Here is a 52757-nt window from a genome sequence, read left to right as displayed (position 1 = left end):
AACGCAACAACAAACTACGCCATGTTCGATTCTGTCGCCCACAACGGCAGCAGCTACATTGCCAATGCTCCAAACATCAACTCTCAACCGCCGTCTCTCGCCTGGACTTTGGGAGCAAAACAAGGCGACCAAGGTATCCAAGGACTTCCCGGAGCAAAGGGAGATACCGGAGCGCAAGGTCAGACCGGATTAACTGGCGCAACTGGAATTCAAGGCGCACCCGGCCCCGGTGGAATTCAAGGGCCTCAAGGTCTTAAAGGTGATGTCGGAGCCACTGGAGCGATCGGACTTACCGGTACTAAAGGAGACACTGGAGTGACTGGTGCAGTGGGTGCAACTGGAGCGCAAGGAATTCCGGGCCCAAAAGGTGATATCGGAGCGAAAGGTGATGTTGGAGCGCAAGGAATTCCAGGAGTAGCTGGCCCGATCGGTTCTGCTGGCCCTAAAGGTGATGTCGGTGCAACTGGTGCAACTGGTGCCACTGGTGCTCAGGGTGTTGCTGGCCCTAAAGGTGATGTCGGCGCAACTGGCGCAACTGGGCCTCAAGGAATTCAAGGCATTGCTGGTGCTGTTGGATTGATCGGCCCCAAAGGAGATACGGGAGCCACCGGGCCAGCCGGAATTGTTTGGTCAGCACCAATTTCTTTGCCTTTATCGTGGAATGTTACAGGTAACGTAACTTATCAAACCTGTGGCAAATTAGTTCGAGTTAACGTAGATGTGCTTATCCAATACGCCAACATTTCCGGCATGATTATCTGTGGAAATATGCCAGCTACTGTCTTTAACACCTGGTTCCATTCTACAGCAATGATTTTCAAGCCTGACTTAACAATTGCTGCTACTGGTCAATGGGGTTTAATGAGATATCAACCAAACAACCGAGACTTAGCGTTGATGTTTGACAAAATCGTCAATGAAACTGTGCGATGTGTCAGCAATTTTATTATGGCAGTTAACTAAGAAAAACCATGACTTTTGTTGCAGAAGTTCCTAATACTTACAATCCAGCTAAAGAATACATGGTTGGATTTTGGTTAAGCACTCCTAAACTCAACGGAGTTCGTTGTATTTACACACGCGACGGCATTTCACGCGGATTAAGAAGCCAGACTTTGACTACGCGATTTGTAGGACTCGATCGACTTGAGTTAGCCTGTCGCAGTCTCTGTGACGCTAACAATTTGTCTTTCATTGACGGTGAGTTGTTCATTCCTGGTAAAAGTTTCCCAGAACTTACGGTATTAATTCGCGATCGATCTACATACGAACTTGATGAAAAATTTGCTGTTGAATTCCGAGTTTCTGCTGTTGGTTCGGCAACAAATCCCGCCCTAACAGCCCAACAGATGATGAATCTCATGCAACAAATCATTCCGGCACAAGGAATGATTAGTCGGATTCCTCAAAAACTAATTCGGAACACACCTCTAGGCGTTCTGGATGAAGCAACCGTTCTTAATTCTGGAGGAACTGAAGGAATCATCCTCAGAAATCTGGACTCAGTTTATTCTGGAGTTCGATCGGATAATCTTCTCAAAGTCAAGGGCATAACAAGCGGAATCTTTACTGTTGTTGGATTTACACAAAATCTAATAGTGGGTTACGTCAGTTATATGTCAGTTGAAAGAACAGTGGATGGAGTTAATAAAGTTTCCCGTGTTTATGGTTTGAACGATGAAGAGGAACAGGATTTGTGGATGAACAGAGATTCTTATATCGGCAAACAAGTTCAAATAGTTTACATGGGTTTGACATCAACAGGCAATCTCCGAAGCCCTGCTTTGGGTCGATTTGTTTAATGAGGAATAACAAAGATGTTACTGCAATTAGCAAATACTTACAGTCCCACCAAAAACTATGGTGTTGCTGAATGGCTCAGTAGCCCCAAACTGGATGGAGTGCGCTGTCTGTACGAAAACCCGACAAATGGATTGAGGAGTCGATCGGGATTAACTCGATATTCAGGATTGACCGAAATTGAGCAAATCTGTGAAAGCATCCGGTTAGCCAACAATTTGTCATTTTTGGACGGTGAGCTGTACATTCCCGGAGAGCCTTTCGATAGAATTTCTGGAACTGTCCGCTCGACCAAAACTACAGCAACCGTTGTCGAAGCAAAACAGAGGGTGGAATTCCGCATCTTTGCGATCGGCTTTACTCAATATCCGAACATCCTAGCAGCAGACGAATATAGCCAGGTTCAGCAAATCTTTCCGGGAATGGGAAAAGTTAGCTACGTTCCTCAGAAGTTGATTGAAAATAAGCCTTTGGTTATCCAAGCTGAAGCAGATTTTGTCAAGAGTTCGGGACAATCGGCTGAAGGGATAATGTTGAGGAATCCGAACTCAGTTTATTTTCAGGGTCGATCGATCGCACTTTTGAAAGTCAAGAATTTTGTGAAAGACCGTTTGCCAGTTACGGGGTTTACTAAAGGTTCAGGGAAATATTCTGCGTCGTTGGGCAATCTATTAGTTGGCGGCACTCTCAACGACCGAATTGTCAAAGCCAGAGTCGGGACTGGATTTACGGATGCTGAGCGATCGACTATCTGGGCTAACCAAGCTAATTATATGGGCAGAATAGTCGAGGTCATCCATCTTGGGATTACTGCTACGGGTGCTTTGAGACATCCCGTTTTTTCTGCTTTTGTTTAAAGATTCTTAGCAATTGTTAGAAATTGTTAGAAACAAGAAACATGAAAAAAACCTGAGAACGGGTGCAGTCACTCAGGTTTTTTTGTGCAGTTCGTCGCCAATATAGTTTAACGAAAACTACTATTATTGAACCAGCCCTACGAGTTCAGGAATGCTGCCTGCTAGTTTCCAGCCAGTAGCAACGGAGTAAATTGGAGTATTTGCACCAACTCCCCAATTAGACAGTTCATTGCTGGGAACTTCGATAAAGCTACCATCTGGGGCTTTGATTTGCCAGATAATTGGTGGTGCCGAAGGAGTAAGCAATTCCGCTGGAATTGGAGGAGGCAAAACAGGAGCTACCGGAGCTGCTGTGATAGTTGCTGCGGGAGCTGCTACCGGAGCTGCTGTGGGAGCTGCTGTGGGAGCTGGAGTCAGTACAGGGGTTGCTACAGGAGGTGTTACTGAAGTTGTTTCAGTCGAAGTTTCAGTCGAAGTTTCAGAAGCAATTGCACTGGCATAAACCCTTTCAAGGAACTTCTTGTCAAACTTGATTTTCGGTCGGCGAGTAGGCTTGTAAGTGGTTAGTTGACCTGTTCTGGGGTTTCGTCCTTCCCGTTCTGGTTTTTCAATCAATGAGAAAGTGCCAAACCCTTCGATTTTGATATCCTTTCCGCTTTCGAGAGAAGCTACGACACTGGAGATAACTTCTCCAAATGGGACATTTTCAACAACTGAAGTCATAATTCAAAATTGGGATTGAGATAAATGCTTGATTTGATTATGCCTTAATTATTTTAAAAGCACAATAAATCAGACAAATTATTACTCATTTTTACGCATGAAATGGGCATGAAATTGGTAGTATTTACCACTTGTCGTAAATACCACTCATAATTAATTAGGTGGCAAACCAAAATCTTCCGGGCTATAAAGACCTGCGGGCATTTTGCCATTTAAGAAATCAATCTGTTCTTGAGTCATGGATTGATTGAATAAACGAGCGGTTTTGGTAATAGTTCTACCCGCTTCATCCATGTATTTGCCATCTGTGTAAATCCGCATTTCACGAGTTTCACCGATCGCAACTTTACTTCGATATTTTTCGCCAACCCATCCAAGGGGGAAGTAACCGATATTTTTGGTACTTTCGGGAAAGCGCATATCGATCGCTAATTCCATCCGTGCGGCTTGCTGACCCACAGCAGGTTTCATCCGCTGAACAATGCGGATGAGTACATTTTGTCCAGTCCATTCACCTCGGCTCCAGACATTGGGTTCTTGTTTGTGAACGTTAAAGACGTTGAAATACGACAAGGTATCAGGGTTTTCTTGCAATTCAGTCACGATTTCTTCTCTAAATAGGTTAAACACCAGCGCTCCGGTGCTCAGCTCTCCGGCTCCGGTATGAACAGCGCGCCAGTAAGCAGCAGCCCAGGATTTATCGGTGTAGGGCTGACCGTTAGCATCGGCAAATTGTTCAAGTGCTGACTCTTTGAGAGCTTGATATTTGGCAGAAACCTCGCGGATTTTGGTAGTATCGCCATCATTTTGCTCTTTCCAGGCGATCGCACCTTGCATTTCTCTTGCATATCCTTTGCGCTGTTCAAATGCAAAATCGAGCTGTTCTTTGGTAACTTCAACTCCCACAAAAAGTGCATTCTCAAAAGAGTTGATATCAATATTAGTTTCTAGCTGAGCTGGTCGCCAGTATGAATTGACAACTTTGACGAGTCGAGAGATGGTATCGATCGCATCATCGGCAACGGCACAGGGTCGGCTTAGGTAAACATCCTTTTCTTTAAAGTCTTTGAGCCACGGAATTTTACCTGCATCTCCCAGACTGTTGAGATAATCGGTAACTGCCTGTAAACCCTTGTCATTGTTAGGATATGCCGACTTCAGCGAGTCTACGGCGATCTGCAATTCCTGGCTCAGGAAATTGATAATTGCCATTTCTTTTGGCTCGGTTTGCATTCCTCCTGGTGGGATATTGAGAACGATATTTTCAGCACCTGCACCTCTGGCGCGACCGAGAAGTGAAGCCACAATCCCGGTGCTGTCATTCATCGAATTGATGGCTACCTGTTGCAAAGTTCCCGGCAGTGCCATTTTGGGAAGTTTTTCGACTTCGGGCGGTTTGTCAAAGTTGGCGATCGCATCTCGGAGTGCGGGATATTCTTTCGATCGAATCAGTTGAACAAAATCGCCGTCAAAATCTCTCCCCAAATTCAGCATGAGTTTGGTCGATGCTGCCATCAATCCTGAACCTGTGGCATAGGTTCCCTCATGGCGATTAATCCAGAGTTGGCAATCGCCCCAATGCCTCATGGGGTTGCAAAATACGATGTACTCGCCAGGAGCCATCCCAGGTGCACAGAAAACTTTCTCTGTAAAAGTAGTTTTTCCGTTACTGGTACTTTCATATTTTTGGAAATATTCATCCGGTTGCGACATCAGTGACCAGAAACGAACCCCCGCAGCCTTTGCTAAATTCAACCAAACTGCTCGCAGTCTTTCTGCTACTTTCCCTGTGATATATGGATGCAACAATAGTCTACCTTTTATGTCATATTTAATTATCTCCATTGCTGTGTTTACATACTCTGCCTCTGACTGAATGCTTTCCCCCTGTTCGCGCTCCTGTTCTGCTTCAAACTGATGGATTCTTAACTCTTTAGCGAGAGCTTGAATTGAGTTAGTTGCTGCTACTAGCTTTTCACATTTGGCTCGGAGTCGGCTAATAATTTTGTCTTGTTCCAGAGTTTCAAATTTGAACCATTGGAATAGCATCCAACCTGCTTTGGCAGTGCGCTGCTCGGCTTCAAAGACCAGTCCGCACAACAGTTTCTCTTTGTAGTTTCCGAGGGCTGGTTTATTACCTTTTAGAGAACTCCAAGGAATGACTAAATCATAGCCAGAGTCGTCTAGTTCTGGATTGTAGGCGATCGTCCCCTTTGCTACCCATTTCTTAAACGATGCAATCCGAAACTGAAGGGGAATTCCTTCGTCATTTGGCAAGTGAACATCACCTGTTCCAAGTATTCGCATAAATTCCTTGGAAGCTTTGCCATGACTATCTCCGCTATTCCAGTGTCTTCCATTTGTGGGGTCATCTTGGGGGTTTCCATTCTCATCTTTTTTGGTGTCATCAACAATAATAAAACTGAACTCGCGACCGACTAATAGTTTGCATCCGGTGTGCATAATGCTACCGTAAATTATGCGTTTCCATTGTTCGGTTCCTTTGGTTCCATAATAGTTAGAACCGATTGGAGCCAGATTAAAAGTAAAGCGTCCGTGGTTGCGAGAGTTGCTGGCTAAGTCTAAGGTGTATCGATCGTTCTTATTAGCTACAAAAGGGTTTAAAAGAGAGGCATCTTTGGTATCTTCGGGGACTTCTCCAATGCAGAAACGCTCTCGACCAGCATCTTGATGCCAGCCAGAAAGGAGAGTATTTCTAAGAGTCACTTTAGGAGCATTTGACCATTGTTTGGTAACACAATCCCAAACTGACCAAACGGCGATCGTTTCAATTTGACCTAGGCTTTCGTCTACCCAAGAATATTGTAATTGGTAATCCGTCGGCATATCAATCAGTAAAAAAGAATTTTCCTGATGTTATTCTAGCAGCTTTATCCGTCCCTAACCTAGCTTGAATGTCGTCTTTAGGAATCAGGACTGGATTATCTGGGAGCATCAAATCATAGGCAATGATATATTCTCTTTTGCTGTTTAAGCCGACTCCAATGATACTTTCGATCGGCACAACAGCTCTTTCTATCAATGATTTTGCTAAGGTTTTTAACTGTTCAAGAATTTCAACTTGATTCGTGTCATACATATGAGCTACGGACAAGTTAAATTTTCTTGGTTCTGCATTCCCAATATCAGCAAAAACATAAAGGAATTCTGCGAGATCAGTTCGATTTCTCATGGCGGTAGTAATGATGACGGCAGCTCCAATTATAGGCAAAGCCCAAGCCATCAGATATGCCCATCCGCTTGCTTGCATTCCTGTCACTCCGAAAATCTTAGGTAACAGACTTGCTCCAGCTTTCAGAGCCGATGCTGCAAAATAACGAACTGCTTCAGCACCGCCAGCACTTCCTGATAATTTGAGTACGATCGACACCACTGTATTCGTCAAAGCTGGTAACAAAACTGCGGGAATATTGAACGATTTCAAGAAAAAGCTACTGAGTAACCAACTTGCTATACTGGTAAGCACACCGACTGCTCCTGTAATCGTAGCTGCACCGCCCACTGCGATCGGCACTAATGCAGTGTTCAACACGGGTGGATGACGGTAAATGGAACTGATGGAGTGATTGTAGAGGGAGGTGATGGTGTATGGATTGTGAGCAATGATGTTAGGAATTGTGCCTGTTGTCATAGCGATGCGCCCCGCTTCGGCCCGTCGGATACGTGTGCGAGCGTTCCGGCGTGGATTCCCGGTCAGTGATTCGATCGTTGCTAAAATCTCAGCTTTAAGTTGCTCTACTCTACTAATTGCTTCAGTTTTCCATGTATTTAGTTGTTCTTCTGCTGGTTGTCCACCTGATTGAATTGCTCGAATTTCAGCTTCGATCGTTGCAATTTTTACTGATAACTCTGGTAAATTCAGCGATTCGTTGTACGCACTCACCGATGCTTCATAAATCAGTCGCTGTCTTGTACTCGGAAGGAGACTTGATAATTCTTGCTGACCTTTCCCTGCTAAGTTCGTGAATGCTTTGCTGTTGTAGGCACGGTTAACTCCATTCACCGTTTCCAGAAATACTAAGCAGCAATCCTGTACCGTGTCTCCTATATCTTGAGATGCCGTTAGTAAACCTTTGATTCCTCCCATTACTGGAGTGTTCATTATAAATTGGATTTGAGGCAGACTAAAGTACCACTCTTTTCCTCTCGCCACCCCCTCATTCACTACATCCGCTACTTTTAATATTTCCTTTCCTGCCCATACACTGTTAGCCAGTTGTTGTTGCAGATAATCAAATTGACTCATGGTTTTGTCCACTACAAATGACTCTATTTTAGCATCTTTAGCACTACATTAAGCACTGCCAAAGATGCTTTTTGAGAGATTTTAAGGTGAATTGATGACTTGTTCTTTGGCTAATCGATCGCACTCACTCAACTCAGAAGTTGAATTCCGCGACAGCCACAGCCATGTTACCTCATGAACTTCTGCTAACTTGTCGATTTCTTCCCACAAATCCTGGTTTGCGTTACGCTTCCAACTTTTTGTCATTGTATGAATGACGTAAGTTGAATCCGAGAACAGTGTAACTTTGCAAGGTTTCTTGAGAGCTTTTAAGCCTTCGATTGCTGCTGTTAATTCCATGCGATTGTTAGTAGTAGTTGTGTCAGATTTACCACTAATTGCTTTTATATTTGGCTTACCTGGAATTGTGAGAATTGCAGCCCAGCCACCGGGCCCTGGATTTCCTGAACAAGCACCATCGCAATGGATGTTTACTACAGGTTTTGTTGGAGTTTGTGTGGAATTTTGTACGGCAACCATAAGACTTTCACAAAGATAGACATCAAAACCCCCTAGCGAAGCAGTTTATTCTGAACAGTTGTTACTTATGATTTGGTATAATATAGCAAATAAATTACGAAATTAGTATGTCAGAATACACAGATTTATTGAGAGAATATGCACGTTTATCAGTCGCTAATTCGGGATTATTGATCGACAACTCGGAACTGTTAATACAGAATTTACAGATAAAGGCCGAAAATCTAAGACTAGCCCAACAGTTAGAACACATCAAGAATCTAACTAGGGAAATGTATTATGACTTTAGACTCTCTCGACCCAACGGAAACCTGAAAGAAAACAAAAGAGAATCCCTAGAACTGAGTGCTGGCGGGACTCTCTATGTGGTTCAGTATCTCGATAATAAAGCCAATTCGTTCATATCGACTGAAGGATTTACGCCAGAAGGTGACATAGCCCCTAAACTCTTTTACTTTGGATATGCTGTGTTTTCTCTAGTTGAGGAGTTGACTCGGCAAGGATTTACTTGTCTCCCTGAGAGGTTCTTAGAAATTCTTAATCGAAATCCTAAGTTTCTGAGATATGTTCTCAAAGAATTTCAGCAGGTTTTATCTTTGTGATTAGTTGAGATTAACATTTTGGATAGAAACCGAGAAAATGCTTTGTGCCTCTGCATAAAGTCGATCGAGTTCTGTCTGAGCTAAATACCTCTCGCTGTGATCGATATCATTCAAGTAATCTGCCACATAAGCAGCCAGGATGTAGGCATTGCTAATCACTACCATTTCCGTGTCTGGAATCAGCAAAACATCCGTGTCTGAAGTGCCAATCGCATACATCCCATTAGCATAATCAGGATGGCTGCATTCCCGATGATAAATCTTCCACTTTTTGGTCACAGGCGGGTTAATGACTTCGATCGTGATTCCTTCAGGGATATTCTCATCGTCCGGTTTCCCACCACACAACAGCCACGGAAGAAGAACCTCTTTATCACCCTTTGGTATGTACTGAGCATCATCAGACTCATAATCACCATAAGTTTCGACTAAATTATGGATAAACTCTTGAGTAATTTCATCGTTAGTTTTTGAGTAACTGAAACGGGACTTTTCTAACAGCGAGTTTCCATTCAAAGCAATTCTCCACGCATCAAGGATTTTGGCATGAACAGAGATTAGCCGATGTTGCTTTTGCTTTCCTCTATCTATTTGTAGATAAACGCCATGACCATCACTATGATATGATTTGTCAATGACACACTGTAGATTGAGTGTCCGACCATAGCTCATCTCCAGAAACAGTCGGTCTTTCGGATTCATCTTTCTCTTGTTTTTACCCATTAGTTTTATCTCCGAATATGTTGGTTGCAAAGTAAAGAAGCCAGAAACTGAAGACGCATGAGAGGAACAGCAGCTTGAATTGGAACGATCGACCTACCGACAAGACTCACGGCTTCTGCTCGTCCAGGGGTTCGCGGTTCTACTCCTGGGTTGGTTGGCGGGGGATTGTAACGCCACCAGTTTTCGTAATGCACTCCAGCCAAGTAGTCGGAAACGCCATCATCCAAAGACACAGCTCTGGGTTCAGTTTCTGGGTAATGGGTAAACGACCTTGCGATCGTAATGTGCTTTCCAATTTGTTCAAACCAGCGCGTCCACCCTTCCCGCTGCTGGAGGCCAAAGTCGTTGGGGTAGGCAATGACAAATACTCTTTGTCTCTCGTGAGGCGCACCGCACTCCGACGCGCTGACGATTTCAACTTCTGTGTCAAATCCAGCCATTTGCAAGGCTCCCAAGATTGTTCGCAAGCCTCTATAAATGACTCCTTTTGGGTTTTCAATAATGACAAAATCTGGCTGGGCTTCAACGATGACTCTGTACATTTCCCACCACAATTTTGATTCAGTGCCTCCCAATCCTTGTTTCTTTCCTGCGTTTGATGTATTTGTGCAAGGAAAACCGCCAATGACGATCGTAGGAAAGCCGAGTTGTCTGAGTTTGGGTGGATGATACGTTTTGATATCTGACCAGATGGGGATATTAGGGAAGTGGGATTGGAGGACTTTTTGAGCATAAGGATTAATTTCGACAAATTGAAATGTTTGATATCCATCGCCAAAGACTAATTGTGCTGCTAGTTCAAATCCTCCAATTCCTGAAAATAAACTAATCGCTTGCATACAAATCAACGCATTTCAGTTTTATATTAGTGACTTTATTTTAATTTTATCATTTTCACTTCGTGTTTGGGAAGTAGTTTTGAGGCAAAAGTATGACTAAAATTGTAATGATTTCTGGCAGTCGCTTAATCAAAGATATCGGCCCTGGAGTGGCATCTCTCAACCGCATAATGGAGCTTAAGTTTTCCATAATTCTAGGTGATGCGTCAGGAGTTGATAAGCTAGTTCAAGAATATCTCCGCAACAGCAATTATCTAAATGTTCAGGTCTATTTCGCTCTCTGGTCGGGAAACGGGAAACCAAGAAACGTTACTGGATTTCAGACGGTTGGAGTTCCAGGCAGTTATGTAGATCGGGACAAAGCAATGTGTGCAGTTTGCGATTACGGTTTAGCCCTCTGGGACGGCATCAGTCGCGGAACCAAAGACAATATCGTAGCTTGCGGGGCGCGAACGCGCCATCGAACTGGAAACAAAACTAAAATCATCAGAATAGGAGGTAGTTGAAGTTGCGGGTGAGGGTCGCTTCGCGGTAAGGAAGTGACTTGTCACTTGTAACTATTATGACTATTGCCGTAGAAAAGTTTGATTTCGACAAATTCACGACTGAAAAAGTTAAGTTTGCGATCGATATTGACCGTGAAGTTTTCAATGTCAGTGAAGGTCTAACCGATCAGTATGACCAACTAGACAATTCTCCGCTTTGGCGAGGCAAGTTTTCTGTTGAGGAATATCGGCAACTGCTATAGGAACAAATTCACAAGCATTTACCCAGATATTTCAAGGTCAGATTAAAAGGTTTCTATGAGCCTAATTTAGTCCCTGATTCAGATATCTTTCGATGGCTACGCCCCGGCTTACGTCTACGATTATGGAATTAGCTCATGCTTACCGAGATAACGGTCGGCTAAAGCTGATTTATATTTCCGATCGTTCCCATGCTGAACTTATCGCCAGATGCGTTGATTATGTGGCAAATCAGATTCTAAATTAGAATTTCGGCTGTACCAGGAAATTGATTAATTTCTTTCCTGGTAAGAAGCCGAGGGTTGTCAGCGATACCAGAATTAAATATGGAGGTAAGAAGCTGTCATCGCTATTATACCGCAACATCAAACCTTAACGTAATATCAAGGAGAATTATGTCTGAATTCAAATTAATCTAATCAGCCTTTTCCTTACGATGTGAGTAGAAGATAGGGAACATAATCAACAGTTAAAAACTGCTATACTTTAACTAACTTAGTTAGAGTATAGCCTTCATGTTTACAACGAAATCTGCTGACAAACCCGCAATTAAAGTAACAGAGTTAGCCCCAGATTATGAAGTAAATTATAAAACTGGGTACATAGGATTTCTCAACAAAGGAACGGATTTAACATCGATCGGTATCGCTTATTTTACAGGTTGGGATACCATCAGTGATATCCACACAACTCATACTCTGATTGTCACCGATGAGGATGAATGTATAGAAGCAGACAAGATAAATAACACAGTCAAAGTTTGCACCTTAAGCAAATACTTCAATGACCCTAACTGTCAAATCTTCTTCCGCAAACCCATACTTTTCAACGATGCGGTAGGTAATGCGATCGCACACAAAGCCAGTCTCGAAGTCGGCAAAAAGTACGATTTTGGAGCCATCTTAACCCAAGCACTTTCAGGCAGTTTTCCTGGTCGAGTGCTTGATCGACTGCTCACCGGAAAGTTTGAGGAACTGTTAGGCAACCTGCTTGATAACCCTGATAAATGGATTTGTAGCGAACTTGTTGCGTATGTTTTGGATGAGCAACAAGTTTATCGAGATAAAGGCATCCTCAAACGTCCTAACTCTACCATCAGTCCTCAAGAGCTTTTCCAGGATACCGAAATCTTTGCACCCTGGAAAAACTCTCAACCCTCAGAAACAAAAGCAGTAACAGAAACAAAACAGGGAGCGTAACAGAAACGGTAACAAAAAACGCTTTGCGGTAAGGACGTGAGTTATGCCCACATTCTGCCACAGGGAGTTTTGATATGAGTTTAATTACCGTTACACCAACAGGTAAGAAGATAGTTGCACAGATTTCCCGCCCTGACCAGTCTCAGTTTGATTTGTCGGTTAGCCAGAATTTGGTTTGGCGAGGCGGTGTCTATGTTTTCGTAGATGGTAGGAAGGAATATCATTTCTCTTGCGAACTCCCGTTATGTGTCAACCGCGACCGCATCCATGTCGGTAGCCGTTATGTGACAGTTTGCGGGGTAGTTACAGTTAAATCGATCGTACTTTCAGTAACCATTGCTCAGTATTTTGAGTATATTGTTGAAACTGAACAAGGAACTACAGAAAAACTTCTGTCCTGGGAAATCTATAGCGCCATCTAACTTTTAAGTCAGAAATAGAAACATCTCCCGTTTCTGTTTCTGGCTTTTCTTATGTGATGCTCATGTGCGTTATGTACAGGTACATATAGGTACCCATAGGCTATAGATGTGAGAGTTAAATTGAAGAAAGAGAGATAAAAATACTTCGTTTTGGGGAAGGGATGTTATTCCCAAAACGAAATGGAAAACGTATCACTGTTTGACTGGATTGTGAAAAACAATTTCCCCGAAGCGGATTTCTGGCTGATAAATAAAGGTAGCACACATAAGTTAGGGGAACCAGTTAAGGAATTTCAGCCTTACCTCACAGGCATCAAATGTCCAGTTTTAGTTTTACCAGATTACGCTTTCTATTTGTGTCTGCACCTTCAACAGCAAGGATTGTGGCAAGAATATTCGCAAGGTTCCATCAATCTTCAACATCTTCGGATTAAGTATATCAAAAAGGTGTTTAATTGGATCGGTAATCAGCACAGAATTCAACATCAAGCCCGTTTCAAGTCGTTTGTTCTATATCCTGTTCTTGCTACAACAACAGACAGAGAATCCAAAACACTAGCAATCAAGGAAACAAAATCAAGAAACTGTTTCTAAGGTTGTTACTGTTTTGCTTCGCTTTGAAGTGTTGAGTTATTTATTTAGTGAGAAACTGAATCATGGAAAAGGTCAATTTCGCAGGCATTGAAGGTGAAGTTATCGAAACATCACCGCACGGCAGTTACGTTGTAGTAAAATTGAGCGATCGAATCACGATTGTCGGCACCACCAATAATCAATTCAATTGGGAAGAAATGCCGGATGCTGCTTCAGGATTTGAATCGTTTATCACGTACATAGGGATTCGATCGAAAACCGAGGCTACTACATATCTAAACTTGGTAGCTACAGTTGGCGGTTACACACTGAAGAAAGAAGCCGAACCGAGAAAATCCAAACGTGTTAGCGCTTTTCCATTTGAAATCAAAGTCCGTGGGTTAAGTCCTGAGTTTGTTGCTGAAGTAATTCGCTGTAAGAAAAGGTAGCTATCTCTAGCTATCTGTAAGTTTCTTTTCATCCATGAAAACAGATGAAGAGAAACTTACACAATCCTGTTCATTAACACAAGGAATTCAAATGACTGACAAAATAGTGTACGATGTGATTCAACGATTTGAAGTAATTGACGGTGTGCCTCAACTGATTTCTAGCGACATCAAAACAATTCATGGTGGAACAACTTTGTTTTCGATCGCAGAGACTTGGTTGGTAAAGAATAGTCATTTAGTGCGATGCTACACAGAACAATATGTCGGCTACAAATACAAACGGGATAAAAGATATCAACTGATTCTTACTCCTAGAGCAACCTCTCTTCAAGTAGCATTTCCCGCATCTAATTTCCCTAACAAATCTAAGTTTGTTACCGAAAATGATCCGCTGTTTCCTTACGCACTGAAGGTATCGATCGAAAACAAAGAAAGTCTGTTCAAACTTTTCAATGAACTTTTCCCACAACAGGATTAACAAAGATGTCTCTAACTGAACGTGAAGAACGGGAACGACAAGTTTTTGAATCCGAACGTGAGAAATCGGAAATCACTAAAAAGCTAAAGTTGGCTTTCAAATCCTTGGCTTGGCAACATTACGAAGGCAAGATGAGTGAAGCCGAGTTTAATCAACGTTGGCCAATTCATCAGATTCATTCAATGGATTACTATCAGACTGTTTGGTATCTCATGGAGAAAGGCTTTAATATCCAAGCTTTAGTCCATAGTCAATCACTAACAGAAATGCCAACAGAAACAGAAAACTAACTTACTCTACTACTACCATGATTCAGATTGATTCAGAAACAGAACAGACAACTCTACGCCTACGTGATGCCTTCCGTGTGCTGGCATGGCAAGTCTTTGAAAGTCATCTCCTACTCCAAGGAAAATTAGACCAACGTTACACCAATTTCTACACTCGCTGGACACGCAGTAAGATTCGATTGATGGATTTGAGTGAACTCACAGAACTAGCAATCGAAAGAGGTTTCTCTGTTGAACAACTGTTAACCATCAGAGAATGTTATTATTCGTTAGCTCAACCTTATCCATCAGAAACTTTTGTTGATGATTAACGATTAACCTAGATGGATGATGGAGAGTTTCGCTTTCCATCCTCAGTATGTTTCAGAGTCGATAGAAAGAGAAGAACCAGAGCGGGAGTTATCGGCGAGGGCTTCGCGATAAGGAAATGATCCTTACTGGTAACTAGCATGAAACGATTAAAGAAACAGATCCCTAACCTTGAGCTTTTTCGCGATTATTGTCGTAGCTTAGTAGAGCTAATGAAGACTAGCCACTCGACGCTGACCACTCGGCGATTAGAGCTTTGGCTTTTCAACGAAGTACATCTAGGCAACGGCAAAGTAAAAGCAGCTTACTTTGACGATCGACTCTACAACTTTAGCCAACGAATCTACCCCGGCAGCAACATAGGCTTACTCACCTACCACGGCTCTTTGAGAGGAGGCAGCAGCGGCTTAATCCGACCTCACAAAGATCACGGCTACGCAATGCCCAAAGCAGTAAGCATAAACCTTGGCGAAGCTGAATTTGCGATCGATGGCAAACTTCATAAACTCAATGATGGCGATATCTGCGAATTTAACTGCAAGCTTACTCACTCAGTCCCACGAATCCTGACCCCTGAGCGCTTCTCCCTCGTACTCTGGACTCTGAACCAGAGCAAAGGCTACCACTCGCAAATGGTAGAGCCGATCGATTGGTAGATAAAGGCTGGATAGAAACACATTCTATCCAGCCTTTGTTACTTTCAACAATCAATTCAATTGAAAGAACCTACAGTAGTTTTTCTGTTAGGGTCGCTTCGCGATAGGGAAATGAGATAGGCTTTCTGCTTATTTCCAAAATCACTGTACATTACACCAAAGGAATTTCATCATGGCTATTACTTTTCTTTCCAAAACTGCCAAAAAGCGTAGTTTGTTGCTTGATGCGCTTCGTATTCTTGCCTGGGAAGAATACAAAGCTACTAACAAAGAAGCACTCAAGAATCTCGAATATGGTGGTTATGCTGTCTTTGACAAGGAATGGCAAGCCGAAGATATTCATGATAAAGGTTATGAGGATCTTCTCGCTTTTGCCAAAAATCTAGAGTTTTCCGAGGCAGAATTGCTGGGTATTCGATCGAGTTACTATGCCAAGAAAACTACCAAATCTAATAGAACATCAAATGGTAATAGCAATGTTGGTAATGCCAATGCTAATATCAATAATACTTTTTCGGAACCAGACTACGATAGTGAACCGTTCTAGCGTGACTTAGCTTAAATTGATGATAGAGAGTTTGTACTTTCTATCATCAATTTGTCATCAATTTATCAATCGATCGAGCATTGATTTCCCGATCAAATGATAAAATTTACTAAAGGAAGAAGCAACCAAAAAGTTAACCGTTTTGTATGGCTTCGCTATTAGGGATTGAGTTAGATTTTGTGTACTTTACCTAGAGGTTTATCATGGCTATCAATATCTTGACCAAATCAGAGAAAGAAGCTGCTAACTTGCGAGATGCTATTCGTATCATGGCTTGGTCACAGTTCAAATCTGAAAATGATACCGATCTCAAAGGCTTAGATTTGTACGAGATTTTCAAAGTTGAATGGCTAGAGTACAAAATCCATTCAATGCTACTGCCAGAAATTCATAAGTTCGTTAGTAACCTTGGATATTCCCCTGAAGAATTGTTGCAAATTCGATCGGAGTATTATGTCAACAAGAAAGAATACAGCAATAGAACTGATGAATTTTAATAGTCAGTGACGATCGAAAAATAAAGAAAAAGCCTCAGTATCTGTAATGGATATTGGGGCCTGGAAATTAAGAGAAAGAGCAATAGAAGTTTGTTGGTGAGGGCGCTTCGCGATAAGAGAGTGAGTTGTAAATTTGCAACTCATTAACCCTTATTTAGGTAGCTCTCATGGCTAATTTAACTGAAACTTTGGTATCGATCGTAATTGCTGGTGAATTAGCAGCAATTTCACTTTTGGGTGGAACAGCATTGATTGGGTATGCAAAAGTAACAGCAGCCCATGTACAATTAATTCAAACAGCCAAGCAAAGCAGATACGATGCAATTATAAATTATGGCGAAATCCGAAGTGTAGCAATCTATACAGGTGATCAGCCAGCAATTTCTGAATGCTTAAGTGGAATTTGCGGAGCTAAAGTTCCACTACCCAGCGGTATAAACATCAAATCAACTTTTAGAGGTATTGATGCGAAAATTGCAGGTAAAGCTGGTAGCGATCGAGCAACCTTGATTAGCTGGAGTAGCGAAACTAACAGCGGAATTGGTGGTAGCTACGGCCAGCATGGAACTATAACCTTTAGCCACCCCTGGACTAGAAAGCGATTTTGCTTAGTTAGAGGCGGAGCTGCTGGCAATCTTGGCGAAGTAGTAATCCGAACTGATAAGGATTGCAAATAAAGTAAAAGAAAATCCTTAGCATCAGCTAGGGATTTTTTTTTAAAGCCGCCAACTCTTTTCGTAAACACAGAAAGCACCAGGAAGTTATTGGTGAGGTGCGCTTCGCGATAGAGAGCCGACCTAATTCTTTTCATACTAATGCTGCATCTCCAGAACTACTTCACGATCGCCCAACAGGAAGAACTCCTTGAACTTGCTCGAAACATAGCCGCCATTAACGGTGGGATGACTACTCCTACAATGCCCAACGGCGCTCGCTACAATTGCAGCCAAACTAGCTGCGGACAAGTAGGCTGGATCTCGGATCGCAAAGGCTATCGCTACTCTAAGCTAAACCCTGAAAGCAACAAGCCCTTTGCTGCAATGCCTGCTGAATTAACCGAGATTGCTCGAAAACTAGCCATCCTAGTAGACGAGCCTGACTACCAGCCCGAAACCTGCCTGATCAACTTCTACGCTGCCAGCACCAAAAGCAGACTAGGCTTGCACCAAGACAACACAGAGCACAACCTCAAGCCCTGCATAATTTCGATCTCGCTTGGTGACGACTGCATCTTCAGCATCGGTGGCAACAACAGGAAAGATCCAACAACGGATCTGCTCCTCCGATCGGGCGACGCACTGATCCTGCATGGCAAAAGCCGACTAGCTTTTCACGCAGTAAAGAAGATAATCCCAGGAACTTCTAACTTGCTGAAAAACCACGGCAGACTCAACCTCACCTTCCGCCAAGTGTACTAGCCACTGCTAATAGAACTGCTGATAACTTCAGCAATTCTATTAGCTTTTTTATCTAATTTGAGGTTTTTATGATTGAAGTAGTGAACGGTAAACAACATGGTTTTGTTGGTGAAAATAAAATCTATATTGGTAGAGCCAATAAATCTCTCGGACTAGAATCAAGTCCTTTAGCTAATCCTTACAAAATTGGTGTAGACGGAAATCGAGCCGAAGTAATAGCACTTTACAGAAAATGGCTATGGAAGAGAATAGTGATGGGTCACAATAATCCCAATGACACTTACAAGGAATTATTTTCGATCGCCCATAGAGTTAACAATGGAGAAACAATCAAACTTATTTGTTACTGCAAGCCATTAGATTGTCATGGTGATGTCGTTGTTAAGTGTATTAATTGGATAGTTTCAGATAAACTAAAGTAATGCTTCGCTGTGAGTTGTTGATTCTTTTTCAAGGTAACAACTCATGGCAGCAAGCAAAATTCCAGCGTTACTTCAGCGAGTCAATCGAACTCTGAATCGTGAAATTCAGTACAAATTCTCTGAACCATTTGACGAAAAAGAGTACAACACAGCAATGATTACGGGTCATCGCTGGTTTGATTACAACATTCCGATCGATAAACTTATCACAATGGCAATCAATCAAGGTGTGACTAAATTCTTGTGTGGAATGGCACTCGGCACTGACCAAATTGCAGCAGAGATTTTAGTCCGGCGTAAACTCGAATGGACAGCCGTGATTCCTTGCGCTGATCAGCATAAGCTATGGAAACCGCATCAACAAAGCCATTACAAGAAACTTTTGGATCAGGCAACTAAACGAGTATGCTTTTATGACGAGTACAGCCCTGGTGTTATGCAAGCTCGCAATCAGTGGATGGTAAAACGATCGGATATTTGCCTAGCAGTTTTCTCCGGCGATCCTCACGGCGTTGGGGGCGGAACTGCCACAACTTTCAAGATGGCACGCGATCGCAATCTCCTCATTTATCAGTACATCCCAGCTAAATCCGAGTTCGTAATCATTGAACCCGCCTATCAACAACTAAACCTTTTTTAGCGACATGAAATCAAAAAAGAAAATCACCCAACACATCCACGGTCGAATCAAAAAGCTAGCCGATGCTGCCATTGAACGTGGCGACATCGAAACTTGCGAACGAATTTCTGACGGAATTTATCTCATCAAACGATCGTCCGATCTGACTCCAACTACCTACACAGCGGTTGGTGCTGGCAGTTTACTTTACCTGTTAAACTCTTTGGCTCAGGCTCAATCTCAGGTTCAATCCCAGTAACAGAAATTCAGAATTAACATTGTTCCCGGTAGCATTATTGTTACTGGGAATTTGAATAGCAAAGTCTCTCGTAAAGGTGCTTCGCAATGAGGAAGTGTTGTTTACTTTACCGAGAATTGTTTATGTTGATTGAAAAAACTGAAATCCAAGATTACCGCTCCCTTGAGTGGAATACTGGAGCCGAATGGTCAATCCCACTCCCAGAATACAGCATCAACGGCTACATCATTTCTAGACATTATATACCAGACGAAGCTCCCGTAATTCCCACTGGCTGGATTTACGAGTTTAGCGACGGTCGATTTATGTCCGAGGCACAGATAAGCCGTATTGAGTGGTAATCTTTACTTTTTTAGCTAGAGAATAAGCTGACTTCTTAAGCTTTTCTCTAGCTCCTACAGCCACAACATAAGCAACAGAAACAAAACAAAATAATGCTTCGCTGTAAGGGAGTGTTCTGTTTTTGTTTATGTCTCTAAATGCAAAACCACTCAGCAAGGACACCGCAAACTTGGTCAGAAGAAGACATCGACTATCTTTTACTAATTGAAAAGATAGTCAATATTGATGCGATCGTAGAAACGCTTAAATTTCGCTGCATCTGTGACTGTCAGGTGGACAACGATTCCGATGTCAAATTAGCGTTTGTGCGTTGGTTTAAAGCCAAAATTGAACACATGAGCAACGATATTTACAACGTCGTTGAAGCTGAAGCTACGGTTTTCCGAATTAATTTACCTTCACTCTGAACAAGTGAAGAAATTCCCACAAAAAGTACCCCTCGTGAATGCTTCGCTTTGGGGTACTGATTCTTTATCGAAGTAACAACTATGTCGATTCTACCATCTTCCACTTCTTCCACATCAAGTTTACCACACATCGACATTCCAGATACGAGAACTGTAGAGTTCAATGCACAGATTCCCTGGAAAGCTTCGGACAGACTTCTTGAAGAAGCGATCGGCAAACTGATTAATCTGGATGAAATTGTCGATCGACTCCAAGCACTTGATTGCCAACATTCCGCACCATTCACGGCTGAGCAAGTTAAGTTTGCTTTCCTCAAATGGATTGAGAATCATCTTGAGTCGATCGAACTCCAGCCCGAATGGTTTATCCATCGGGATTTTAAACATTTTGAGCGTCATTTACCTGAGCTTGATGGTTCCTTCTTTCCAGAGGAAGAGTACGACAGGGAACCTATTTGTGAAGAACAAGGTGCTCAATATAATGCTGAGTTAGCTGCTACTGAATTAGTTGCTACTTACCATCAACTATCCCAACTTGAAGATGCTTTTGAGGGCACTCCTGAACAAGCAGCCGTAGCAGCACTGGATTGGTAGTCACTGGTAGCCAAGAACAGTTAAAAAATCCGTTGACATAGAAACAGTAGAAACAGACCACAATTCTGTTTCTATGTCCACGGAATCCACCGTATTTACCGACAAAATTGTAACATGGATATTCCCCAGATTCCCACACCACATTTGAAACGGATTGCTGAAATTCGCAATCAAATTGAAAGATTAAAAGTTGAATCAGATGCGATCGAACCTGATGCGATTATCGAAGCTTTCGAGATTATGGAATCTGAAAACTCTCGCAAAAACGTTGTCTATAACGATAACAATGCCAAAATCGTTGTCCAGCTCCGAACTCGGTACGATGACAAAAACCTTAGCGTTACCCGATTGGATGAAGACATCAATCGCGAATACGAGAAACTGTGTCGATCGAATGCAACCGCCATCAAAACTAGCCAAGCTTACATTAATGATTTGCAAGAAATGCTGACAGAAGCAGAAGCAAAACATGAAGCGTTTCTCACTTCTGTGTACTTAGAAACGTTACGGAAACAAAGGGCGATCGCCATTAAGAAAACGGAGCATAAAGTGCCAGGGTTAGCGGTTTATGTTCACTACCTAAAACGCTAAAATAAACCTAAAGCGATAGTATTCATTAAAATGCTTCGCTTTAGGTTATTGATTCGACGAAAATTCAATTCTAAGGTATTTGTACAATGACAATAATCAGAATCAATGAATCCAGTTTCCAGGTAGAGCCATTTGTCCGCTACAAAGAAAATCGAGTCAAAGGTTACTTTGTTTTAGAAGGTCAAGAATTTCCTTCGCTGAATATGGCAATCATAAAGATAAATCATCTAACTTTGACGATCGATTCGGTACTTGCTCGATTGCCAATAACAGAAATATGGGGATTTGTCCTTAATGATTCTGGGGGAACGCTTTCAACTTTCGTCACAGTAAAGCGTGATTTCCTACCGATGCGCTCCGCGCCCGCAAGCTACGAACCTGGCAACATTTATGAATTAGGTTTTGTTCCATTTAAGACTGATGTAGGGAAAGGCTTCATGGTAAACGCTTTTCCTCGCAATCCTGTCAATGTTAACGAAAAGTATGCTTTAGAAGCTGCTGAGGATATCCTCCACTCTGCAATAGATTTCTGCCAAGATGAAAGATTGAACCAAATAGTCATTTAACTTGACAGTTTCCCATTGCTTTGCCAGTGTTGAAAGCAATGGGAAAGCAATGGGAAACTGCGGTAAAGTTAATAGATAGATTCAAAGCGATCGTAGTGCTTCGCTTTAAGGTTTTGATTCTTTTTTACCATTGGTAAAAACAGAAACAAAAACAAAAACAGAAACAGAAACTCATCTCAAACACTTACTCAGGACTAAAATCATGAACGTAATAATGATGAACGGATTTGCATTCAGAATTCCTGGTATCGCTAGCCGATATCGCGCATCTTGCGGTAAAGATTTCGGTTGTTTTGTAACAGGCGATACCAAAGGCATGAATGTCAGTAAAGCAGAAAAAGCGGGTTTAACCCGTGGCGACTTTGTAGAAATGGCGGTGTGTGCGATCGATAGCAAAACGCTGACATTTGAACCTCATTACATCAATGAGCAATTTACCGAAGTCTGGGGTATCCCAGTCGCAGGTGAGATGAAAACCTTCTTCCATGAGAAATGCAGTGAACTCTCAACTTTCTTGATTCATCGCCAGTCTCAGGACAGGATGAAGGGTTTGATAGAAGTGTTCAGTCGATCGGCTTTCAATTCCTGGGTTGAGGAGGGGATGCAGGGCGACCACAACGAATATGCGAGGAGCAAAGCTTCGGAAGCTTATTTCTCCAATATTTTCCGATTCCAATTGACCCTCACAGAGGGAAAACATGGGCCATTTTACTATGTGGCAACCACCCTACGTCCTCCTTCCTGCGCTCTCGACGAGGCAGCTCTGAAAGTTGTCCGTCAGATTTATGAGATGAAACAATCCGGGATTGATTACTGTAGCGACCCTCGCTTAGTTGAAAATCAGCAGATGTGTTTGGGCGGTGCAACAGCTCCAGTTGCAGACATTGCTGTTCCAGTAACAGAGACTAAGCAGCTCAAAGGTAAATAATTCTGAAAGTTGGGGAGAAATCCCCAGCTTTTTTTAATTCAGTCAAACCAACTAATCAAGGAGAAAATTATGCCTACTAAGATTTCCTGGACGAATGAGACGTGGAATCCAATCGTTGGTTGCGAACAAATTAGTCCTGGTTGCGACAGATGTTATGCAAAAATGCTGGCTCAATCAGCGAGACTGCAACAATTCCCCCAATATCAAGAAGCTGCTAAATGGGACGGTACAATCGTCTTTGTTCCGTCTGCATTACTCAAACCATTTGGATGGAAAAATCCTCAGCTAGTTTTCCCTTCAATGAGTGACCCCGGACATCATAATGTCAAACGAGATGAGCTTGACCAAATTTTTGCAGTAATGTCGATCGCAAGCGAACATCAATTTCAAATATTAAGCAAGCGACCGAAAGCGATAAAGCACTACATCAAAAATCTCACTAGCGATTGTCTCTACGAAGCAGCAAAACATTTTTGGAAGGAAGACAAAATTCCCAAACGACTATGGCGGCCGCTGCCACTTCTTCGAGAATACTTTGATAATCTGCAATTTCCGCTCAAGAATCTTTGGATTGGAACCAGTGTCGAAAACCAGGAAGTAGCCGATCGCATCCTTGATGTAAGAAATACAGCAGCCCACATCCGGTTCATTAGCTGTGAACCATTATTAGAACGGGTCGATTTGCGAAAATATCTCGGTATTTGTGTCGGCTGCCAGACCTGCGAGTTTCGAGGCGATCATCGAATTGGAAAACCGATGGTAAATTGGGTTATTTGTGGCGGAGAATCAGCCCAAAAACGCAGCGATGCCCGTCCCTGTCATCTGGATTGGTTGCGCTCGATCGTTCAACAATGTGAACTAGCTGGGGTTCCAGTCAGTGTTAAACAGCTTGGCTCAAATCCGATCGATAGTTCTCCCTACATTGATGGTGTTGCAATGACGAATTACTCGGTCAAGGTTAAAGACCATACCGATATCAACGAATTTCCACCAGAGTTAAGATTCAGACAACATCCAGTTTTCTAGATTTAGTTTGACTTTTCTTTACGGATGCAGGTTTCACATCTGCATCCTTCCTTTGATTTGGTGAACTAACCTGACGGTCGTGATTCTGAATAATGCTTCGCTGTTGGGTGGCAACCTTCTTAAATTGAAAAATGCCACATACTTTCGGATTGTTGGAACAAAGCCAAGAACAATTAGCAAAATTAACAGCGAAAATGCTGTACGAAGTAGAATATATCGAGCCTGTTCTCGGTGAAGAGTTGTTCCCTTACTACCGCCACTATTGCGTTATCTCGGCACTCGGCAATGACTATTCCCAGAGAGGTTTTGGCATTTACGACGATCGAACCAACAAATACGATCGAATTGGTCACGTTCTTAGACATTTGTAACCATTCTTTCTGTCTGTTCACCAGTGAGCTTCGCGCTCCGGGTAGTGTTTCCGAACTCTATCCTACAGCTATGAAAGTCTTTCTCATAGGAACAGAGCAGTGGATTACCGAGTAAGTTTCTAACTAAAAAGTTGATACCGCGTGTTGGTGAGTAAAGCTGTCCGTAGCTTGCGGGGCGGGACGCCATCACTCCATACTCATCCTCTTTCAGTTTCTTTTTTACTGTGCTTTTCAGTGTCCAGCCTGTTACTATGGCTGTCTGTCCTGTTCCATAAAATACCTGATTCGGCTTATACAACGGTTTGTAATATCTTTCCATTTTCTTACAGTTTATTACAAAATTTTATCAAACTGTTGTAACTGTATGCCGACAAAAAAATTTAAATTACAATATAATATAACACAAAGTTAGAGGTGCTGCTATGCCAAACAAAACTAAATTTGTGAAACTACAACCGCAGATGAATCGGAACAAGACTTTACTGATGTTTGAGAAACTTAACAAAGAGCTGTTGGCAAGGATAAGAGAAGATGTGAATTATCGAATGCCGTCAGAATACATAAGCTGGCAGGTGCTGAGCCAAATAATTGCGGTTGGATTAACAACCTGTGATTTGGAATATTCACCATTAGACATCTCAGCGTTTATCCAAAGCTACCGAATCGCGCTCTGGTTTGCCCAAAAAGCACCGATGTATTGTTTAACTCATGAGTTAATTGAAGCTTTCGACCAAACAGATGCACTCCATAAGCCAGGAATCCTGTGCGGGTGGCAACCCTCACTACCTACATTTTTGCTAGCCATACCCAAAGGAGCTATTTATGCACCCGACGGAGCGTCGATCGATTACTTGACCATTAGCTGTAACAATATCAATCATCCTGAATGGAATTCAGCGACTTGGAGAGATATCTCGATTCATCCGTTTAAACTAAGTTATCCTTTATACTTTCAATATTCTACAATAGATACTCATGAAACTGTGTGGACTTCTGGCACTGCTGTGTCAGAAAATGGAGACACTTTGATTTATGACGAAAATTCTGATATTGGACTTGATGCTCTTACTCCTGAAGATAGAATTCTCATCAAACGTTTAAGGAATCTGGTCATCAATATTCTGTTGACTCTTGAATTCCTTCCTTCTCTGGTTAGCGACATAGATAAAAAAGATTTACCATCTCCTAAAGGATTTGGAGAAAAATTACACAAATCCAAAACTGTCGATCGATTTCCTCGTTGGCTTGGTAAAGGTTTTTCTATTCCACACTCCGATTCTTTAGAAACTCTTGAAGAAGTTCTTGAAAAAGGAAAAGAAGAAAATGGAAAGTCAGAAATAAAGAAAATTCAGCCATCACCAATTGCACACTGGAGACGCGGACACTGGAGAGTTTTGGAGGCTGGTGAAGGTAAACGATGGAAGAATGCTAAAAGAATATGGATTAAACCCATATATGTAAATTGCTAAAACGATAGCGCTGACACACCTTACAAGCTACAAATTGATCGGAATTTACTGATGGCAAAAAGCCCTACAGCTCGTTTAAAATAAAGCTTTAGGGTTTTGTGAGATGGAAATAATTAAAGGAAGTGTCTACAAAGCGGAATTAGGGTTTGTATACGATGGAGATACTTTCAACTTAAAATTAATCTCTGCAACAGGCACGGAGAGTCAATCTATCATCTGTCGATCGCAATGGATTGATACCCCAGAATCTCAGAAACCCGGTAAAACTAGCACTGACCCGCTGATTCTTAAGCATTGGGAATGGGCAGAAAAAGCCAAATTAGCTCTAAGGAATCTGCTTCAAAACCGAGCGCTAATTGCTATTCCCTATGAGCTAGATCAATACCAAAGATGGGTTTGTGATGTTTACCTGGACAATCTACTTGTCTCTAGCAATGTCCAAGTCAAACTCGCTCAATCTGGTTTAGCCGCTTCTCGCTTGCCTTTCAATCGTCATATATACAACGTGAGAGAAACGACAGTGTTGCGATCGATAATAGCGGGTGCAGCGACAGCAAATAGGAAAAGAGTCGGATTGTGGAAAGAAGCCAACATGATTTTGCCCTATGAATTTAAGAAGTTATCACTCTAGCACTCAAACAGTGTAAGGGTTTGACACAGTACATTTAATTACACCTAAGAGGAGGAAAGTGAAATGAGTAGAACATTTGCCGAAAGAATTATTGAGTATATGGAACAGCAAAATTATGAAATTTCGCGAGGTCGATCGGAGAAAAACATAATCTATGTAGAAGGGGCAAACACTGATGGAACGGAAAATGACGATCGACCCAATTACTTCAATGATGTCAGGATAATTATTGCGTTCAATGACAAGTTCCAACCCGTCATCGAAGGTATTTGGGAAGCCACGACGGAACCTGGGTATTACTACACTGACAATCCCATGAACCCCAAAGGAGCCGCCAGAATTGCCTTTGGACAGTATCGGGCTTGGCAAGTCGGACTCCACGGCTACTCTGACCCTCACGAAGCTCTTGTCCAGGTCGGACTTGTCAAAGTGCACCGGGATTGGAATCGGGACATGATGCGAACCGGAGATGCGATCGATGAAGGTTATTTTGGCATCAATCAACATCACGGTTGGGGACATCCGGTGAATGATATTCACACAGCGTCCGCTGGCTGTCTAGTTGGTAGAACTATCTCAGGACATGAAAACTTTATGCGGAGAGTTACAGCAGACCCGCGATATATTGCTGATACAAATTTTGTATTCACAACAACTATTATTCCGGGCAATAAACTGTAATCTATGGAAAAATGAAACAAGAAACTCTTGATTACATTGCTAGTTCGATCGGTGTTACAGCTATCGTTTCAACCTATATTTTCTGGCTCGCTTCTCGACAAATCAAGGATAAGTTAGTTCATAGAATTGATTTATTCACTTATGACTTAACTAAAAAACAAGAGAATGACCAGATTGCTATCGGTTATAAAATCCGCCGTTGGCAAGATACAAATAGACTTCGATCGATTACTTTGGAATGCCGAATTGATAATATTGAACAAAAATTAGACATTCCTTCTTGTAACATCATTGAAACGATCGAGAATGAATTTGAAGATACAGACTAATCATTTTAGCTCACTCATAGGAACAATGAAACTAAGATTTAGAGAACCAACTCAATACCAATTAGATACTATTTCAACTATTTTGGGAGCTGTTGCAGGTATCGCAGAACTTCTTGTAGCCTCCAAACGGATTAGTAACGAAGATGGTCAACTTATTGCTGGTCTTGCATTAATTGCTTGGGGCTTTTTTAGTAATAAACCGCCTCGCATTCCTCAACTCAGACGAGATAACGAACCCAATGAATTATTCAATGAACTGAAACAGGAAAAATACGATTAGTAATCCCACTAACACACCCAGCAAGAAAATTGCTAACTGATTCATAAATCTCATAGTATAATCACAACTTAAAATGATTTTACTATGAGATTTACTTTTTGGTTATTATGGATTATTAATTTTATCCGATATAACCTTTGTTGTTGCAACGGCTCCACCAACCAAACCTATGATTAGTCCAGCGGTAAAAGTGTCTGCTGGATTTACTGCTTTTGTCCGTTTCCGTTCTTCACTTGCTTGGTGTGCTTGTTCTTTTAATTTATCTATTATCCCTGGTACAACTTCAAGAGTTGTTAATATTGATGCTGTTAATGTCCCTGCCAAAAATACTGATTCGGTTGGTGTAGGTTTACGCATTTTCTCTCTCCTAGTTTTGTTTGATTGATGAACGATCGATAAACAATTAATTGAGGATTAATTGAGAATTAATTGGACTTACTTCTTTTCCAAGTAATCCTTATATCGAGCAATCAGTGAAGGTGTGCCATATTTCATTACTATGTAATAAAAACACTTTTTACCTACATCTGAATAACTTCGAGGCTTCTTCCTTCCTTGGGTAAAACCCAAACCCATTTGTATGAGTTTGCTGGGACTTTTATATTTATCAGATAATTCCAAAATGCGCTCAAAAACTGCTGTTTCTGACTCATTTGGCAGTAATCTTGCGAAATCTTCCGCATCCCAAATTACTGGATAATCCTCTCTGGGTAAAAGTTTTGGAGTTATATTGCCTGTGATAAGGTTATTATCAGGTGATAATTCTTCACTTGAGTTATCGGCTGAATTATCTGGTAAATTATCTGACTTTTGGCTGGCTTGCGATCGATGTAATTCTATTTGTCGATCGAGTTCTTCAGTCGTTGATTCGGCTAACCAATAATCCCACGATACTGACTGATTTAATGCCCGATTTAGTTTGTCTATGTCCGATTCTATTTCAGGTTGTGTTTCAGATTGTGCTTCATATTGTAGTTCAACTTTTGTATTTTGCAAACTAAGGTTTAGATCAGGTTTCTGGTCAACTTCTGAATTACTAATAACTTGATTGTCCGACTCTGAACTAAAGCCATTAAATAAGTCATAAACCCATTCAGGACGTATCCAATAAGGAGCGATGGAAACGGCTAAATCTTTGATGCACTCTCCCTCTTCATCTTTGATACCAGAAATAGTGCCTTTGAAGAGTGGTTGATATTTACTGTCCGATCGTAACTGAAGTTTAATCACTCCTGAATTGACAGATTTACTGAAACCATCACCCCCGCCAAAAGCAGCATTAGTATCATTGTGAGCAATAAAGATAGGCGCTTCTTTACCTTTGCGAGGGTCGCCAACAACTTTTCTGGTTAATTTGCTGGCAGGTTCCGCCGTACCTTCTTCAAAGCCATATTGTGTCATCTCATCAAAGATAGAAGTTAGCCAATCGTCCTTTAGAGTTCTGACTTTGAATCGATCGTACATGGCGTTAAGTTGTTGACCAACTTCATCAAAGTTTTGATTTGCGCCGTAGCCGGGAACGCCTAACTTAACCAGAGTTTTCCAGCATTCATCATAATTTTGGTGAAAGTGAGGGTCAGCGATCGAAATGATTTTGTGACCATACAAATAATGCCGGCACAGTGCTAAAAAAGCTGCAAAGTAACTTTTAAAGCTACCCATATCCCCATAAATTAGGAGGGGTTTGTGCATCAGTTGCCCAATCCATCCTCCTTCATGCTCCTCAATCAATTTCAACAGCTTCGATCGGGCAGCAGCTATATACTCCGCTCTTTTCTCTTCTGCTGTTTTCTCTTTTGCCACACCACCAGCCACACCACCAGGCACACTATCAACAACAGAATCAGAAACGGAATCTGTTTCTGTTTCTGAGTGAGAATCAGAAACAGTTTTTGTTTCTGTTGTTGGGGGTTGTGAAGTTTGGAGAAGATGCTGAAGAATTTCTGGGTGATCGTGAGCCATGACCCGGACAAAATTCTGCTGAGTCTCTGCTTTGTAGACCTCAACTGAGGCATCAGCCCGAAGCTTCTCTTTGACCACTACCTCCTCAACCAGGACATCGGTGAGTGCGGAGTTAACAGCAGCATCAAGCGCCCGCTGTTTCAGTCGCTGCTCAAATTCCCAAAGCTCTTGCCGTTCGAGTTTTTCCTTTTTTTTCTGGCTGTCGTGCCAGCCAAAATATCCGCAGCCGATCGCAGCGAGAGAGCTTGCTTGCCGAACTCCCACCCAGCGATCGAACGGAAGCGGCATCAATGCCAACCCCAAACAGCAAAATGCTCCAAAGAATGATCCCACCGTGACCCTGTTACTCATGGACTTCTACCCCTTACTACCCGATGCCCAATACCCAAAATCCAATGCCCGATGCCGACCGATGCCCGATGACTGATGCTGACTGATGCCCGATGACTGATGCCCGCTGACTGGAAATATCCCGGCAAGGGATTAAGCGAATACAGCCGTACCAGCCGGGATGAAAGTGCTATTTACTACCAGCACCAATGATCCACATGGAGAGAAGGACAAAAGCAACGATCGCCAAACCATGTTGCCAGGTCAGCAGATAATACAAATCCCAGAAGCAGAGAATGCCTCCGATCGCCAATGCTGCACCGCCCATCCGCCAGAGTCCGAGATAAGAGCGATCGGCTGGCGACATGAAAAACAAACTGAGAGAGCCGATGACGATCGCCACGATTCCTAAGAAAAGATGTGACGGAAAGAGCCGGAATAAATTTGCTATGCCGATGCCGATCGAGAAATTCACTACCAAAAATAACCAGTTGTTGACATTCTTGAGGCGCTTCAGTTGCGATGACGGCTTGTAAACGAGTGATTCATCCTGTGATGGCAGTTGTTGCTGTTGCTGCACAGGAAGCGTTTTCGGTAACTGTGGAGTTTGTAAAAACATGATTGGTGCATTTATTGGATGGTTGACCGTACATTAAGCAACAATTGGGGCAAATTTCGATATTCTGTATCGCTGAAGTTTCAGCAACTACTAGATATCCGTAACTGTTGAGTAGTTTTATCCCCGGTTCATGATCATTTGTTGTTACCCAACCTGTGTTTGTCGTAGCAGCAATGCCTTTAGTAACATCGATCGAGCTAACGACTTTGAAAACTTGACCTTTTGAAATAATCAAGTTTCACCTTTGAAAAAATTAGTAAATCTTGAGAAACCACGATTTATCTGCGAAGCAACACCATTAACTTTGCCTGCGATATCTCCTGACCAATTAACCGCCAAATTGATTGAATCCTTCGCTCTGCCTGTTGCCGATCGTTGTGTTGCTGAGCGTGTTGTGGCTAAACCTGGAGCTGAAACAAATTGAGGTTGAGAGTAATTGGACTGACTAATTTGGAGTGGAGAAGAAGTCGAACCGCCGAGAGATGGATGGCTCAAGCCATGAGTACCAAATTTCAAACCGTATGCAGCTTGCTTATAGATATTGGTTTCTTCTTCTTTCCATTTTTCTAAGTCAGCAGCAAACTCTGGATTTCCTTGCATCCTTTCAATGGCTGCATCAACTTCGGCGACTTTCTTGGCGATCGCTGCAATTACTCTATTATCCCAAAGAATATTTTCCTGTACTGTTTCTGCTGCAAATTGTTCCTGATTTTTTGTTAGCCGATAATCTTGCTGCTCAACTGTTGCGCCGTATTTCGCACGAGCAACGGCAACATCTATTTGAGCTTTCTTGATTTTCTCAGCGCCTTTATAGCCTGCTTCCATCAGCCAGCCTTGGAACTCACGGAAACAGATTTGTGCGTCAATGAGTAACTTGAACTTCTCTTTGATTTCGGTGATGTGGTCAAGAAACCATTTTGCTTGGATTGCCCGATCGCCGATCGCAGCCCAGCCCTGGGGAGTGAGTTCGTTCAAGTTAGCAGTTGTGATGCCAAAAACATCATCCAACATTTGCTCCCCGTCTTCATCAAGAGCGCCACCTACTAAAGTTCCGAGAAGTTTAACCAATACATCCGGTTCTTCCATTGTTGCTTGCATAAGACCTCCATTTTGTTAATCTAAATCAGTGGGATTAGAAGAGTCGTAATTATCAATTCATTGCATGCAGATTCAGTCTCGTTATCAGCATCATCCTCTTGTTCTTGGAGACTGATGAAGAAATCGGTTGAGGCGCTAATCCGGGTTCTGGGGTCAGAAACTCGTTGAACAGTAAGTATTGTCCCTGGCTGATTTATTTCGGTGATTTGATAAACAAAGCCTCGATCGATCGCTTGTTTGGCAGTGGTTGCCATGTAACGGGGACAGACAAAATCTCCTAATTCTAAAGGTTCACCATTCAAAGATTTTGGAATGTCTGAAGTTTCAGATTGTGCAATTTCGTCAAATTCGTATTGATTCATTGGGGTTTTTCCGATGATTACTCATGTAGAATTCTCGACCTTCTAGAAAATCCACTGCCCAGGTTTGAGCTAAAGCAGCAGCTTCATCTTTGGTATCGCCCACACCATCATTCAGCATCCCTTGTCCAAAACCGTCGTAGACATTCCATCTCCACAGTTCGAGATTTCCCCCCAGGAATAAGGAATAGGAAGAGAAAAACTCTAGTTGGATTTGCAATCCTGCGTAGTAATAGAATCCTGGTAACAAACTTTCTTCATCACCATCGAAGTTTTGGAAAACTTTGTTAGTCAAAGTTCGTGAAACTTTGATTAGTCTATTTTCCCGGTGAAGTTTCTTAGCTAACTGTTGCTGCCACTTTTTGAAAAATAACATTGACTTACCTAAAATAAGAAATTGAACAAGTACATAGAAGCTGAAACTGCGAAAACAAAATAAGCCAGATTGACGAGTACCGCCATAGTGTATACCATGATTTGAATCATCTTCAGTCTCAGGGGAGTGACCCGAAACCATTCGGTATACCCATCCAAGTTTTTGCCCTCCGAGTTTCTTGTCTTACGCAATTCGTTGTGAGCCGAGAAGATATAGTGCAGCAAATCCTCCGTCACCTTCATGTTCATCGTGAATGCGATCGCCTTGATTTCCAACTCACTCTCATATTCCCGTGAGAGAAAATATCTGCGTGTTCTCGGTGTCCGGCTCAAGCCAATTTTACAGAATGTCGTACCTTGAATGTGTATCGATCGTTTATCTTCTCTGAGTGCTTGACGATCGTGGAATGCGTAGACAAAGCCGGGCCCGTAATGGCTCTGTTGTTTTTTCTTCACCTCCATCTGAGCAGGGGAGATTTTCAAACGGGGTTTGGGTGTTAGTTTTGCTGCCAGGTTTGATGAAATTTGCCGTATATTTCGCTGTAAAAGCTGTCTGAGCATCATTGTTTCCCTCGGATGGAGGCAAGTATTGTTTGAAGTTTGTTAGCGTCTTCTGGTGTTAAATTATGGACTTTGCCAATCTCAACTTTTGCTAACTGTTCGCCCATCAGCCATGAAACGCTAACCTCAAAGATTTCTGCAAATTGTTCGATTTCTTGGGCAGAAACAGAAACGGTATCTGCTTCTATTGCCTGTATTCGATTGATCGAAACATTTAGCATTCTCGCTACCTGAGCCGGAGACAGCCCCGCCAGTTTACGAGCTTCACAGATGCGGTTTACGAGTGTTTGACTCATATTAAGTCCTATCTGAGGGTTTTTTTCAGGCAAGCTATTTCATGCTGCAACAATGCAATTTCTTGACCCGAAAGCTTTTTCATTCGCGGGTTCAAACTCCGAATGTCCATTTGAGCATTGAACCGAGTATCAAAATCAGAGGATGTTAGTTGAACGTCGAGAACTGCCATTTTTGCTCTGCTTTCGGTGAGTTCTGCTTGAATTTGTTCAAGCGTCATGTCTGTTACTTTTTTGAGCTTAATTTTAGGAACCCTGACTTTTCTTTTGGTCTTTGGCAGTGGCTCTGGCAGTGGAGGAAGCTCGTCTAAATCTAGGTTCAAATCGGGGTCAAAATTGGTATGACCGATAGATTGAGGCCTGAGCATTGTATGACGTTCAGCAAGGAGTTGAGCGGTAATTTGCTGTGACAGACTTTCATTGCGTTCACTTAGTGCCAGAAGTTGCTCGGTGATTTTCAGTCTGACTGACAGCTTTTTTTCAGTTTCTAGCGATCGTCTCAAATTCTCCTTGGCTGCTAGATTATTGATACTTTCAGCAATACTTTCCTCATAACTCATTGTTGCTGGGTCGGGTAATGATGAACTAGACATAGTTTGTTTCATTTCCTGGCTCACTTATGGCTGTTATTGCTGTTGTTGCTGCCAATCGAAGGGGAGATGTGGTAGGTTTTGGAATTATATTGGTTGCCGTGGACAATCGTTGGACGTGCTTCTTTGCCACCCTGTTGATATCCTGTGTGGTAGCATAATGCTCCAAATCCTACGATTAGTGCAGGTACAGCTCCACAGACTAGAGAACCTAGTATCATTGAGCCTTGTTCATTGGATTGTTCAGACTCTCCTGTAGAATCTACTGAACCAATTCTTTCGTCTGAAGAATCAATACTATCAGAAGATTGGTTGTCATTATGGAAACTAGCCGTATTATCATTTCTTTGTTTTTTCATGAATCTTCTTGAATATTACCTAAATGTCGATCGATTACACAAACTTAAATTACAAATCAGACAAATCAGACTTTAGATTTTTTAGTTCTTCTGTCCACTTTCTAAATTGTTCAGTTTCTTCAGCAGTTGGGAAAGTGCATTCATAATCTTGCTGCTCAGTCTCGAACCGATAACAGGTTTCTGGGTAGGGGCAATGCCTACCTCCGACGCAATTGGGGGGTAATTCTCTCTCTTGTGGTTGGCAAAGCTGAAGATTGTCGTCAACGGGTTCAATCAGTTGGGTGCGTAGCACGGGCGAGGCGCGTAGCGCATCGCCTAATGGAGATAAATCTAAGTCAATCACTCGGCACAGTTCCAAGCATTTTTTCTCAGCGCTGTAGACATAAACTTTCTGGTTGGGATGCCAATCGTAAACTTGGTCAGAAGTAATGGGAATTAGCATTTAGCACACTCCTGTCATAAATACTGAAGCTGAACTAATCGGATATGGAGTGACGGGAGCGGTAAAAATCGAAATTAACCACTGAATCATTGCTCTTTCCTCTTGTCTAGATTTAGGTGTAGATTTCTTGGTACAGCTACAGGAACAGCTACAGGAACAGCTACAGGAAGGGGAAGGGGAACGCAAGCTCGCATAGATAACTAAAGCAGCCAATAGTTTTTCTCTGTGAGCTTGCCTAGCTTGATGCTCCAGAACTAGGCGTGAGGCGTAGCCATCGCATAGCGATTCGCTATAAGCTTCAGCTAGTTCTCTACAAGATTCGATTAGCCCCAAAGTCCAGTAATCTGTTTCGCTTCCTGTTTTTTTCCCGGTAAACTCCCGCCACGTAAATCTAAAGGAGTCGATCGAATAGATTGAGTGATTGAACCAAAATTCGCTCGAACTTTATTTGCTCTATTTTGAAGTTTGTCCACTACATTTGCGCCCAGTGCAATGCAAAAAGTATCAACTATTTGTTCGGATGCTGCCTCAGCAACATCAGTCATTGCTAAGCTAGCTTCTTGAGTGAGCGATCGAATAGCAAGTACCATTCCATTGGTTTCTTCTTGACCGTCGCGGTGTTCGCTATGATCAACCGCAGTCTCGTCAATATCATCATTTTGAGCTTCCGCTGCGGTGCCTGTCCGTTTGCCAGCTATTTGTAACAGTGCATCTGCTGGGGGCATCATTTGTTCTCGTACCAGTCGGTAGTATTCAGTCACTTCGAGAATATCAGCGTCTACAACCTGAGAGTTTTGCCAATCTCTCTGACCCAGAGCTTTACGGACATTGGTGATGTCGCTAACTTTGCCCAGACCCAGTTGAGCTTTGAGTTCGATTCTTGAAATACTCATCTGTGTTGATTCCTATGTTTTGTAAGTAATTGCGGGTTTTGTCGATATCTCGATCGCAAATCAAGAAGATTTCCTCTAGCTGAACCAGACACCATTTTGAGAAATCCGAGAATTTGCGACTATATAGCGATCGATCAATTTCTGGGCATTCTTCCTCAAGCAGTGCCAATCTTCGTTTAAAAGTTGCTTCTGCCATTGGCTTATTCGTTTTGTTGGAAATCTTGCCCAGTTCTGCCCTTAACTCCGATCGCGTCCAGAAATTGCGCCTACCCGATTCTTCCGTAACTTGCGCTGTTATTGTCTTTCGGCGTTTCATGTCTTTGTATAAGCTACTTTAGGGATAGCTGGGGCTGTCTTTCAAGTAGCTCGCAGTCAGAGAAAAAAAACTATCTATCGTCCCGTCCGCTTCCTTTTGGGACTGCTGGCGAGCGGGTTTTTAGCTTTGGGGTAAGTTTTCGTTGCGTCCCAGTAGCCATATTCCCGTGCTCGGTCAAACACTTTACGAGCTGCTTCTTGAGGTGTCTTGCCGAAACCTCTGACAATGCAGTTGGGGTTGAACGAACGTTCAACCACAACTAGATGCTGTTGCTGTAGTAACATAATGCTGTCTCCTAGTGCCGTCTCGTGGCATTGGTGGAAAGTCTGGTGAACGTGTTGACGCACGTTTACCAGGCGTTTTTGCACTGTAACACTAAATTAGTGTTACGTCAAGAAAAACTTAGAAAGTTTCTAAGTTTTCCATTATCCTGATTTCAGTAGTCAAAGGATTTTATGGGATTTTATGGAATTTCATGGCAAAAAGTAGGGATAGTCGCGATCGCATATCAGTGACATTTGATGTGGGCGGATTGCGGGAGCGCTTAAAAGCTCAGGCGATCGAACCGAATCAGTCACTGGCATCGATCGTCCGCATGGCTCTGATCGAATGGCTTGATCAGCAGGAAGCTGCCCAATCTGAAGAATCTCAAAATTCTGAGAATTCTCACAAAACTGATTAAATTGATATATTCAGCTATTGAAAATGCTAAAAGTCTATATCCCGTCTGGATTACAACTAAATCAAAACTACTTTGGGGTCGTAGTACAAGCCCCAGAAACAAGAATCCTTTTCTGTTTCTGACCTCTTTCACCCATTTGTCGAGCCTTCTAGTCTATTTATCGTGAGTTACAGAAACACGTTTCTCTGTTTTTCGGAAACAAAGCGTGTTTCTCTGTTTCTGAGAAAGTTGCAGAGAAGTTTAGGGGACTGGTGGCGAGGGAAGCAGCAGCCCTGAAATGGCGGCCCTGAAATGGCGGCCCTGAAATGGCGCATTTGGCTGGGCGAACGTTTAAGTGGGTTTGAAAAAAACTGGGGGTTCCAATCTGTCGGGCGGAACAAAAATTACTGTTTGATCGACGACATGAAAAGTGGCAAGCTGAGCATAAAGATGAGCCAATTTTTACGAGCGCTGGAGGAGGTACGATCGACTGCAAAAATTTCTGAAATTCCTATTCCACTTTTACTCATCTAAACATTGACCCGCAGTATTGCTAGGACAAAATTTTGTCGCTATAGTCGTGTCAGAATCTCTCTTGAAACTCTTAACCACCAACTTAAAAATGGTGAAGTTCGCCGTCATGATGATTGATTAAATGTTTAATAACATTGTCTTTAATCATGTTTCTCCGAACCATTTCTATGAGCAATATCTGCGCTTCTTCAGCAGAAAGTGATTGAGTCTCATCCGAATAAACTTTGAGTTTAAATTGCTGTTCAACCGTAAGTTCAGTTGAAAGCTTATTCGATTGATTTTCATCTTCCCCTGTTCTTTCATTGGTCATAATCTCTACTGTTTTAATCGTCTGTTTCCTGGTCTTTTTCCTTGTCTGTTAGAGAATCCGTTGATAGAGAATCGGTTGAGGAATTGTTATTTTTGAGAGTTATCAATTGATTGATTCGATCGCGAGTCTCCGCACTTTCCCCCTCCAGCCACTGAATTATCACAGCCACGTCATACTTAGTCCCTGGTGTCTGCCAACCGTACATTTGTGTTAGCAGAGCCTGCATCCGTTCGGGATGGTATTCATTCCACCAAATCAATGCTATATCTCGCAGTTTTTCGGCATCTTCTTCACTAATTAATTGCTCTGTTACTCCTTCACTTACGGGTTCATGTGTGGTTGGTGTGGGCGCAGAAATTCCAGAATTTGATGCTGGTATCGCTTCACTTATAGTTTCCCCTGGCGTGGCCGATATGGATTCTTCTACAAGTTCAGATGTAGCTTCAGATGTAGGTTCAGGTAGGTTTTCAGCAGTTTCAGAGCCAGAGTCAAAGTCAGAATCAGAGTCAGAATCAGAATCAGGAAGTTTGAGTAAGGCAGTAAAGGTGGCTTTTTCGGCTTCGTTCAGCGCGTTCCAGACCTTTTGGCGATCGGCTGCACCAGTTCCGCAGACTTCCTTCAGAATTCCCTGGATATTTCTGGCTAATGTCGGGTCGCCGGCTTCGAGTACCGTCCGAATATATTCGAGTAGTTCTGCCTCATCTACTTGTTGCTGAGTTTGCTGATCAACCTCATTTTTTGGAAGATCAACCTCATTTTGGATAGGTCGATCAGCATCAAAGCCTTGCTCTGTAAAGTTTCGATCGACCCGATCAACCTGATCAACCTTTTCACCCAAACTTCCTAAATCTGGTGCTGCCGTCGCGTCCTTGCTTGCCAAATTTGCCATCGGTTCACATGATTGGGCCATCACATTCTCTCCATAATCACCCGCTGAATCACCGACTGAATCAGGAGTTAAGTCGGAGGTTGGGTCGGAGGTTGGGTCGGGAGGTGAATCAGGGGGTGAATCGGAGGTTTGGTCAGGGCCGGAATCAGGACTCTGTTCTGGAATTAGTAAAGTTTGAGAAATAGGATGATCAGGTTGATCAGGTTGATCAAAGCCAGAGCCAGTAAGGAGATCAACCTCGCGATCGACCTCAGTTTCTGAGGCAGTTTTCAAAATTTGAGGTTGATCAGCGAGTTCAGGCTGTTCGATTTTTGCCCAGACTCGAACCCGTTTAGAGCTGATGATTCGGAATTCTCGTTCCCACCCCATTTTCTTGAGAATCCCCGAACAGCGCATCTGGTGCGATCGCTCTTGCCGACTTAAATCAATTTGGAGATGATTGAGGAGATCACTCACTCGAACATAGTCCCGGTGTTCGATGTAATTGAGGATGAAATCTTCCCAGGGGTCAGACGTTTGGAAATCCTCAGTTAAGAGTTCGGCTTTTTCTTCATCATTTCCAAAATCCAGATAGGGTTCTTCACCAGAGCGATAGGCCAGCATCACAGCAGCCCAAATCGTATCTCGCTCCTTTTTAAGCAATTTGGTGTCGATCCGATGCTTGACCGGAATTACCCAAAATCGGCGGTTGCCTGTTTCATCTGCCAAGAATTCTTGTTTGTTTGTGGTTGCCACGATGATGCTGGGTCGATTGAAATCTTCGGTATCTCGACAATACGGCGGTCGAATTGCGTCCGTCTCAGTAGACAGGAAAGCTTTTGTCGCGCTGACATCCCGCCGTCTGAAAATTGACTCTAATTCCGCCCATTCAACAATCCAGGAACGGTGTAATTTGAGCCGTTCATCTTTATCTGAAACGGCACCGAGTGAATCGTCGAAGTATTGCTTGCCTGCCAAGATTTTGAAAAATGTGGATTTTCGGAAACCTTGAGGGCCTTGTAAAATCAAAACTGTGTCCATTTTGCACCCTGGTTCAAAGGCACGCTTTACCGCACCGATTAAAGTCTTTCTGATGAATTTTGCATAAAGTTCACCTTCAACACCAAAATATTTCTGAACCAAAGTATCTAAAATTGAAGTATCTGAAGCCACGGGTAGAGAACTCAGATACTCTTGAATGGGTGAATATTGATTATCCACGGCTATTTCTGTGAGTATATCTTGGACATCTTCTCTACTCGATCTGACTAATACTCCGTGTCTGATTGCGAGTTGAAGACGGACTCGATCGAGAGATACAGGTTTCCCATCTATTTCGATTCTCTTGCTAAGTGTGTTTAGCCTAATCCGCTTCCCAAAATGTCTGTTCAACTTTTGGTAATCTTGAATCATCTTGTCATCAGAATTGAAAATATTGAAACCCGATGACTTTTGATTTTCTAACTCAGGAACAGAATCAGAATCAGGAACAGAATCAGGAACAGAATCAGGAACAGAATCAGGAACAGAATCAGGAACAGAATTAGAATCAGGTGAGCAATCTAAATCAAAGGGTCGTTGAGCTTTGAGAAAGCGCCAGTATGCACCTTTGATGCAGCTTTCGACTCCATCAGGAATATAGTGTTTGATGGAGGATATAGGGTTGGATTTGACAGCCGAATCCCAGACCTGTTGCCACTCATCCTCATCCCATCCGCCACCGGGTGAACAACGGCGACAAGCATCCAGAAACAATGTATAAGCATCATCATCTGTAAGTTGTCCGAGGCGGTTGAATTCTGTCTGAACTCCAAGTAAATCTCTGGCGAGCATTGCCATTGATGTATTTCTTTGAGTTTCGACTCCATTCAAATAAACCTTAGCCTTCCCCAAGGCGGAATCCAAGGGTATGGCGATCGGCACCGGAACCTTAATATCTTTGAATTTTATCTTGGTGGTTCCTGGCGCGGGTAGAGTTTCTGTCGGCTTTATAAGTGTTGCTGTTGATGTACCGCCACTTCCTGTACCGTTAGCGGTATTTTCAATACTTATCGGTCTAGTAGAATTGACTAATAAGTCGAGTAAATCTTGCTGATTCCGCTCCTTTTCCTCCTTTCTTCTTTGCTCAAGTTCCCTGAGTAATCTCCTAAGATGTTCCCGCAAATCATTGTAATTATATCGAATACCTGATTCACTGACAATTTCTGATTTGATTGGTTCACGACCGGGTTTCATGTGCCAACCCCCTGCTAGGCGAAACACCCTACTGGGATTTTTATTACTGTCATCAGCTTCCATTATCTCGATGAGAATCACTTGCAGTTCTCGCCACTGTTCCGGTGTAACAGGCTCATCGAACAACCAATACGGCTGCATCGACTTGTCACCGCTAAATATGGTGAATGTCGGCTCTACAAAACCTACAGCGCTCCATTTTTCAAATTGTTCACCCAGAGGAATATCATCCCATTCACAGAAAATAGCGCAGCATTGGTGGATGTCAGCATCGGTGTGACCAGTACCGCCAGCGCCATTGACCACGACGTAGACACCACGCCCATCTGTTTGATATTGTTCGATTTGTTGCCAGTCTAAGCCAGAGAGTTTGCGCCCTTTATCTTTTTTCTTACGATCGTCTGTGGAATAAAAGAAAAATCTCAAGTAGGCTTCACCCGGTGCATATCCCAGGTAATTGAGATGTTTTTCAGCTAATTCACGATCGATCACGATTTTATTACTCACGTCTTTGCTACTCCTGATTTAATTCCTGATTGTTCAACTTCTGATTGGTTTAAGGAGTTGATAAATGTCTGCAATTTCAATCGCAGACGGTCAATTTCTGAATTTAGAGTGTCGCGTTCTACCTCCAAATCAGTAATTTTCTGTTCGAGACAAGTAACTTTTCTGCGATCGGCGGTTTCCTTCTTTCGTTGCTGTGATTGTTTAGGTTCAGCGACTGGTTCAGGGGCTGGTTCAGCGACTGGTTCAGTAATTGCTTTATCAAGTCGTAGCTTGCGGGGCGCGAACGCGCCATCGGCTAGACATTCACAGCATAAGCCGTCCGTTAACTTCGCAAAACGACGTTTACCATCTTTGTGATAGTTGGTACGGCACCATCCGTTTATGGTCATCAGAACCTCTGAGCTATTACATTTCAGTATTTTGTTGAGAGAGATTCTGAGAAAAATAAAGAATTAAAGCTGCTTCCACTAAAGAGCCCACACTAATTCTTTTGTGCGCTGCGAAAACACGAACTTTGTGGTCTAGTTCTTTTGAAAGAGATAAGGTACGCTTGGTTTTCCCTGGTTTCTCTGGCAAATTGTTAGTATCTGCTAACACAGTTAGCACTGTTGAGCTTAGTGATTCTGTCATCATATAAAAGAAATAGTGAGTAAAAGATTTAGCCGTCCACGCTGAAAAATTCCTGACTGCGTGTTATGGTGGCCCGTGCATTGCAAGCAAAATCTGGCAAGCTCAAAGAAAAATCATGGAGCTTTGCTAATGTATGGTGAAGTTGTTACGCTAAAGTAAGGTGGCCTTAGTACCTGTTTCAATGTCAGGACAGGCTAAGACCGCAAAGCATTTAAGGGTATGGTGATTGAGAATCCAGAACAGTTCAAAGCAAACTAAGGTAGTTCCGAACCACTCAGAATGTGATTAACTCAATGTCTGCTATGGCTTAAGCTATTACTAGCTTGAGTTTGTTTACCTTTCCCTGTGCTCTGTGCCTTGTATCTGTGCCTTTTACCTGCGAAGGATGCTGGTGACAATATTACCAGGCGTTTTTACCACAATACTACCTTATTAACCAAATGGATACCCCTTCCCATATCAATTTTCGTTTTTTGTTCGACGACTATCCAGATGTGGAAACTGAATCTTCCCTCCAGGTGCCATCTCTTCCCCCTGGCAGCCAGACCAATTCTCAGAGCCATGAGAATAATCCTAGCCAAAATGATTCTAAAAACTCTGGAAACCGCAGACAGAGGCAACCTCAGCGATATGTGATGGATGATCAGACCAAGAAAAAATTTGCTGAGCTGATCTATGAAATGCGGGCAAATCGACCATATCGAGCATTTGGCCGCTTACTTGGCGTGACTCATCCCACCATCAAAGCTTGGGAAAATCTTGAAGGAGTTCCCGATCTAGAAAATCTTAAACGTGTCGCCAAGTTCAGAGGGGAAACTCTTGAACAATTCAAGCTAGTCCTTGCTGGGAAGCAGAAACCCAGCCAATTGGAACAACTGGTACAGCAAGTTCGTACTATCTCAAAGGAGGAGCTTGCTGTTGTCCTCCAGGTTATTGCCGAGCGGATTGCCTCCTGAATCCTTCTATTTATGTTATGACTTTTTAATAAATGTATTTACCACTATTGGTAAATGGCGTATACTGGTAAGTAGCTTACTAGCACTATTTACCAATGATTAGTAATGGCAAAATTACCGACAACGTTTACAAGCCTTGATTTAACTGGATTTGAGTTTGATCGCGCGACTCAGTACACAGGGATTAGCCGGGGAATGGTGGATTTTGCCTGTGCTGCCCTTCAAAAAAATCGGGTAGGGGTGGCAGTGCGATCTGTAAATGCAGCCCTCAAAGAAATCTACGGTTACGGAGGCAGTACGGACGCAGTATGCAAACTGGTCAAGGAATGGCGATCAGATAATCTGGCACTCCTCAAGCAAGGAAAATCTGAAAAAGATTTAGCAAGTGCATTGCTAGAGGCAGCAGACGACGGATTGCTTGATGAATCAGAAGTTCCTGAAGAATTTCTAGCAGTTTCTAAGCAAATGGCGATCGCAACCTACCGCCTCGCCTTTCAAAAAGCTGATACTTCGGTCAGTGGCGATCGAATGAAGTCTCTGGCTCAGGAGAACGAAATTCTTCGGCAACAACTCAAGGATTATCCTCAAAATCAGTACGAGTTGAATTTTTACAAAGGGGAGTACGAACGCCAACGAAACGAACTCAAAGAAGCGTACATAAATCTGAACAAGCAACAATTGGCAGATTCTGAAGAATTTCGTCATCGCTTGGATTCCCTACAAGCCGATCGCAGCGAATTACAAGCAAAACTTACAGTTTCCGAACAACGTTTACTGGAAGTCGCCGAATTTGAAACAGCAGCCCGCGATCGAATCTCTGAAATCTCTAAACTCAACGGTCAAATCGAAGCACGGGAACGTGAAGTTTCTAGCCTTCATGCTCAAATCCAAACTCTCCAAGCACAAATGGGTGAGAAACAAGTCCTTGAATCTCAACTAGAACAAGTGAGAACTCAACTTAAAGAGGCTTCGACAACAATCACTAACCTGCAAAGTCAACAAAAAGTTAGTGGGGCTTTACAAGTCGATCGAGTGTTAGATGATTCTGATGACCCAGTTACTGATGCTCAGCTCATGGTGGAAAACGAAACACTCCATGCTGATTTGTCGGATGCTCTTAAAGAAATTGAAGATTTGAAAGCGCGTCTCGCTGAAACTCAAGTCGCTCAATCTGAATCTTACCCTGCATACCCTGAATCTCAAGCTGAATTACTCCCAGAATTACTCCCAGAAACGGTTTCAGACTCTGGCTCTGGCTCTGGCTCTGGCTCTGTTAACTCTGAATCTGTGGCACCTCCAGGTAAGCCCTTTGAACCAGTTTCCACAAACAAAAGGCAAAAAGTTGCTCTGGCTAAATGACCAACCGCCTAAATGACTTACAGAAACAGAAACAGAAACAGAAACAGAAACAGAAACAGAAACAGAAACAAAAGCTCAGTAGCAGTTGCTGTTTCTGTTTCTGAGCCAGAAGAAAGAACGGGTATGGATAGGGAGCTAATAAGTCTTGGGTGGGTAGCTCAAGACTTGTAGCAAAATTGGTGACTCAAAAGCTCGATTGGATTAAAACATGATAGACCAAAAAAAAGAAATTCAGCTAATGTTGATGGCGCGATTTCCTTTGCTGTGGGTAGTGAGCCCGGAGGAAGAACCAGCAGAAGAAATCTTGTGTGAAGTAGTCAAAGCCGTTGAAGGGCAAATCTTTTTCTGGGACTTTGCCCGTGGCTGGACAGATAATAGCACAGCCAAGGGAAACCCGATGCAAGCACTGGAGCGCATCAGTAAAGCGCCAGCAATGGAGCAAGTCACTGTCTTTGTCATGAAGGATTTGGGAACGCTCATTGCCCCCGGTGCAAACGGACAGATAGCAATGAACCAACTAGCGATCGTCCGCGAACTGAAAAACCTGGCATTTCAAATTGCCCGCGATCGTCGCTGTCTCGTCATTCTCTCCGACCAACTCCGAATTCCTCAAGAACTGTCTCAAGAAACGACGGTGGTTGATATCTCTTTACCAGGCATCGAGGAGATATCACACTTGCTTACTCGATTGGTTCCACCAACAGAGCTCAAACTAAATGCCGAGCAACGGCAACAGCTAACAAAGGCTTGCCAGGGGCTGACTCGGTGCCGAATCTCTCGTGTCCTTGCCAAGTGTTTGGTTCTTGGGAAAGTTGATATTCGGGCTCTCGCTGCGGTCATTGAGGAAAAACGCCAAACCATCCGAGAGACGGGAATCCTAGAATTTATCCCGCTTGAATCTGGGTTGGAGGTTGTTGGCGGACTCGAAATTCTCAAACAATGGGTCAAATCTCGATCGCGCTCTTTCACTGACCAAGCCCGCGAATATGGGTTGCCAAACCCAAAAGGTGTCTTACTCGCTGGCATTCAAGGTACAGGCAAAAGTCTCTTAGCCAAAACGATCGCTACTGAATGGAAACTCCCCCTGCTGCGCCTCGATGTCGGTCGCGTGTTCGGCAGCATGGTCGGTGAAAGTGAGAACCGCATCCGACAGGTAATTAAGCTTGTCGAGGCGATCGCACCATGTATATTATTCTTGGACGAAATAGACAAAGCGTTCGCCAACATCACGTCTGGCATGGATGGTGATTCCGGCACTTCCCAGCGAGTATTTGGAACGATACTTACTTGGATGCAAGAAAAGACCGCGCCAGTGTTCGTGGTGATGACCGCGAACAGAGCGGAAGTCTTACCCGCCGAGCTAATTCGTAAGGGGCGGATTGATGAAATTTTCTGGGTTGACCTGCCGAACCTCACAGAGCGGGAGGCAATTTTTCAAGTTCACCTCACCCGCGTCCGGCCCGAGCGAGTCAAGTCAGGGGATTTCGATTTGAAGTTACTGGCACAGCAATCAAAAAGTTTCTCTGGTGCGGAGATTGAGCAAGTGGTCTACGACGCGATGCAAAGTAGTTTCAGCGTCGGGGTTGAGTTCACCCAGCGAGACTTACTCGTTTCGATTGCCGGCTGCGTCCCTCTGGCACAAATAGCCGAGGCGCAAATTGATGATTTGAAAACTTGGGCCATTCGATCGGGTGCTAAATCCGCCAGCATTGCCGATCGGACTGAAACACCTGCGACTTTCTACTCTCATCTCTCCCCTCTTGAGGTTGACGAAAATTAATTGTTATTAAAAAGCGAAGCGTCGCCCTGAGCGTAGCCGAAGGGTCGAAGGGCAGGAACCGCCTAGCCGAAAGGTTAAATGCTTCGCTTTTTGATTCTGATTTATGAAACAAGTCATTTACTCTCAAAAATCAGATGGAAGAAATTGAACTAGGCAAAGTATTTGCTAACCCTAATGTTAGAAGAGACGGATATCTTCTCAGAAAATTGATTCTGAGAAATAAACGTGCTATTGGATGGTGGAGTTATGGCAGATGTGGAAGCACTAACGGTCTTTTGTGGTTGCAAAATTACGCAGGCTATTACTCACCTGATTTCTGTCTAGAATTCCAATCTGAAGAAATAGCATTAGAACGGACTCGGAAAATTCTTGAAGAGTGGGACAAGAATGATAAACGTCCTACTTGGACAGTTTAATGCGAGAGTTTAAAGTGGAGGAATTGGTCACATAAATTGAGGCAGAATATGGAACCCCATTTTGTTCATCCTTTATCAAGCTTGGAAACCATTGATACTGATGAAGGTCAAAAAGAAGTAATGAATAGTTGGGCATTTGCCTCAATGGTTTGGACAAGCGCCGTCACTGGCAACACCAATGCTTTAGCAATAGCCACCGAACTATTTACTAATAAACATGAAATCCCCACTTTTCTCGAAGCTTCTAAAGCAGGAAACGAAGCAGCTATAGCGGGTGCGATCGCAATTATTGCCTTTGCGATCGATGACAAATTAGCTGAAGCCTTTGAAAATAAAGGGAATTGAAATAGTATGTCTGACCTAATCAATGATTTAACAAGTGAGCCAGCGTTCGCCAATTACAAAGGTAAATGTGTCTGTGTTTGGAGAGCCGATGCCAAATTAGTTGCATCTACTATTGCTGATGCAGAAAGAATCATGGGGACTAGAAAGTGTTTGGATGGTTCTTGGCTTACGCCTCCAGAAGAAGGAACAGAACTCTGGAATTATGCAACTGAACTGCTTAATGACCCTCCACCATTTGTGTGTGTGGAGGGTCAGATAGTAAGTCTTAGTAAGTTGGAAATACTTCAAGAAATTGTAAGAAAATAGTGATGTAATGCTTCGCTGTAAGAGAATAATTTTTTGAATTTGGAATCAGATTATGGCAAAGGCAATGATGGATGCTGAAACACTGTCACAGAATTTGAAACACTTTGGTGGAACTGAGCAATATTACAAACATTGGCTTGGAATTCAGTACACCGATGGAGTCAAATATTTGGCTGATAATGCTCAATGTTATTGGTTGATTGATGCGATCGCCTCCCATCAGCCCCGTCTCAGGAGAAAACACTGCTTAACTGAGTTTCAACTTTGGTTCCTTCATGTCGGAAAAGAACATGAATTTATCAAACCCAAAGGAAAGAATGCTGCTGTCTTGACTTGTTGGGAAGATACACCAACCAAAGAAACTCAACCTGCCGTAATTCAGCAGATACCCTTTAGTGATTTTCCCTTGAAAGAAATCAAGCTTTTTCTACAAGAGAAAGTCCTTCTGTTGCCAAGTGAAAATTAAGCTCTGAAACGCTGTCTTGTTCTCCAACTTTGGAGAACAGGATAGACTTTTGCACTACATCACTCAACCAATATTAGGAGCAAATCAAATGACTGATAGCAAACAAATCCCCGATAGTACACTCGAAGAAAAGCATAAAAAACTAGCAGAATTGCAGGCAGAAGTTAACAAAATTTTTGCTGAAGCAATTACTAATCAGGTCAAAACTCTTGACTTTGCAACTGAAATTTGGATAAATACAATGTTAGACAGCAAACCTTATGCTGCAATTGCCTGTCGCATGATTCACCATAGCACAAATTTTCTAGGAGATGAATTATTGCAATTTCTGCAATATCTAGCGAAAGGAACTAATGAAAAAGATGCTTCGATCGTACAGTGGGCACTCGATTTGATTGATCAAGGTTTAAATATCAACAACACCCTGAAAGAGGAAAAGGAAAATGACGAATTTGATCTGCAAAGTCTGTAGCGGTCAACTAATGTTTCTTGGTCAGTTAGGCTATTTGAGACATTTTACTTGCCGGAACTGTGGGATTAATATTCACAAATATCCCAAAATTGTCAGAGATAAATTCGATCGCATCAAATCAATTAAATACTAACAATGCAACTCGCACAAACCAAACAATGCGCTAACTGTCCCTGGAAAGTAGACCGAAATTTGAGCAAAATTTCTGGCTATAATCGGGAAAATCATGAAGCTTTGAAGGAGACGATCGCTAATCCAAATCACGATGTGTTTGAACAGTTGACAAGTCCTAAAATCGCAATGGGCTGTCACTATTCCACTGATGAGAAATTGCTTGAATGTGTCGGCTGGATTTATCACCAACTTCGGAATAATAATTTACTTCTGCGATTGGTACTGATGCGATCGAACCAGATAAAAGACATTGAGATTGATGGCGCACAACGGGCAACTTTTTCTGAAACTTTAACCGATTAATCCAATTTACCCAACCATGCAGTATTACAAAATCGAATTTACCATCAACAAAGATGGCACTGTTACCGAAAAGGTGATTGCTTCTGGGGCTAATTGCACCGCTGTTACTCAGGAACTGGAAAAGGCAATGGGGGAAGTCCGATCGCAAGAACTTCTTCCAGAAGCATTGAGTGACGCATTAACTAAAACATTAACTGAGGAATCAACCTTATGGACAAATAGCTGATGAACTGCAAAATTCCTGGTTGTGTCAATCCCTTAGTAAACGGCAGAACTTACGAATGCGGTAAATGTACTTCAAAAATTCTTGCTGCTGCCCGGTATTTCTCTCGTCCACTTTCAAAACTTTTAGGAGACTTAGAAAATGTCACATCTCAGTGTAATCCGCACCCAGATAAAGAATCCGATCGTCCTACAGGAAATTCTTGAGGAGATGATTCGATCGGGTCTTAATGGAATTCTTGCTGGAGCTTATCTGGAAACCAACACCCATATCCATGACCCTTTTGGCAACAGTAAGCTAGCAGAGTTTGTTATTCGACGCAAACAAAGCTATCAGGGTGGTTACGACTTTGGCTTTAAGTTGATAGAAGGGACAGACGAATATGAGTTTTTAACTCGTGATGGTTCCATCCATGCTGCAAAGAAATTTATGGAACAACTTTTACCCTGGTACGCACGGGAAAATACTCTGGCAGCACTCAAAGCTCAAGGGTTCAACATTGAGTCTCAAACTGAAGAAAATGGTGAAGTCGTAATAGTTGCTGGCAAGTGGTGTTAATGCTTAAAGCCAAAGTGAAGCTGATAATGCTTCGCTTTGGAGTATTGAGTCTTGAAACTCAGAGGAAACCGAAATGTGCCAACAAACTACTCAACAAACTACTGAACAAAAAACAGACGCCGAAATCCGATAATTCACAGATGAAACACATTGTTGTCCTGAACATCATTGATTAACCACCTAAACAGTGCGTTGTTATCGAAGAACCTCCGATGATATTAACTTGGCGGGGAATGTATTTTCAATTCAATCGAAAAGTAGCGAATTCGATCGGAATTAAATGCACAAAATACATCTACAATGAAGCAAATGGTTGTCCGCTCGCTTCAATTTCTACACCAGAAATTCTTCAGGAAATTGACAACATCGAAAATCTTCACGATTGCAGCAAAACAGGTTACTAAACCAAATGAAGAAACCAAAAAACTCAGAAAATTCAGGGAATAATGTATCGGGATTGCCACTAATTGATCCACTGGATTATGCAGCTCGTTTAATTTTTGATGAAGCAATCAGAGAAAAGTGGAGTCTTCACCAATTTGCTATTAAGATTTTAGCAAATTGTGCAGGTGGTGAACCAGTTTATATGCTGGTTGCATCAACACTTATCCAGAAAGCGACAAATCTTAGTGGGGAAGAGAATTATGCTCTTCTACAGCAGTTCATTGTTGCTGTATATCAAAAGAACTCCCAAGGAATTAGATACGGAGTTCAAACATTGCAAGATGGATTGGCTGTTAACGAAGCTCAAGGAAAACAAAATTAGAGGTACCCATGACACAAAATGAAGCTGTTGAAATAGTTCGGAGACAAGTTAAGCTACTGTTCAAAGAAGGGGAGAAAGAGAAACTTTCTGCTGAACAATTTGCTGTGAAAATCTGGCTAGGGGTAATTCTAGAAAGTATCCCAGAGATAACCTTAGTCTCGATATTGTTTGAAAAGGCGACTAACAATAGCCCAGCAGAAACTTACAGAATGATAGACGATTTGGCGGCTCGTTCGAGATTATACCAAGCAGATGCGGTTAAATACGCAATTTCGTTGATTGTTCAAGGTTTGAAAGTTATGGATACCGACAATACCGACAATGGCAAAAATTAAGTACAAAGCAGACGATCGGATAGGACAAATGAAGCTATCGATCGCACTTCAGTTTCTTCCCGATCTTCCTCCAATTCCCCAAAAGGATTATCGACTGATAGTTCTGGACCCTCCGTGGCTTTTCTCTCTCAGAGAAGCTGACAAAACTCACCGGGGACGATGCAGCTACCCATCAATGACTGATGAAGAAATTCTCAAAATGCCGATTTACGACATCGCCCACGAACACGCCTACGTGCTGTTATGGGTGACAAATAACCATCAAGCGCTAGGGTTCCGGTGCTTAGAAAACTGGGGATTCACGCATCGATCGACCTTCACATGGGAGAAAGTAACCAAGGATGGCAGACCCCACATCGGAATGGGTCACTACGGCAGAAATTGTACTGAACACTTTTTGGTAGCTACCAAAGGCGAACCAGGGAGTTTTAGCACCCACGGTCTGACCAACATCCCGAATATCATCAGAGCGCGGAGAGGTAAGCATTCTCAGAAGCCGGAAGAGTTTTGGACGATCGCAAATCAACTGGCAGAAAAACTAGAGAATTGTGAGGAATTGGGGCAATTGTCGCAACCGTCGAGGATTGAGTTATTTGCAAGGCAACAGCGCTCGAACTGGGATTCCTGGGGTGCTGAAGCTAATTTGCCTAAAACCTAATTCTTTTGAGGTTTCTGTTCTTAAGGTCTATTGGAATGATGTGAACAAAGACTGTCTTTCACTTGACTAATAGCAATTGAATACTTTCCCTAGTTTTTCAATGGAATTACTAGGGTTAAGTCTCTCCGTTAGTGCTTCGCTTTGAGATGTTGATTTGTTCTCTCATATTTACCATCATGACAACCGTTCATAACGACTGCACAACGACAGAATCAGAATCTAATGAATTGCCAGAGATTGCTGAAAACGGATTTATTATTGTGAGTGACTTCTTCGCATATCAGCATGAGTCGATCGTCACCGCCATGAAAAATAGTGACATTCCGCATCAGATAGAGTTTCATCCTCATAATGAGAAAATGCTGTGGAGAGAAGGTGCTTTCAGAGTCTATGTTGCTCCTTTACATCTTGAAGCAGCCAGAGATTTGTGTAGAGCTACAGAAACAGCCCCTGTAAACTAGGAATTCACCAGCAAATAGCAAATAATAGCGTAATTACTGGGTCGCTCCCAGTTTTCTCTTATGCCTTACTACATTTTGGTTACGAACGAACAAGAGGTAGATGTCTACACCACTCCCGAAATGTTGACAACAGAAGAAATTCAAGATTTGGTTGGCATCGAAGGAGAGCCAGCCACTTTTGAGGTGCTAGATTCTTCTAATTTCTCTGACCCCAAGATTGTCATAATTTGTGATAATGACGTGGAACCGAAAGCGCTGAAACCGACTTGTGTAACTAAAAAGGGAGACGTGATTTTTGGTCAGGTACTAATTCTTGGAACTAACAACTCACTCTTAGATTTGTGCTTGCTAAATCTTGAACAAGTAAAAATGGTGAAAAAAGAACTCAGATTGCACCAAAAACCACCCAAGCCAGAACACGATTTTAGTGCTTCGCTGTGAGATATTGATTGATTTTCTGTAATTGCCACCGTTAACAGGAGCCAGCATGACACGATTTTACGTTTTAATTAACTCAACAGGAATTGAAGAAGTAGCAGCAACCGAACTTCCCAAACTCCCAGAACTTCAAAAACTTGTAGGAATTCCAGGGCAACAAGCTTACTTGGAGCCTGTCTATCAGTGTTATTCTGACCGATCGATCACTATTCTGTGTGATGAAGAGTTTTTGCGGAAGGCTCATCAGCCAACTATGCTTACTCCCCAGCGCGTCATCCTTCAGGGACAAGTTCTTGTTGTGGCAATGGATAATCAAATTGAAGATTTCTGTCTGTTGACTCAGCAGCAGGTAGAATTGGTGAAACGAGAAACCAAACTTTATCAAGTAAATTCACGTTAGCCCTAACAAATCATGCCCCTCATTCTGGGGCGTGATTGCAAATAGAGCACCTATCAAAGGAACAACTAAGAAAATGGATAACAATCTGTACCGAAGCTACGGCTAAATCTTTTTTTCGGATGAGTTTAATAGTCGATCGATTCGTTCCGCGCTTCCCCCCAGCAGCAACAGCGGGAGTAATGCCCCGCTATGCTTCGCTTTTATGGTGTGACTTAGTTGAGAAGGCACACATAATGGAAGATTATTTGACTGAATGGACGATCTATCAGAAAACCTACAATTTAGCTTTAGCTTATGCCTCAGAACAAGCGGATTTGGAAAAAGGTCAACGAGTTTTCTACAATACGCTAACAGTCTGGGCGGTCAATCATCTCTTGGGATGGATGGAATTTGAAACCATTTTAGACAAAAATAAGAGTGGGAATCAGGTACTTCAAGGAATTTTAGATGTTGCTGATTTGATGTTGCCAGGAATCGGAAAGATTGAATGCTGCCGAATTTGTGAAGAAGAAACAGCTATTTCTGTCCAAGTCCAAGACGATGCGCTATGCGCCCGCGAGCTACGCATTGCCTATATCTTTGTCCAATTACCTGACCCATTGGATAGAGTTAAACTTTTGGGCTTTCTCCCGGCTGCCGACCTCCACGGCGATACTGTAGAAATTTTCGTTGCCGACCTTCAGCCGTTTGATAACTTATCGGACTATTTGGAACGCATTGAATTAGGAACGGTGTAATTTTTTGCAATTGGGAAAGTAGTTAAATGCTGGCTGCTTTCCAGCTACTCCAAACAGCACCCTTGAATAATATGAAAACTCAACTTGAGGAAGTAGCGATGCGCTACCCGCCCGCAAGCTACGGACAAGTGGCATCAGTTCTTTGTGTCACAAGTAATGTTTCTGGTAATGTTTCTGGTAATGTTTCTGGTAATGTTTCTGGTAATGTTTCTGGTAATGTTTCTGGTAAT

80 protein-coding genes (1 of these 80 running past the window's edge) are annotated in these 52757 nt (G+C 42.6%); 56 read left to right on the top strand and 24 right to left on the bottom strand.

The annotated features are described in order from the left end of the window. The 3 genes in view from QUB10_RS08425 to QUB10_RS08415 are tightly spaced (at most 15 nt apart) and all read left to right on the top strand, a layout consistent with a single transcriptional unit that may run on beyond the window. Positions 1–963: the final stretch of a hypothetical protein gene (locus tag QUB10_RS08425; RefSeq protein WP_333201213.1), read on the top strand. The gene continues 1332 nt to the left of window position 1, outside the view; 963 of the gene's 2295 nt are visible here — the last part of the coding sequence; the start codon falls outside the window, past its left edge; the stop codon is at positions 961–963. Positions 964–971: 8 nt separating this feature from the next. After that, complete coding sequence (locus QUB10_RS08420) at positions 972–1802, top strand: hypothetical protein (RefSeq protein WP_333201211.1); 831 nt, start codon at positions 972–974, stop codon at positions 1800–1802. 15 nt (positions 1803–1817) lie between these two features. Then, on the top strand, positions 1818–2657 hold the full coding sequence (locus QUB10_RS08415; RefSeq protein ID WP_333201209.1) for an ATP-dependent DNA ligase: 840 nt from the start codon (positions 1818–1820) through the stop codon (positions 2655–2657). Positions 2658–2780: 123 nt separating this feature from the next. Here QUB10_RS08415 and QUB10_RS08410 read toward each other — a convergent pair whose 3' ends face one another. The 4 genes from QUB10_RS08410 to QUB10_RS08395 all read right to left on the bottom strand — a co-directional run bounded on the left by QUB10_RS08410 (position 2781) and on the right by QUB10_RS08395 (position 8166). Further along, positions 2781–3380: an HU family DNA-binding protein gene (locus QUB10_RS08410; RefSeq protein ID WP_333201207.1), complete on the bottom strand. Its 600-nt coding sequence runs from the start codon at positions 3378–3380 to the stop codon at positions 2781–2783. 153 nt (positions 3381–3533) lie between these two features. Next, the gene (locus QUB10_RS08405; RefSeq protein ID WP_333201205.1) at positions 3534–6227 is read right to left on the bottom strand and encodes a hypothetical protein; all 2694 of its coding nucleotides are present in this window, start codon (positions 6225–6227) and stop codon (positions 3534–3536) included. A gap of 1 nt (position 6228) precedes the next feature. Continuing rightward, positions 6229–7647 (bottom strand): hypothetical protein, encoded by a 1419-nt coding sequence (locus QUB10_RS08400; RefSeq protein ID WP_333201203.1) that lies wholly within the window; start codon positions 7645–7647, stop codon positions 6229–6231. 81 nt (positions 7648–7728) lie between these two features. Further along, a complete protein-coding gene (locus QUB10_RS08395; protein ID WP_333176308.1) occupies positions 7729–8166 on the bottom strand; it encodes a ribonuclease H in 438 nt (145 codons plus the stop codon). Between the two features lie 107 nt (positions 8167–8273). Here QUB10_RS08395 and QUB10_RS08390 point away from each other — a divergent pair, with 107 nt between their 5' ends. Continuing rightward, positions 8274–8768, top strand: a complete 495-nt coding sequence (locus QUB10_RS08390; protein WP_333201202.1) for a hypothetical protein — start codon at positions 8274–8276, stop codon at positions 8766–8768. Here QUB10_RS08390 and QUB10_RS08385 read toward each other — a convergent pair whose 3' ends face one another. Both QUB10_RS08385 and QUB10_RS08380 read right to left on the bottom strand, forming a co-directional pair. After that, positions 8769–9491 (bottom strand): hypothetical protein, encoded by a 723-nt coding sequence (locus tag QUB10_RS08385; RefSeq protein WP_333201200.1) that lies wholly within the window; start codon positions 9489–9491, stop codon positions 8769–8771. It lies immediately after the preceding gene. A gap of 5 nt (positions 9492–9496) precedes the next feature. Beyond that, a complete protein-coding gene (locus tag QUB10_RS08380) occupies positions 9497–10330 on the bottom strand; it encodes a DNA cytosine methyltransferase (RefSeq protein WP_333201198.1) in 834 nt (277 codons plus the stop codon). Positions 10331–10422: 92 nt separating this feature from the next. Here QUB10_RS08380 and QUB10_RS08375 point away from each other — a divergent pair, with 92 nt between their 5' ends. From QUB10_RS08375 to QUB10_RS08225, 31 genes are all read left to right on the top strand, one after another. Then, positions 10423–10836, top strand: a complete 414-nt coding sequence (locus QUB10_RS08375; protein WP_333152820.1) for a hypothetical protein — start codon at positions 10423–10425, stop codon at positions 10834–10836. A gap of 56 nt (positions 10837–10892) precedes the next feature. Further along, a complete protein-coding gene (locus QUB10_RS08370) occupies positions 10893–11078 on the top strand; it encodes a hypothetical protein (RefSeq protein ID WP_333201196.1) in 186 nt (61 codons plus the stop codon). A gap of 92 nt (positions 11079–11170) precedes the next feature. Then, positions 11171–11323, top strand: a complete 153-nt coding sequence (locus tag QUB10_RS08365) for a hypothetical protein (protein WP_333201194.1) — start codon at positions 11171–11173, stop codon at positions 11321–11323. A 268-nt stretch (positions 11324–11591) separates the two neighbouring features. Continuing rightward, positions 11592–12275, top strand: a complete 684-nt coding sequence (locus QUB10_RS08360; protein ID WP_333201192.1) for a hypothetical protein — start codon at positions 11592–11594, stop codon at positions 12273–12275. A gap of 74 nt (positions 12276–12349) precedes the next feature. Further along, complete coding sequence (locus QUB10_RS08355; protein WP_333201189.1) at positions 12350–12697, top strand: hypothetical protein; 348 nt, start codon at positions 12350–12352, stop codon at positions 12695–12697. A gap of 180 nt (positions 12698–12877) precedes the next feature. Then, positions 12878–13291 carry a hypothetical protein gene (locus QUB10_RS08350; RefSeq protein ID WP_333201187.1) on the top strand — a complete coding sequence of 138 codons (414 nt, stop codon included), beginning with the start codon at positions 12878–12880 and terminating at the stop codon, positions 13289–13291. Positions 13292–13353: 62 nt separating this feature from the next. Continuing rightward, positions 13354–13719 (top strand): hypothetical protein, encoded by a 366-nt coding sequence (locus tag QUB10_RS08345; protein WP_333201185.1) that lies wholly within the window; start codon positions 13354–13356, stop codon positions 13717–13719. A gap of 91 nt (positions 13720–13810) precedes the next feature. Beyond that, complete coding sequence (locus QUB10_RS08340) at positions 13811–14200, top strand: hypothetical protein (protein ID WP_333201183.1); 390 nt, start codon at positions 13811–13813, stop codon at positions 14198–14200. Positions 14201–14205: 5 nt separating this feature from the next. Continuing rightward, positions 14206–14490: a hypothetical protein gene (locus tag QUB10_RS08335; protein WP_333176289.1), complete on the top strand. Its 285-nt coding sequence runs from the start codon at positions 14206–14208 to the stop codon at positions 14488–14490. 17 nt (positions 14491–14507) lie between these two features. Continuing rightward, entirely contained in the window at positions 14508–14801 is a 294-nt protein-coding gene (locus QUB10_RS08330; RefSeq protein ID WP_333201181.1) for a hypothetical protein, read from the top strand. Between the two features lie 210 nt (positions 14802–15011). Next, positions 15012–15455 carry a hypothetical protein gene (locus tag QUB10_RS08325; RefSeq protein ID WP_333201179.1) on the top strand — a complete coding sequence of 148 codons (444 nt, stop codon included), beginning with the start codon at positions 15012–15014 and terminating at the stop codon, positions 15453–15455. Positions 15456–15627: 172 nt separating this feature from the next. Then, on the top strand, positions 15628–16002 hold the full coding sequence (locus tag QUB10_RS08320) for a hypothetical protein (RefSeq protein ID WP_333201177.1): 375 nt from the start codon (positions 15628–15630) through the stop codon (positions 16000–16002). A 203-nt stretch (positions 16003–16205) separates the two neighbouring features. Then, a complete protein-coding gene (locus QUB10_RS08315) occupies positions 16206–16499 on the top strand; it encodes a hypothetical protein (RefSeq protein WP_333201175.1) in 294 nt (97 codons plus the stop codon). A 167-nt stretch (positions 16500–16666) separates the two neighbouring features. Next, positions 16667–17176 carry a hypothetical protein gene (locus QUB10_RS08310; RefSeq protein ID WP_333201173.1) on the top strand — a complete coding sequence of 170 codons (510 nt, stop codon included), beginning with the start codon at positions 16667–16669 and terminating at the stop codon, positions 17174–17176. 138 nt (positions 17177–17314) lie between these two features. Further along, on the top strand, positions 17315–17917 hold the full coding sequence (locus QUB10_RS08305; protein WP_333201171.1) for an alpha-ketoglutarate-dependent dioxygenase AlkB: 603 nt from the start codon (positions 17315–17317) through the stop codon (positions 17915–17917). A gap of 68 nt (positions 17918–17985) precedes the next feature. Further along, positions 17986–18339, top strand: coding sequence for a DUF4326 domain-containing protein (locus QUB10_RS08300; RefSeq protein ID WP_333152851.1), 354 nt, complete (start codon positions 17986–17988; stop codon positions 18337–18339). A gap of 43 nt (positions 18340–18382) precedes the next feature. Next, a complete protein-coding gene (locus QUB10_RS08295; RefSeq protein WP_333201169.1) occupies positions 18383–18979 on the top strand; it encodes an SLOG family protein in 597 nt (198 codons plus the stop codon). 4 nt (positions 18980–18983) lie between these two features. Beyond that, positions 18984–19217, top strand: a complete 234-nt coding sequence (locus QUB10_RS08290; protein ID WP_333152855.1) for a hypothetical protein — start codon at positions 18984–18986, stop codon at positions 19215–19217. A gap of 122 nt (positions 19218–19339) precedes the next feature. Next, entirely contained in the window at positions 19340–19558 is a 219-nt protein-coding gene (locus QUB10_RS08285) for a hypothetical protein (RefSeq protein WP_333152857.1), read from the top strand. 138 nt (positions 19559–19696) lie between these two features. Beyond that, positions 19697–19966, top strand: a complete 270-nt coding sequence (locus QUB10_RS08280; protein WP_333152859.1) for a hypothetical protein — start codon at positions 19697–19699, stop codon at positions 19964–19966. 81 nt (positions 19967–20047) lie between these two features. Next, complete coding sequence (locus QUB10_RS08275; RefSeq protein WP_333152861.1) at positions 20048–20560, top strand: hypothetical protein; 513 nt, start codon at positions 20048–20050, stop codon at positions 20558–20560. A gap of 114 nt (positions 20561–20674) precedes the next feature. Next, positions 20675–21151: a hypothetical protein gene (locus QUB10_RS08270; RefSeq protein WP_333152863.1), complete on the top strand. Its 477-nt coding sequence runs from the start codon at positions 20675–20677 to the stop codon at positions 21149–21151. 86 nt (positions 21152–21237) lie between these two features. After that, positions 21238–21717, top strand: coding sequence for a hypothetical protein (locus QUB10_RS08265; protein WP_333201167.1), 480 nt, complete (start codon positions 21238–21240; stop codon positions 21715–21717). A 202-nt stretch (positions 21718–21919) separates the two neighbouring features. Next, the gene (locus QUB10_RS08260) at positions 21920–22645 is read left to right on the top strand and encodes a hypothetical protein (RefSeq protein ID WP_333201166.1); all 726 of its coding nucleotides are present in this window, start codon (positions 21920–21922) and stop codon (positions 22643–22645) included. A gap of 69 nt (positions 22646–22714) precedes the next feature. Next, positions 22715–23671 carry a DUF5131 family protein gene (locus tag QUB10_RS08255; protein WP_333201164.1) on the top strand — a complete coding sequence of 319 codons (957 nt, stop codon included), beginning with the start codon at positions 22715–22717 and terminating at the stop codon, positions 23669–23671. A 131-nt stretch (positions 23672–23802) separates the two neighbouring features. After that, entirely contained in the window at positions 23803–24042 is a 240-nt protein-coding gene (locus QUB10_RS08250; RefSeq protein ID WP_333201163.1) for a hypothetical protein, read from the top strand. A 422-nt stretch (positions 24043–24464) separates the two neighbouring features. After that, on the top strand, positions 24465–25511 hold the full coding sequence (locus QUB10_RS08245; protein ID WP_333201161.1) for a hypothetical protein: 1047 nt from the start codon (positions 24465–24467) through the stop codon (positions 25509–25511). A 103-nt stretch (positions 25512–25614) separates the two neighbouring features. After that, positions 25615–26142 (top strand): thermonuclease family protein, encoded by a 528-nt coding sequence (locus QUB10_RS08240; RefSeq protein WP_333201160.1) that lies wholly within the window; start codon positions 25615–25617, stop codon positions 26140–26142. Positions 26143–26205: 63 nt separating this feature from the next. After that, a complete protein-coding gene (locus tag QUB10_RS08235) occupies positions 26206–26823 on the top strand; it encodes a hypothetical protein (protein WP_333201158.1) in 618 nt (205 codons plus the stop codon). An 11-nt stretch (positions 26824–26834) separates the two neighbouring features. Then, complete coding sequence (locus tag QUB10_RS08230; protein ID WP_333152896.1) at positions 26835–27152, top strand: hypothetical protein; 318 nt, start codon at positions 26835–26837, stop codon at positions 27150–27152. A 25-nt stretch (positions 27153–27177) separates the two neighbouring features. Continuing rightward, the gene (locus QUB10_RS08225; RefSeq protein WP_333201156.1) at positions 27178–27432 is read left to right on the top strand and encodes a hypothetical protein; all 255 of its coding nucleotides are present in this window, start codon (positions 27178–27180) and stop codon (positions 27430–27432) included. A 105-nt stretch (positions 27433–27537) separates the two neighbouring features. On the opposite strand, the gene QUB10_RS08220 is transcribed toward QUB10_RS08225, so the two are convergent. From QUB10_RS08220 to QUB10_RS08155, 14 genes are all read right to left on the bottom strand, one after another. Continuing rightward, positions 27538–27789 (bottom strand): hypothetical protein, encoded by a 252-nt coding sequence (locus tag QUB10_RS08220; RefSeq protein ID WP_333201155.1) that lies wholly within the window; start codon positions 27787–27789, stop codon positions 27538–27540. A gap of 78 nt (positions 27790–27867) precedes the next feature. Then, positions 27868–29745, bottom strand: coding sequence for a hypothetical protein (locus QUB10_RS08215; protein ID WP_333201153.1), 1878 nt, complete (start codon positions 29743–29745; stop codon positions 27868–27870). Positions 29746–29914: 169 nt separating this feature from the next. Beyond that, positions 29915–30343, bottom strand: a complete 429-nt coding sequence (locus tag QUB10_RS08210; protein WP_333201151.1) for a hypothetical protein — start codon at positions 30341–30343, stop codon at positions 29915–29917. 231 nt (positions 30344–30574) lie between these two features. Continuing rightward, entirely contained in the window at positions 30575–31441 is an 867-nt protein-coding gene (locus tag QUB10_RS08205; RefSeq protein WP_333201150.1) for a hypothetical protein, read from the bottom strand. A 20-nt stretch (positions 31442–31461) separates the two neighbouring features. After that, positions 31462–31803, bottom strand: a complete 342-nt coding sequence (locus tag QUB10_RS08200; RefSeq protein ID WP_333201148.1) for a hypothetical protein — start codon at positions 31801–31803, stop codon at positions 31462–31464. Further along, entirely contained in the window at positions 31784–32176 is a 393-nt protein-coding gene (locus QUB10_RS08195; RefSeq protein WP_333201146.1) for a hypothetical protein, read from the bottom strand. Before QUB10_RS08195 ends, QUB10_RS08200 begins: the two co-directional genes overlap by 20 nt. Positions 32177–32184: 8 nt before the next feature. Further along, complete coding sequence (locus QUB10_RS08190; RefSeq protein WP_333201145.1) at positions 32185–32739, bottom strand: GIY-YIG nuclease family protein; 555 nt, start codon at positions 32737–32739, stop codon at positions 32185–32187. After that, on the bottom strand, positions 32736–33032 hold the full coding sequence (locus QUB10_RS08185; RefSeq protein ID WP_333201143.1) for a helix-turn-helix transcriptional regulator: 297 nt from the start codon (positions 33030–33032) through the stop codon (positions 32736–32738). Before QUB10_RS08185 ends, QUB10_RS08190 begins: the two co-directional genes overlap by 4 nt. Positions 33033–33040: 8 nt before the next feature. Continuing rightward, on the bottom strand, positions 33041–33622 hold the full coding sequence (locus tag QUB10_RS08180; RefSeq protein WP_333201141.1) for a hypothetical protein: 582 nt from the start codon (positions 33620–33622) through the stop codon (positions 33041–33043). Positions 33623–33642: 20 nt separating this feature from the next. Further along, positions 33643–33978 (bottom strand): hypothetical protein, encoded by a 336-nt coding sequence (locus tag QUB10_RS08175; RefSeq protein ID WP_333201140.1) that lies wholly within the window; start codon positions 33976–33978, stop codon positions 33643–33645. A 49-nt stretch (positions 33979–34027) separates the two neighbouring features. Then, positions 34028–34420: a hypothetical protein gene (locus QUB10_RS08170; protein WP_333201139.1), complete on the bottom strand. Its 393-nt coding sequence runs from the start codon at positions 34418–34420 to the stop codon at positions 34028–34030. Positions 34421–34743: 323 nt separating this feature from the next. Further along, positions 34744–35313: a hypothetical protein gene (locus QUB10_RS08165; RefSeq protein ID WP_333201137.1), complete on the bottom strand. Its 570-nt coding sequence runs from the start codon at positions 35311–35313 to the stop codon at positions 34744–34746. Continuing rightward, positions 35261–35629: a hypothetical protein gene (locus QUB10_RS08160; RefSeq protein ID WP_333201135.1), complete on the bottom strand. Its 369-nt coding sequence runs from the start codon at positions 35627–35629 to the stop codon at positions 35261–35263. Before QUB10_RS08160 ends, QUB10_RS08165 begins: the two co-directional genes overlap by 53 nt. 74 nt (positions 35630–35703) lie before the next feature. Then, positions 35704–35997, bottom strand: a complete 294-nt coding sequence (locus QUB10_RS08155) for a hypothetical protein (RefSeq protein ID WP_333201134.1) — start codon at positions 35995–35997, stop codon at positions 35704–35706. Between the two features lie 107 nt (positions 35998–36104). Here QUB10_RS08155 and QUB10_RS08150 point away from each other — a divergent pair, with 107 nt between their 5' ends. After that, positions 36105–36311: a hypothetical protein gene (locus tag QUB10_RS08150; protein ID WP_333152935.1), complete on the top strand. Its 207-nt coding sequence runs from the start codon at positions 36105–36107 to the stop codon at positions 36309–36311. Between the two features lie 595 nt (positions 36312–36906). On the opposite strand, the gene QUB10_RS08145 is transcribed toward QUB10_RS08150, so the two are convergent. Genes QUB10_RS08145 through QUB10_RS08130 form a run of 4 tightly spaced genes read right to left on the bottom strand, consistent with a single transcriptional unit; the run spans position 36907 to position 41374 of the window. After that, the gene (locus QUB10_RS08145; protein ID WP_333152937.1) at positions 36907–37134 is read right to left on the bottom strand and encodes an NblA/ycf18 family protein; all 228 of its coding nucleotides are present in this window, start codon (positions 37132–37134) and stop codon (positions 36907–36909) included. Positions 37135–37147: 13 nt separating this feature from the next. After that, the gene (locus tag QUB10_RS08140; protein ID WP_333201132.1) at positions 37148–40744 is read right to left on the bottom strand and encodes a virulence-associated E family protein; all 3597 of its coding nucleotides are present in this window, start codon (positions 40742–40744) and stop codon (positions 37148–37150) included. Next, on the bottom strand, positions 40741–41133 hold the full coding sequence (locus QUB10_RS08135; RefSeq protein WP_333152941.1) for a hypothetical protein: 393 nt from the start codon (positions 41131–41133) through the stop codon (positions 40741–40743). The genes QUB10_RS08140 and QUB10_RS08135 overlap by 4 nt, the downstream gene beginning before the upstream one ends. 16 nt (positions 41134–41149) lie before the next feature. Then, a complete protein-coding gene (locus QUB10_RS08130) occupies positions 41150–41374 on the bottom strand; it encodes a hypothetical protein (RefSeq protein WP_333201130.1) in 225 nt (74 codons plus the stop codon). 440 nt (positions 41375–41814) lie between these two features. On the opposite strand from QUB10_RS08130, the gene QUB10_RS08125 reads away from it, so the two are divergent. From QUB10_RS08125 to QUB10_RS08030, 20 genes are all read left to right on the top strand, one after another. Continuing rightward, positions 41815–42330 (top strand): helix-turn-helix transcriptional regulator, encoded by a 516-nt coding sequence (locus QUB10_RS08125; RefSeq protein ID WP_333152945.1) that lies wholly within the window; start codon positions 41815–41817, stop codon positions 42328–42330. Between the two features lie 105 nt (positions 42331–42435). Beyond that, positions 42436–43689 (top strand): hypothetical protein, encoded by a 1254-nt coding sequence (locus tag QUB10_RS08120; protein ID WP_333201128.1) that lies wholly within the window; start codon positions 42436–42438, stop codon positions 43687–43689. Positions 43690–43897: 208 nt separating this feature from the next. Further along, the gene (locus tag QUB10_RS08115) at positions 43898–45469 is read left to right on the top strand and encodes an AAA family ATPase (protein WP_333201126.1); all 1572 of its coding nucleotides are present in this window, start codon (positions 43898–43900) and stop codon (positions 45467–45469) included. A 134-nt stretch (positions 45470–45603) separates the two neighbouring features. Further along, a complete protein-coding gene (locus QUB10_RS08110) occupies positions 45604–45885 on the top strand; it encodes a hypothetical protein (protein WP_333173973.1) in 282 nt (93 codons plus the stop codon). Between the two features lie 48 nt (positions 45886–45933). After that, positions 45934–46230: a hypothetical protein gene (locus QUB10_RS08105; RefSeq protein ID WP_333201124.1), complete on the top strand. Its 297-nt coding sequence runs from the start codon at positions 45934–45936 to the stop codon at positions 46228–46230. Positions 46231–46236: 6 nt separating this feature from the next. Next, the gene (locus QUB10_RS08100) at positions 46237–46536 is read left to right on the top strand and encodes a hypothetical protein (RefSeq protein WP_333201122.1); all 300 of its coding nucleotides are present in this window, start codon (positions 46237–46239) and stop codon (positions 46534–46536) included. A gap of 52 nt (positions 46537–46588) precedes the next feature. Next, positions 46589–47002: a DUF6876 family protein gene (locus QUB10_RS08095; protein ID WP_333201120.1), complete on the top strand. Its 414-nt coding sequence runs from the start codon at positions 46589–46591 to the stop codon at positions 47000–47002. 88 nt (positions 47003–47090) lie between these two features. Next, positions 47091–47474 (top strand): hypothetical protein, encoded by a 384-nt coding sequence (locus tag QUB10_RS08090; RefSeq protein WP_333201119.1) that lies wholly within the window; start codon positions 47091–47093, stop codon positions 47472–47474. Between the two features lie 135 nt (positions 47475–47609). Then, complete coding sequence (locus tag QUB10_RS08085; protein WP_333201117.1) at positions 47610–47951, top strand: DUF6283 family protein; 342 nt, start codon at positions 47610–47612, stop codon at positions 47949–47951. Between the two features lie 16 nt (positions 47952–47967). Further along, on the top strand, positions 47968–48177 hold the full coding sequence (locus QUB10_RS08080) for a DUF2997 domain-containing protein (protein ID WP_333201115.1): 210 nt from the start codon (positions 47968–47970) through the stop codon (positions 48175–48177). A gap of 138 nt (positions 48178–48315) precedes the next feature. Further along, positions 48316–48732 carry a DUF1257 domain-containing protein gene (locus QUB10_RS08075; RefSeq protein WP_333201112.1) on the top strand — a complete coding sequence of 139 codons (417 nt, stop codon included), beginning with the start codon at positions 48316–48318 and terminating at the stop codon, positions 48730–48732. A 212-nt stretch (positions 48733–48944) separates the two neighbouring features. Then, positions 48945–49136: a hypothetical protein gene (locus QUB10_RS08070; RefSeq protein WP_333201111.1), complete on the top strand. Its 192-nt coding sequence runs from the start codon at positions 48945–48947 to the stop codon at positions 49134–49136. Positions 49137–49141: 5 nt separating this feature from the next. Further along, positions 49142–49498: a hypothetical protein gene (locus QUB10_RS08065; RefSeq protein WP_333176197.1), complete on the top strand. Its 357-nt coding sequence runs from the start codon at positions 49142–49144 to the stop codon at positions 49496–49498. An 8-nt stretch (positions 49499–49506) separates the two neighbouring features. Then, positions 49507–49833: a hypothetical protein gene (locus QUB10_RS08060; RefSeq protein ID WP_333201109.1), complete on the top strand. Its 327-nt coding sequence runs from the start codon at positions 49507–49509 to the stop codon at positions 49831–49833. Further along, positions 49820–50491 (top strand): MT-A70 family methyltransferase, encoded by a 672-nt coding sequence (locus QUB10_RS08055; protein WP_333201107.1) that lies wholly within the window; start codon positions 49820–49822, stop codon positions 50489–50491. The genes QUB10_RS08060 and QUB10_RS08055 overlap by 14 nt, the downstream gene beginning before the upstream one ends. A 176-nt stretch (positions 50492–50667) precedes the next feature. Further along, the gene (locus QUB10_RS08050) at positions 50668–50952 is read left to right on the top strand and encodes a hypothetical protein (RefSeq protein WP_333176191.1); all 285 of its coding nucleotides are present in this window, start codon (positions 50668–50670) and stop codon (positions 50950–50952) included. Between the two features lie 60 nt (positions 50953–51012). Further along, entirely contained in the window at positions 51013–51393 is a 381-nt protein-coding gene (locus QUB10_RS08045) for a hypothetical protein (RefSeq protein ID WP_333176189.1), read from the top strand. Positions 51394–51439: 46 nt separating this feature from the next. Then, positions 51440–51790 (top strand): DUF3846 domain-containing protein, encoded by a 351-nt coding sequence (locus QUB10_RS08040; RefSeq protein ID WP_333201105.1) that lies wholly within the window; start codon positions 51440–51442, stop codon positions 51788–51790. Positions 51791–51909: 119 nt separating this feature from the next. After that, positions 51910–52527, top strand: coding sequence for a DUF1822 family protein (locus QUB10_RS08035; protein WP_333201103.1), 618 nt, complete (start codon positions 51910–51912; stop codon positions 52525–52527). 26 nt (positions 52528–52553) lie between these two features. Then, positions 52554–52757 (top strand): hypothetical protein (locus tag QUB10_RS08030; protein WP_333201101.1); only part of this gene is annotated, 204 nt, incomplete at its 3' end.

This window comes from Microcoleus sp. B5-D4, assembly GCF_036705145.1.
In the GTDB taxonomy this organism is placed as follows: domain Bacteria; phylum Cyanobacteriota; class Cyanobacteriia; order Cyanobacteriales; family Microcoleaceae; genus Microcoleus.
This window is presented reverse-complemented; position numbering and strand designations above follow the sequence as displayed.

Excerpts from the sequence above, each read along its gene's own strand:
- QUB10_RS08150 (WP_333152935.1), top strand. The coding sequence starts at position 36,105 with ATGGCAAAAAGTAGGGATAGTCGCGATCGCATATCAGTGACATTTGAT.
- QUB10_RS08225 (WP_333201156.1), top strand. The coding sequence starts at position 27,178 with ATGAAACTAAGATTTAGAGAACCAACTCAATACCAATTAGATACTATT.
- QUB10_RS08160 (WP_333201135.1), bottom strand. The coding sequence starts at position 35,629 with ATGAAACGCCGAAAGACAATAACAGCGCAAGTTACGGAAGAATCGGGT.
- QUB10_RS08285 (WP_333152857.1), top strand. The coding sequence starts at position 19,340 with ATGTTGATTGAAAAAACTGAAATCCAAGATTACCGCTCCCTTGAGTGG.
- QUB10_RS08185 (WP_333201143.1), bottom strand. The coding sequence starts at position 33,032 with ATGAGTCAAACACTCGTAAACCGCATCTGTGAAGCTCGTAAACTGGCG.
- QUB10_RS08110 (WP_333173973.1), top strand. The coding sequence starts at position 45,604 with ATGGAAGAAATTGAACTAGGCAAAGTATTTGCTAACCCTAATGTTAGA.
- QUB10_RS08135 (WP_333152941.1), bottom strand. The coding sequence starts at position 41,133 with ATGACCATAAACGGATGGTGCCGTACCAACTATCACAAAGATGGTAAA.
- QUB10_RS08215 (WP_333201153.1), bottom strand. The coding sequence starts at position 29,745 with ATGAGTAACAGGGTCACGGTGGGATCATTCTTTGGAGCATTTTGCTGT.
- QUB10_RS08175 (WP_333201140.1), bottom strand. The coding sequence starts at position 33,978 with ATGAAAAAACAAAGAAATGATAATACGGCTAGTTTCCATAATGACAAC.
- QUB10_RS08125 (WP_333152945.1), top strand. The coding sequence starts at position 41,815 with ATGGATACCCCTTCCCATATCAATTTTCGTTTTTTGTTCGACGACTAT.
- QUB10_RS08230 (WP_333152896.1), top strand. The coding sequence starts at position 26,835 with ATGAAACAAGAAACTCTTGATTACATTGCTAGTTCGATCGGTGTTACA.
- QUB10_RS08170 (WP_333201139.1), bottom strand. The coding sequence starts at position 34,420 with ATGCTAATTCCCATTACTTCTGACCAAGTTTACGATTGGCATCCCAAC.
- QUB10_RS08265 (WP_333201167.1), top strand. The coding sequence starts at position 21,238 with ATGACAATAATCAGAATCAATGAATCCAGTTTCCAGGTAGAGCCATTT.
- QUB10_RS08380 (WP_333201198.1), bottom strand. The coding sequence starts at position 10,330 with ATGCAAGCGATTAGTTTATTTTCAGGAATTGGAGGATTTGAACTAGCA.
- QUB10_RS08405 (WP_333201205.1), bottom strand. The coding sequence starts at position 6,227 with ATGCCGACGGATTACCAATTACAATATTCTTGGGTAGACGAAAGCCTA.
- QUB10_RS08250 (WP_333201163.1), top strand. The coding sequence starts at position 23,803 with ATGCCACATACTTTCGGATTGTTGGAACAAAGCCAAGAACAATTAGCA.
- QUB10_RS08345 (WP_333201185.1), top strand. The coding sequence starts at position 13,354 with ATGGAAAAGGTCAATTTCGCAGGCATTGAAGGTGAAGTTATCGAAACA.
- QUB10_RS08085 (WP_333201117.1), top strand. The coding sequence starts at position 47,610 with ATGCAACTCGCACAAACCAAACAATGCGCTAACTGTCCCTGGAAAGTA.
- QUB10_RS08220 (WP_333201155.1), bottom strand. The coding sequence starts at position 27,789 with ATGCGTAAACCTACACCAACCGAATCAGTATTTTTGGCAGGGACATTA.
- QUB10_RS08400 (WP_333201203.1), bottom strand. The coding sequence starts at position 7,647 with ATGAGTCAATTTGATTATCTGCAACAACAACTGGCTAACAGTGTATGG.
- QUB10_RS08240 (WP_333201160.1), top strand. The coding sequence starts at position 25,615 with ATGGAAATAATTAAAGGAAGTGTCTACAAAGCGGAATTAGGGTTTGTA.
- QUB10_RS08355 (WP_333201189.1), top strand. The coding sequence starts at position 12,350 with ATGAGTTTAATTACCGTTACACCAACAGGTAAGAAGATAGTTGCACAG.
- QUB10_RS08330 (WP_333201181.1), top strand. The coding sequence starts at position 14,508 with ATGATTCAGATTGATTCAGAAACAGAACAGACAACTCTACGCCTACGT.
- QUB10_RS08165 (WP_333201137.1), bottom strand. The coding sequence starts at position 35,313 with ATGAGTATTTCAAGAATCGAACTCAAAGCTCAACTGGGTCTGGGCAAA.
- QUB10_RS08090 (WP_333201119.1), top strand. The coding sequence starts at position 47,091 with ATGACTGATAGCAAACAAATCCCCGATAGTACACTCGAAGAAAAGCAT.
- QUB10_RS08200 (WP_333201148.1), bottom strand. The coding sequence starts at position 31,803 with ATGAATCAATACGAATTTGACGAAATTGCACAATCTGAAACTTCAGAC.
- QUB10_RS08300 (WP_333152851.1), top strand. The coding sequence starts at position 17,986 with ATGATTGAAGTAGTGAACGGTAAACAACATGGTTTTGTTGGTGAAAAT.
- QUB10_RS08095 (WP_333201120.1), top strand. The coding sequence starts at position 46,589 with ATGGCAAAGGCAATGATGGATGCTGAAACACTGTCACAGAATTTGAAA.
- QUB10_RS08205 (WP_333201150.1), bottom strand. The coding sequence starts at position 31,441 with ATGCAAGCAACAATGGAAGAACCGGATGTATTGGTTAAACTTCTCGGA.
- QUB10_RS08115 (WP_333201126.1), top strand. The coding sequence starts at position 43,898 with ATGATAGACCAAAAAAAAGAAATTCAGCTAATGTTGATGGCGCGATTT.
- QUB10_RS08325 (WP_333201179.1), top strand. The coding sequence starts at position 15,012 with ATGAAGACTAGCCACTCGACGCTGACCACTCGGCGATTAGAGCTTTGG.
- QUB10_RS08315 (WP_333201175.1), top strand. The coding sequence starts at position 16,206 with ATGGCTATCAATATCTTGACCAAATCAGAGAAAGAAGCTGCTAACTTG.
- QUB10_RS08370 (WP_333201196.1), top strand. The coding sequence starts at position 10,893 with ATGACTATTGCCGTAGAAAAGTTTGATTTCGACAAATTCACGACTGAA.
- QUB10_RS08375 (WP_333152820.1), top strand. The coding sequence starts at position 10,423 with ATGACTAAAATTGTAATGATTTCTGGCAGTCGCTTAATCAAAGATATC.
- QUB10_RS08365 (WP_333201194.1), top strand. The coding sequence starts at position 11,171 with ATGGCTACGCCCCGGCTTACGTCTACGATTATGGAATTAGCTCATGCT.
- QUB10_RS08180 (WP_333201141.1), bottom strand. The coding sequence starts at position 33,622 with ATGTCTAGTTCATCATTACCCGACCCAGCAACAATGAGTTATGAGGAA.
- QUB10_RS08295 (WP_333201169.1), top strand. The coding sequence starts at position 18,383 with ATGGCAGCAAGCAAAATTCCAGCGTTACTTCAGCGAGTCAATCGAACT.
- QUB10_RS08105 (WP_333201124.1), top strand. The coding sequence starts at position 45,934 with ATGGAACCCCATTTTGTTCATCCTTTATCAAGCTTGGAAACCATTGAT.
- QUB10_RS08235 (WP_333201158.1), top strand. The coding sequence starts at position 26,206 with ATGAGTAGAACATTTGCCGAAAGAATTATTGAGTATATGGAACAGCAA.
- QUB10_RS08290 (WP_333152855.1), top strand. The coding sequence starts at position 18,984 with ATGAAATCAAAAAAGAAAATCACCCAACACATCCACGGTCGAATCAAA.
- QUB10_RS08035 (WP_333201103.1), top strand. The coding sequence starts at position 51,910 with ATGAGTTTAATAGTCGATCGATTCGTTCCGCGCTTCCCCCCAGCAGCA.
- QUB10_RS08310 (WP_333201173.1), top strand. The coding sequence starts at position 16,667 with ATGGCTAATTTAACTGAAACTTTGGTATCGATCGTAATTGCTGGTGAA.
- QUB10_RS08340 (WP_333201183.1), top strand. The coding sequence starts at position 13,811 with ATGACTGACAAAATAGTGTACGATGTGATTCAACGATTTGAAGTAATT.
- QUB10_RS08390 (WP_333201202.1), top strand. The coding sequence starts at position 8,274 with ATGTCAGAATACACAGATTTATTGAGAGAATATGCACGTTTATCAGTC.
- QUB10_RS08040 (WP_333201105.1), top strand. The coding sequence starts at position 51,440 with ATGACACGATTTTACGTTTTAATTAACTCAACAGGAATTGAAGAAGTA.
- QUB10_RS08210 (WP_333201151.1), bottom strand. The coding sequence starts at position 30,343 with ATGTTTTTACAAACTCCACAGTTACCGAAAACGCTTCCTGTGCAGCAA.
- QUB10_RS08190 (WP_333201145.1), bottom strand. The coding sequence starts at position 32,739 with ATGATGCTCAGACAGCTTTTACAGCGAAATATACGGCAAATTTCATCA.
- QUB10_RS08260 (WP_333201166.1), top strand. The coding sequence starts at position 21,920 with ATGAACGTAATAATGATGAACGGATTTGCATTCAGAATTCCTGGTATC.
- QUB10_RS08070 (WP_333201111.1), top strand. The coding sequence starts at position 48,945 with ATGATATTAACTTGGCGGGGAATGTATTTTCAATTCAATCGAAAAGTA.
- QUB10_RS08420 (WP_333201211.1), top strand. The coding sequence starts at position 972 with ATGACTTTTGTTGCAGAAGTTCCTAATACTTACAATCCAGCTAAAGAA.
- QUB10_RS08395 (WP_333176308.1), bottom strand. The coding sequence starts at position 8,166 with ATGGTTGCCGTACAAAATTCCACACAAACTCCAACAAAACCTGTAGTA.
- QUB10_RS08255 (WP_333201164.1), top strand. The coding sequence starts at position 22,715 with ATGCCTACTAAGATTTCCTGGACGAATGAGACGTGGAATCCAATCGTT.
- QUB10_RS08060 (WP_333201109.1), top strand. The coding sequence starts at position 49,507 with ATGACACAAAATGAAGCTGTTGAAATAGTTCGGAGACAAGTTAAGCTA.
- QUB10_RS08415 (WP_333201209.1), top strand. The coding sequence starts at position 1,818 with ATGTTACTGCAATTAGCAAATACTTACAGTCCCACCAAAAACTATGGT.
- QUB10_RS08045 (WP_333176189.1), top strand. The coding sequence starts at position 51,013 with ATGCCTTACTACATTTTGGTTACGAACGAACAAGAGGTAGATGTCTAC.
- QUB10_RS08145 (WP_333152937.1), bottom strand. The coding sequence starts at position 37,134 with ATGACCAATGAAAGAACAGGGGAAGATGAAAATCAATCGAATAAGCTT.
- QUB10_RS08320 (WP_333201177.1), top strand. The coding sequence starts at position 15,628 with ATGGCTATTACTTTTCTTTCCAAAACTGCCAAAAAGCGTAGTTTGTTG.
- QUB10_RS08050 (WP_333176191.1), top strand. The coding sequence starts at position 50,668 with ATGACAACCGTTCATAACGACTGCACAACGACAGAATCAGAATCTAAT.
- QUB10_RS08385 (WP_333201200.1), bottom strand. The coding sequence starts at position 9,491 with ATGGGTAAAAACAAGAGAAAGATGAATCCGAAAGACCGACTGTTTCTG.
- QUB10_RS08195 (WP_333201146.1), bottom strand. The coding sequence starts at position 32,176 with ATGTTATTTTTCAAAAAGTGGCAGCAACAGTTAGCTAAGAAACTTCAC.
- QUB10_RS08130 (WP_333201130.1), bottom strand. The coding sequence starts at position 41,374 with ATGACAGAATCACTAAGCTCAACAGTGCTAACTGTGTTAGCAGATACT.
- QUB10_RS08100 (WP_333201122.1), top strand. The coding sequence starts at position 46,237 with ATGTCTGACCTAATCAATGATTTAACAAGTGAGCCAGCGTTCGCCAAT.
- QUB10_RS08410 (WP_333201207.1), bottom strand. The coding sequence starts at position 3,380 with ATGACTTCAGTTGTTGAAAATGTCCCATTTGGAGAAGTTATCTCCAGT.
- QUB10_RS08080 (WP_333201115.1), top strand. The coding sequence starts at position 47,968 with ATGCAGTATTACAAAATCGAATTTACCATCAACAAAGATGGCACTGTT.
- QUB10_RS08270 (WP_333152863.1), top strand. The coding sequence starts at position 20,675 with ATGGATATTCCCCAGATTCCCACACCACATTTGAAACGGATTGCTGAA.
- QUB10_RS08335 (WP_333176289.1), top strand. The coding sequence starts at position 14,206 with ATGTCTCTAACTGAACGTGAAGAACGGGAACGACAAGTTTTTGAATCC.
- QUB10_RS08275 (WP_333152861.1), top strand. The coding sequence starts at position 20,048 with ATGTCGATTCTACCATCTTCCACTTCTTCCACATCAAGTTTACCACAC.
- QUB10_RS08245 (WP_333201161.1), top strand. The coding sequence starts at position 24,465 with ATGCCAAACAAAACTAAATTTGTGAAACTACAACCGCAGATGAATCGG.
- QUB10_RS08350 (WP_333201187.1), top strand. The coding sequence starts at position 12,878 with ATGGAAAACGTATCACTGTTTGACTGGATTGTGAAAAACAATTTCCCC.
- QUB10_RS08065 (WP_333176197.1), top strand. The coding sequence starts at position 49,142 with ATGAAGAAACCAAAAAACTCAGAAAATTCAGGGAATAATGTATCGGGA.
- QUB10_RS08120 (WP_333201128.1), top strand. The coding sequence starts at position 42,436 with ATGGCAAAATTACCGACAACGTTTACAAGCCTTGATTTAACTGGATTT.
- QUB10_RS08055 (WP_333201107.1), top strand. The coding sequence starts at position 49,820 with ATGGCAAAAATTAAGTACAAAGCAGACGATCGGATAGGACAAATGAAG.
- QUB10_RS08280 (WP_333152859.1), top strand. The coding sequence starts at position 19,697 with ATGCAAAACCACTCAGCAAGGACACCGCAAACTTGGTCAGAAGAAGAC.
- QUB10_RS08305 (WP_333201171.1), top strand. The coding sequence starts at position 17,315 with ATGCTGCATCTCCAGAACTACTTCACGATCGCCCAACAGGAAGAACTC.
- QUB10_RS08360 (WP_333201192.1), top strand. The coding sequence starts at position 11,592 with ATGTTTACAACGAAATCTGCTGACAAACCCGCAATTAAAGTAACAGAG.
- QUB10_RS08075 (WP_333201112.1), top strand. The coding sequence starts at position 48,316 with ATGTCACATCTCAGTGTAATCCGCACCCAGATAAAGAATCCGATCGTC.